General features: G+C 38.3%; 33 protein-coding genes. 5 read left to right on the forward strand and 28 right to left on the reverse strand.

Annotated elements, in window-relative coordinates; translation table 11 throughout:
• Nucleotides 1-24: 24 nt before the first annotated feature.
• The 10 genes from fbaA to QMA08_RS17710 all read right to left on the reverse strand — a co-directional run bounded on the left by fbaA (nt 25) and on the right by QMA08_RS17710 (nt 21,431).
• The gene (gene fbaA / locus QMA08_RS17665; protein ID WP_290175085.1) at nt 25-1,101 is read right to left on the reverse strand and encodes a class II fructose-bisphosphate aldolase; all 1,077 of its coding nucleotides are present in this window, start codon (nt 1,099-1,101) and stop codon (nt 25-27) included.
• Between the two features lie 117 nt (nt 1,102-1,218).
• Entirely contained in the window at nt 1,219-2,937 is a 1,719-nt protein-coding gene (locus QMA08_RS17670; protein ID WP_290175086.1) for a nucleoside transporter, read from the reverse strand.
• A 149-nt stretch (nt 2,938-3,086) separates the two neighbouring features.
• The gene (gene rhaI / locus QMA08_RS17675) at nt 3,087-4,379 is read right to left on the reverse strand and encodes an L-rhamnose catabolism isomerase (protein WP_290175087.1); all 1,293 of its coding nucleotides are present in this window, start codon (nt 4,377-4,379) and stop codon (nt 3,087-3,089) included.
• Between the two features lie 81 nt (nt 4,380-4,460).
• Nucleotides 4,461-6,653, reverse strand: coding sequence for a bifunctional rhamnulose-1-phosphate aldolase/short-chain dehydrogenase (locus QMA08_RS17680; RefSeq protein ID WP_290175088.1), 2,193 nt, complete (start codon nt 6,651-6,653; stop codon nt 4,461-4,463).
• Between the two features lie 774 nt (nt 6,654-7,427).
• Nucleotides 7,428-10,733: an HsdR family type I site-specific deoxyribonuclease gene (locus tag QMA08_RS17685; protein WP_290175089.1), complete on the reverse strand. Its 3,306-nt coding sequence runs from the start codon at nt 10,731-10,733 to the stop codon at nt 7,428-7,430.
• A gap of 16 nt (nt 10,734-10,749) precedes the next feature.
• Nucleotides 10,750-12,147 (reverse strand): hypothetical protein, encoded by a 1,398-nt coding sequence (locus QMA08_RS17690; RefSeq protein ID WP_290175090.1) that lies wholly within the window; start codon nt 12,145-12,147, stop codon nt 10,750-10,752.
• 5 nt (nt 12,148-12,152) lie between these two features.
• Nucleotides 12,153-17,108 carry an AAA domain-containing protein gene (locus QMA08_RS17695; RefSeq protein ID WP_290175091.1) on the reverse strand — a complete coding sequence of 1,652 codons (4,956 nt, stop codon included), beginning with the start codon at nt 17,106-17,108 and terminating at the stop codon, nt 12,153-12,155.
• 93 nt (nt 17,109-17,201) lie between these two features.
• Nucleotides 17,202-18,629: a restriction endonuclease subunit S gene (locus QMA08_RS17700; protein ID WP_290175092.1), complete on the reverse strand. Its 1,428-nt coding sequence runs from the start codon at nt 18,627-18,629 to the stop codon at nt 17,202-17,204.
• Nucleotides 18,630-18,715: 86 nt separating this feature from the next.
• Nucleotides 18,716-19,780 carry a PDDEXK nuclease domain-containing protein gene (locus QMA08_RS17705; RefSeq protein WP_290175093.1) on the reverse strand — a complete coding sequence of 355 codons (1,065 nt, stop codon included), beginning with the start codon at nt 19,778-19,780 and terminating at the stop codon, nt 18,716-18,718.
• Nucleotides 19,773-21,431, reverse strand: a complete 1,659-nt coding sequence (locus tag QMA08_RS17710) for a class I SAM-dependent DNA methyltransferase (protein ID WP_290175094.1) — start codon at nt 21,429-21,431, stop codon at nt 19,773-19,775. Before QMA08_RS17710 ends, QMA08_RS17705 begins: the two co-directional genes overlap by 8 nt.
• A 484-nt stretch (nt 21,432-21,915) precedes the next feature.
• On the opposite strand from QMA08_RS17710, the gene QMA08_RS17715 reads away from it, so the two are divergent.
• Nucleotides 21,916-22,704 carry a hypothetical protein gene (locus QMA08_RS17715; protein ID WP_290175095.1) on the forward strand — a complete coding sequence of 263 codons (789 nt, stop codon included), beginning with the start codon at nt 21,916-21,918 and terminating at the stop codon, nt 22,702-22,704.
• A 1,240-nt stretch (nt 22,705-23,944) separates the two neighbouring features.
• Here QMA08_RS17715 and QMA08_RS17720 read toward each other — a convergent pair.
• Nucleotides 23,945-24,133, reverse strand: coding sequence for a hypothetical protein (locus QMA08_RS17720; protein WP_290175096.1), 189 nt, complete (start codon nt 24,131-24,133; stop codon nt 23,945-23,947).
• A gap of 811 nt (nt 24,134-24,944) precedes the next feature.
• Between QMA08_RS17720 and QMA08_RS17725 the strand changes: the two genes are divergently transcribed.
• Nucleotides 24,945-25,823, forward strand: a complete 879-nt coding sequence (locus QMA08_RS17725; RefSeq protein WP_290175097.1) for a hypothetical protein — start codon at nt 24,945-24,947, stop codon at nt 25,821-25,823.
• Nucleotides 25,824-25,847: 24 nt separating this feature from the next.
• Here the strand turns inward: QMA08_RS17725 and QMA08_RS17730 are convergent, their stop codons facing one another.
• The 7 genes from QMA08_RS17730 to QMA08_RS17760 all read right to left on the reverse strand — a co-directional run bounded on the left by QMA08_RS17730 (nt 25,848) and on the right by QMA08_RS17760 (nt 31,446).
• Entirely contained in the window at nt 25,848-26,807 is a 960-nt protein-coding gene (locus QMA08_RS17730; RefSeq protein ID WP_290175098.1) for a replication initiation protein, read from the reverse strand.
• 696 nt (nt 26,808-27,503) lie between these two features.
• Nucleotides 27,504-27,788, reverse strand: coding sequence for a hypothetical protein (locus QMA08_RS17735; protein ID WP_290175099.1), 285 nt, complete (start codon nt 27,786-27,788; stop codon nt 27,504-27,506).
• A 131-nt stretch (nt 27,789-27,919) separates the two neighbouring features.
• Nucleotides 27,920-28,312 carry a hypothetical protein gene (locus QMA08_RS17740; protein WP_290175100.1) on the reverse strand — a complete coding sequence of 131 codons (393 nt, stop codon included), beginning with the start codon at nt 28,310-28,312 and terminating at the stop codon, nt 27,920-27,922.
• 380 nt (nt 28,313-28,692) lie between these two features.
• Nucleotides 28,693-28,932 (reverse strand): hypothetical protein, encoded by a 240-nt coding sequence (locus tag QMA08_RS17745; protein WP_290175101.1) that lies wholly within the window; start codon nt 28,930-28,932, stop codon nt 28,693-28,695.
• 3 nt (nt 28,933-28,935) lie between these two features.
• Nucleotides 28,936-29,259: a transposase gene (locus QMA08_RS17750; protein WP_290175102.1), complete on the reverse strand. Its 324-nt coding sequence runs from the start codon at nt 29,257-29,259 to the stop codon at nt 28,936-28,938.
• Nucleotides 29,260-29,542: 283 nt separating this feature from the next.
• Complete coding sequence (locus QMA08_RS17755; RefSeq protein ID WP_290175103.1) at nt 29,543-30,550, reverse strand: YhdH/YhfP family quinone oxidoreductase; 1,008 nt, start codon at nt 30,548-30,550, stop codon at nt 29,543-29,545.
• Nucleotides 30,551-30,744: 194 nt separating this feature from the next.
• On the reverse strand, nt 30,745-31,446 hold the full coding sequence (locus QMA08_RS17760; protein ID WP_290175104.1) for a hypothetical protein: 702 nt from the start codon (nt 31,444-31,446) through the stop codon (nt 30,745-30,747).
• Between the two features lie 1,250 nt (nt 31,447-32,696).
• Between QMA08_RS17760 and QMA08_RS17765 the strand changes: the two genes are divergently transcribed.
• The 3 genes from QMA08_RS17765 to QMA08_RS17775 all read left to right on the forward strand — a co-directional run bounded on the left by QMA08_RS17765 (nt 32,697) and on the right by QMA08_RS17775 (nt 36,319).
• Nucleotides 32,697-33,761, forward strand: a complete 1,065-nt coding sequence (locus tag QMA08_RS17765) for a replication initiation protein (protein WP_290175106.1) — start codon at nt 32,697-32,699, stop codon at nt 33,759-33,761.
• 359 nt (nt 33,762-34,120) lie between these two features.
• The gene (locus tag QMA08_RS17770) at nt 34,121-35,317 is read left to right on the forward strand and encodes an AAA family ATPase (protein WP_290175107.1); all 1,197 of its coding nucleotides are present in this window, start codon (nt 34,121-34,123) and stop codon (nt 35,315-35,317) included.
• Between the two features lie 6 nt (nt 35,318-35,323).
• Nucleotides 35,324-36,319 carry a hypothetical protein gene (locus QMA08_RS17775; RefSeq protein ID WP_290175108.1) on the forward strand — a complete coding sequence of 332 codons (996 nt, stop codon included), beginning with the start codon at nt 35,324-35,326 and terminating at the stop codon, nt 36,317-36,319.
• A 325-nt stretch (nt 36,320-36,644) separates the two neighbouring features.
• Here QMA08_RS17775 and QMA08_RS17780 read toward each other — a convergent pair whose 3' ends face one another.
• The 10 genes from QMA08_RS17780 to QMA08_RS17825 are packed head-to-tail and all read right to left on the reverse strand — an operon-like array spanning nt 36,645 to nt 44,675.
• Complete coding sequence (locus QMA08_RS17780; RefSeq protein WP_290175109.1) at nt 36,645-37,361, reverse strand: hypothetical protein; 717 nt, start codon at nt 37,359-37,361, stop codon at nt 36,645-36,647.
• On the reverse strand, nt 37,358-38,098 hold the full coding sequence (locus QMA08_RS17785; RefSeq protein WP_290175110.1) for an iron transporter: 741 nt from the start codon (nt 38,096-38,098) through the stop codon (nt 37,358-37,360). Before QMA08_RS17785 ends, QMA08_RS17780 begins: the two co-directional genes overlap by 4 nt.
• Complete coding sequence (locus QMA08_RS17790) at nt 38,085-38,438, reverse strand: cupredoxin domain-containing protein (RefSeq protein ID WP_149592766.1); 354 nt, start codon at nt 38,436-38,438, stop codon at nt 38,085-38,087. Before QMA08_RS17790 ends, QMA08_RS17785 begins: the two co-directional genes overlap by 14 nt.
• Entirely contained in the window at nt 38,431-39,744 is a 1,314-nt protein-coding gene (locus QMA08_RS17795) for an ATP-binding protein (protein WP_290175111.1), read from the reverse strand. The genes QMA08_RS17790 and QMA08_RS17795 overlap by 8 nt, the downstream gene beginning before the upstream one ends.
• A gap of 26 nt (nt 39,745-39,770) precedes the next feature.
• Nucleotides 39,771-40,430: a response regulator transcription factor gene (locus tag QMA08_RS17800; protein WP_024599432.1), complete on the reverse strand. Its 660-nt coding sequence runs from the start codon at nt 40,428-40,430 to the stop codon at nt 39,771-39,773.
• A gap of 7 nt (nt 40,431-40,437) precedes the next feature.
• Nucleotides 40,438-41,085, reverse strand: a complete 648-nt coding sequence (locus tag QMA08_RS17805) for a hypothetical protein (protein ID WP_290175112.1) — start codon at nt 41,083-41,085, stop codon at nt 40,438-40,440.
• Between the two features lie 21 nt (nt 41,086-41,106).
• Complete coding sequence (locus tag QMA08_RS17810) at nt 41,107-41,877, reverse strand: SDR family oxidoreductase (protein ID WP_290175113.1); 771 nt, start codon at nt 41,875-41,877, stop codon at nt 41,107-41,109.
• Nucleotides 41,874-42,563: an iron-containing redox enzyme family protein gene (locus tag QMA08_RS17815; RefSeq protein WP_290175114.1), complete on the reverse strand. Its 690-nt coding sequence runs from the start codon at nt 42,561-42,563 to the stop codon at nt 41,874-41,876. The genes QMA08_RS17810 and QMA08_RS17815 overlap by 4 nt, the downstream gene beginning before the upstream one ends.
• Nucleotides 42,556-44,025, reverse strand: a complete 1,470-nt coding sequence (locus tag QMA08_RS17820) for an AMP-binding protein (RefSeq protein ID WP_290175115.1) — start codon at nt 44,023-44,025, stop codon at nt 42,556-42,558. Before QMA08_RS17820 ends, QMA08_RS17815 begins: the two co-directional genes overlap by 8 nt.
• Entirely contained in the window at nt 44,022-44,675 is a 654-nt protein-coding gene (locus tag QMA08_RS17825) for a thermostable hemolysin (protein WP_290175116.1), read from the reverse strand. The genes QMA08_RS17820 and QMA08_RS17825 overlap by 4 nt, the downstream gene beginning before the upstream one ends.
• Between the last annotated feature and the right edge of the window lie 996 nt (nt 44,676-45,671).

Consider the following 45,671-nt stretch of genomic DNA (forward strand, 5'->3'; position numbering starts at 1 on the left):
GGTATTCAAGCTCTTTTTTTGCGATCAGTATCTATTGATACAGTTAAGCTCTTCGAATGTTAGGCACAGCCTTTTAGCCATAGATAGCTCTATTTGGCGCAGCCATACTCGAGGGTCATAATATTTTTTATTTGGTGAGTCAGGATCATTCGGCGAGCCAATTTGTGATTGTAAGTAATCAATATTATCTTGGTAATACTTATGTACACCTTGCCAGCAAGCCCATTGAGTATCGGTGTCGATATTCATTTTTATGACGCCGTAACTAATCGCTTCTTTAATTTCTTCTGCTGAAGACCCTGAGCCACCATGAAAAACAAAGTTTAAGCTATTATGTGCAAGTTCATACTTATCTTGAACATATGACTGTGAGTTTTTAAGAATGAGAGGCGTTAGTTTAACATTTCCTGGCTTATATACCCCGTGCACATTACCAAACGACGCAGCAATCGTGAAGGCATCACTCACTTCAATTAGATGTTCATAAGCATAAGCAACATCTTCAGGCTGTGTGTATAGTAGCGAGCTATCAATGCCTGAGTTATCAACGCCATCTTCTTCACCACCAGTGCAACCAAGCTCTATTTCAATACCCATATCCAGCTTAATCATTTTGGATAAATATTCTTTACACGTTGCCGTATTTTCTTCTAAGCTCTCTTCAGATAAATCGAGCATATGCGAGCTAAATAATGGCTTTCCTGTGGCGTTATAATACGACTCGCCTTCGTCTAATAAGCCATCAATCCACGGAAGCAGCTTTTTAGCAGCATGATCCGTATGCAAAATGACAGGAATCCCGTAAAACTTAGCGACACCATGTACATAATGCGCGGCAGCGATTGCTCCAGCAATAGATGGTTCATGTCCAGATAGTCCAACACCTTTCCCGACGAAAAAGGCAGAACCACTGTAAGAAAGCTGGATGATAATGGGAGAATTACATTCTTTAGCTGATTCAAGTGCTGCATTAATTGAGTTAGTGCTAACAACATTGACCGCAGGGTAAGCAAAGTTATTCTCTCTCGCATAATCGAATAACACCTTCATCTGGCTTGCGTTAACAACACCAGGTGGTACTAGGTCACGTAAATCAGTCATTAAAACTCCTATTAGATAACTATAAACAATTAATTTTAAGTATTAAAAAAGCTACACAGAACATTTTCAATTTTATCTGAGTAGCTTATTAAATTTTCATGCTAAGAATTGGCTAGTTTAATATTTTGAAGCAGCCAGCTCTTGCTCTAAAACATCTGCTGGCGGCTCATCATGAGCCACCTTACTTTTTTGTAAATAAGCAAACGTGGCAGTCACAAAGTAAATCAATGTTGGCACAATTAACCATGTTCTCACAAGCTCAATATCTTGATTAATATAAGAAAATACACCTAGGCATGCACATACGAATAAAGCCAAATACGACACTATAAAAGCAGCGCGAGTCATCATTGATAAAGATTCTTTTTGTTGTGTTTCTTTGTTACTTTCAAAATCCTGCAAATAGGCAAATTCAACCGCTTTGCGTTGGGCTTCTGCTTTTTCTGCTACTTGTTGTTCTGGATAGGTTTTCTTAGCACCCATTACGTATGCAAGTGAACAATATAAAACGGTCGCAAAAATCCAAATCGGAATAAGAATGAAAAATAAATGTAATGTTCCTGATGTTTCCAATAGGTAACTTACAACTAAAGAACTTAACCATGTAATAATGGCCGCATAATTAGTGGTATTGCCTTTATATTTTGACCAATAACGAGTGAAACCAATACGTGGGAAAAGCCAGTGTTCAGCTACAATAACCGCACCTACAGGAGCCATCATTAAACCCATAATCCCAACAAAGCCTAACAACTGAGAAAATACAAACGGGAAACACGCAATGATTGTAGTAACAATACCAACAACAACCGTTACCTTGGTACGGCCCCATTTTTGATTTAATGAACTAAATGCTAAACCAGCGCGGTATATTGTTGGATTTGAAGTTGTCCAACCTGCAATAATTACAGCAATAATTCCGCAAGTTCCAAGCGCTTGAAACGCAACTGAACCTGGGTCTAGCGCCACAATAGTAGTATTTAGTAAAATAGCCGCACCAGCCCCCATAATACCGGCACAAATCCACGCTAAATAGTGACCGATAAACATACCTAATGCCGAGAAATAACCATAGCGAGAATAACGGGCAAAACGCAATAGCGTCATATCTCCCATTCCACCATGCATTGCTAAGTTAGCAACCCAAGCAAAAGCAGCTACATGCCAAAAGCCTATTCCACTATCTGTATCAACCCAAATTGACTGACTGGCAATATTTAAAAAGTCGGTAAAGCTACTAATTGAATTAACGCCATTGGTAGCTGATACAATTGTTGGCAACAGTACTAAGGCACCAACAATAAACATTAGAATCATCCAAGGAGCACAGATTTCAGCAAACGCAGCTAATTTTTCAAAACCTTTTACGGCCATAAAAACAACTACAGCGCCTACGCCAAGTGCTACAAGCACAAATCTTAAATCTGTCGGATACCAATCTACTTGCGGTGGAATATCAAAAAGAACACGAACAGCTGATGCTGAAACTGTAATCATTGCACCAGCAAGTACACAAAATAATATGCCATTTATTACGCTGTAGAGTTTTATAGTGCCCGGCCCTGCTATTTTTTCAAGGTAGGCGTAAAGAGTTAATCGCGTATCTGTGGCTATTGGCGCGGTGATCAAACCCCAAGTTAAAACGGCTAATAGGTTACCTAGTAGTAAACCTAATAATATATCACTGGCCCCTACTCCCCATGATACAAATAACGCACCTATTACAAATTCAGTTCCTGCTACGTGCTCACCAGCATAACTGCCTGCAAACGTATTGGCTGATTGTAATTTATTGGGGGAAACGGGTTGTGTTTCAAATTCTTCTGCTGTCGACATACTGCCTCCATTGCGCCAATTTTTGTTCTTATTATGACAAATGAATCGACGTTCTTTATTCTTATGTGTGTAAGTGTGTATTAACTAACAAACATGCAGAGGCGATTAAATACCTCTGCATGTTTATTTTTTCCGATTAAAGTACCGCCTTAAACGATACCTGAACCGTTTCCGCCGCTTGATGGGCGCTTAACAGCGACTGCTGAACGATAGTTAGCTTTACGATAAGTAGCAATAGGGTCAATTGCACCACCTTTACGTAAACGAGCCATCGCTAAGATAGAGCTAACATCTGTATTAAATGCATTTTTCAGTGTGTTACTAGCCATCAAAGCATCATTATCTTGCTGGTATTGCGATAACTTTTCACGGTCAACTAACAAAGCAGATACAAAAGAGCGCTGAACACTTGCTGCAGAGTTCATTAAGCTTTCAATCGGATCAGTCACATTATGTGATTGATCTAGCATGTAGTTAGGATTAAAACCTTCTTGATTACGGTATTGCGCATCAACTAACTCATTAAAAATCAAGAACTGCTGATAAGGGTGTAAGCTGCCACTATCAAGGTCATCATCACCATATTTACTATCATTAAAATGAAAACCACCCAATTTTTTAAATTGGATTAGGCGAGATACAATCATTTCAATATTCACGTTTGGCGCGTGGTGACCTAAATCAACTAGTGACTTAGCTTGAGGACCAAGTTCCATAGCCGCAAGGATATTACTGCCCCAGTCTTGAATTATGGTTGAGTAAAATGCAGGTTCGAACATTTTGTGCTCAATATGTAGTTCCCAATCACTTGGAAGGCCAGCATAAATTGTTTTCATACTTTCTAAATAACGCTCAAAAGCACTTTGAAAATGTTGTTGACCTGGATGGTTAGAGCCATCGCCAACCCAAACTGTTAATGTTTTAGAACCCAGCGCTTTACCCCATTCAATACAATCAAGGTTGTGTGCAATTGCAAGGTCGCGTGATTCAGCACTTGTATTACTTAAAGAACCGTATTTAAAGCTATGCTCTTGGCCTGGTTGATCTTGGAATGTATTTGAGTTGATCGAATCCCAGCTTAGGTTTAACTCATCTGAGAATTGTTTTAACTCAGTAAAATCATCTACTTTATCCCAAGGAAAATGTGGTGAAACACGCTCTGTACACTGAGATAAGTCATTAATAACCGCGCTATCTTCTAATTTTTCCCAGATATTACGAGGCTCGCCTTCACCAGGAAAACGCGCAAATCGAGTACCACCCGTACCAGTACCCCAAGATGGCACTGCGATTTGGAAAGCCTGAGCTTTCTCTGTAATATCTTCGATATTAATATCATTACGCGCAAGTTTATTGCCTAATGCTTGGTAGTCTTCATTTAAGTCGCTCAATAACTTTGCATTTTCATCAGCAATTAGAGCTTTTTCAATACGTTGTGTCATAACTTGTTCCTAATTCTTATTTTGTGTATTTTATCAGCCTATAAATGAGCGCTTTTAAAAAGCGCTCTAAAAAGTGCAGTCCTAGCGTAAGAAAGCTTCATGCAGACCACCATCAACACTAATAATCTGGCCAGTTGTTTTGCTTAACTGTCCTGACACCATTAAGTAAGCGGCTTCTGCTTGATCTTCTGGCGTAATAGGTTGTTTTGTTAGTGTTCTCTGAGCATAGAAATTAGCGAGCTTATCGCGAAGTTCATCATCAGAGTCAGACTCTGTAAATTCAACTTTATATTTAGTTAAAGATGCTATTACACGATCACGCGGGAACATGGTGCTACCCTTAACAACAGTTGCAGGCGCTAAACCATTCACGTTAACAAGTGGAGATAGTTCAACAGCTAACTCACGAACTAAGTGATTAGCCGCCGCTTTTGATGTGTCATAGGCAAGTGAGCCTTTCTTCGATACCGCAGCATTTACACTTGTAGTAAGAACAAGAGCGCCCTTAAAACCTTGTGCTTTCCAAATTTCATTCGCTTCAGTACCTACGATATAACCACCTTTAACGTTAACGGCAAAGCTAACATCAAATTGTTGGTCATTAGTCATACCAGCTTGACCAGGTGCTAAGAAAACGCCTGCTGTTACTATTACTTTATCGATGCCGCCATATGCCAATGTTACATTTTTGAACATGTTCTTTACGCTTTCGCGGTCAGTAATGTCAACACCTTGAGCAATAGCAGGACCACAGCTTGAAATACCCGTACCGGCTACACCAATGCCTTGGCCATAAATAGCAGTTAATTCATCAGCGGTTTGTTGTGCAGCTTCAACGCGTAAGTCGGCACATACAACGTGAGCGCCTTCTTTTGCTACACGAAATGCTGTTTCTTTACCAATTCCATCACCAGCACCAATCACAACCACTACATCACGCGCTAATGGCGCTTCTTTTGGCATGCGTTGAAGCTTAGCTTCTTCAAGTAACCAGTACTCGATATCAAATGCTTCTTGCTGAGGTAAAGCTGCGTATTCATCTATTGCTTCAGCACCACGCATAACTTCAATGGCACAGTTATAGAATTCAGCTGTTACTCTTGATTCTGATTTATTTTTACCCCATGCAACCATACCAACACCTGGTATTAAACATACAGATGGAGACGAAGCTCTTTGAGCTGGTGAGTTGTGACGCTTACATTGTTCGTAATAATCACTGTAATCTGACTTATACTGTGCAACACCTGCAGACAATAGAGTTTTCAATTGCTCAATGCTATCTGTTTCAGGGTTCCAATCTACATAAAGAGGTTTAATCTTAGTTCGTAAAAAGTGATCAGGGCAAGATGTACCTAAATCAGCCAACCTCGGTGCATCAGCACTATTTACAAAGCGTAATACAGTATCATCAGACTGTACTGTACCAATCATCTTTTTCTCGCCAGAGACTAAGCCACGTAAATAAGGTAATACTTCACCTAAGACTTCTTCACGTTTAGCATCATCTAACTTAGCGTACTTTTGACCACCAAAAGTCATTTCACCTTTGTCATGTTCTTCAATATAACGAGCCGCTTTTTCGATGATATCAAGGCTAAGGTCGTAACACTCTTTGTTATCATTAGCCCAGTTAATAACACCATGTCCAGCTAAGATAGCACCTTTTGCATCAGGGTAATCTTTACAAATAGTCTGTAGCTTCAAACCAAGGTCAAACCCAGGGCGCTGCCATTCAGTCCAAACTAGCTCATCACCAAAGATTTTCTGTGTTAACTCTTTACTATTTTTACTTGCCGCCACTGCAATTACTGAGTTCGGGTGCATGTGATCGACATGCTTATATGGAATAAATGCGTGTAAAGGAGTATCGATTGAGGTCGCACGAGGATTTAAGTTAAATGTTGCATGGCGATACATATCAACCATGTCATCTTCAATCTGTGTCTTAACACCTACCTCATCTGCACTATGGTAAATGTCTTGAAGAGAAATTAATTTACTCATGTACAACGATGAAAAATTCTCAGGTTTTGATGTTCTTAAGTCACCACCAGAACCTTTAACCCATAATACTTCAACACTTTCACCAGTAAGGGGATCAACTTCCATTGCTTTCGCAGAAGTATTACCGCCGCCAGTATTGGTAATTCTTTGGTCAGCACCAAGAATATTAGAGCGATAAATAAGGCTTTCTACTGGGGATAAATTATCTACTGCAGCATCGTCCCAGCTATAATTTACATGTTTATATTCATTACTTTTGCTTGGCATCTTCTGTTTAACTCCAGCTGTTAATTAGTTTTTAATAACTTTTAAATACATTGCACGTAATACTACAGCCCCAACAAACACAGTCAAGCATTTTAAATCATTTTCAATCATCAAATTGTCAATAAAAGTCAGGCCCTACCTTTTTTCTAGAGGAATTCTTGTTTGTATGGTGGAATAAAATGAGATTTATTTTTTTAAGCAGCTAAAAACATTAATAATTTAAGTTTATTACTTAAAAAGAGTCGCCCTTTTCAAATGCTAGAGTAGCATTTACATATAGCTATACAGTTTTACCTTTACTTACAAAACCTATAAAGAGGTTTTACAAGATGGCGTGAATTGATTTTTTATAAAGGTAGGAATTTCAAAAATATCAGAAACTTTTGGCTTAATAACAACTACGATAAAGCTTGGCTCACTTTTAATGTCACCAAGTATTGATGCCTAGCCAGTAAATTAATTTGTTCAATTGCGCTTTCCATTTTAATTCGTGCCTAGCTATTCGCTGAGCGAACGGCCATTGTTGGTGATACAAAGTCATAAACAATGGCCGCTCAATCCAGAGTAAAACGTCATAGTCTGTGCCTTTATTATCATTTCCTAAATCATGATCAAGGCTGAGCTGTTTTACTTAACCAGTCTTCAAAAGTTCAATTACTTCATCAGGCCAATAGGCTCGTAACCAACCGACTTAAAGCAAGTCAAAAATTAAGGCCTGATTTTAAAGTGCAACACTAAAAATAAGCGCTTAATAACTCAGATTTTGATATAAATTTAAGCCTCTTTATTCGCTTTAAAGCTCTGCGCTTGTTCAAATATTTCTTTGTATACTTCATCGCGGCTGATGGGTGGGTATTTAAATTTAGCCAGTATTAAAATCAGCTCTACTTTGAGCGATGATTTAATGTCGTCTCGGTTATTCCAATCAACAAATTTTACCTTGTCGTCTACAATTACTTTTACCGCTTGGGCGAGCTCTATTAGCTTATCTTCGGGGTAGTCAAAGTCGTATTTAACCGCAAGTGCTTTTAAGGCGTCGTAAAAGCCTTTTTCTTCAATATCAATGCCTAGCTCGTCGCCTGCGTTCATTTCGTCGCGTACGCTGTAAATCATATCAACCATACTGTCAGAAAATTCATCAAGTACATCACTAAAATAAATCGATTCATCTTTACGCTCGTTGTAGCGCTGTACCAGCGATTCAAAGCGTTTAGTAAAGTCGATACCTTGAGTTTGGTTTACTTTTTTAAGCTCGCCAATGGCTTTGGCTAGCATTTGTTGCAGTATTTTTATTTTGGTGTTGGGGAGTTTTATTTTTTCTATTTTGGCAATGTAGTCGTCATTAAAAATGTCGATTTCGCCGCCATCTTCATTGCCGAGTTTAAATACTTCTTCTACGCCGTCGCTTTGCAGGGCTTCGCTTATCATTTCGCGTACTTTGGCGTTCATTTGCGCAGTATCGGGCGCTTCGCCTTTGGTTAGCTTGTAAATAATAGAGCGAATGGCGAGGTAAAAGTGAATGTGGTTACGCTCACTCTCGTTTATTTTTTCACTGCCACAACAAACATCGTAAGCGGCTTTTAAACGCTTAACTAAATCCATAAAACGCTTTTGGCGTTTTTCGGTAATAAGCGCAAACTCGGCGGCGTGGTTTAAGCAGTTTAATTGAGCAATGGCTTCGCCGGTAAAATACGGGCTGCTGTCAAATTTATGGAATAACTCGGCAAGTAGCGCTAAATGGTTTTTTACTTCAATAACCGAGGCGGTAATATCTTCAAAATTAGTTTCGTCTGTTTTTGAATACTGCGCTAACGCTTTATTCATTTCAGATTTAATACCAATGTAGTCAACCACTAGGCCTTTATCTTTGCCCTCAAACTGGCGGTTAACCCGCGAAATGGTTTGTATTAAGCTGTGCTTTTGCAGTGGTTTATCTATGTACATCGTATCTAAAAATGGCACATCAAAACCGGTTAGCCACATGTCTACCACTATGGCTATTTTAAAGTTTGAGTTTTTGTTTTTAAATTGCTTATCAAGCTCTTTTCGCTCGTCTTTACTGCCTAGTAAATTATATAAGCGCTCAACGTCGTCTTTGCCACGGGTCATCACCATTTTTACTTTTTCAGAAGGCGCAGCAATACGGCCTTCGCTAATGGCGCGCTTTCGCTCGGTATCTGATAGTGTTTGCGCGTCATCAGTGTCAACTACATCAAACCACTGTGGGCGTAGCTCTTCGAGCTCTTGATACAGTTGATAAGCAATACCACGGGAGCTACACACAAACATTGCCTTGCCTGCAATAGTAGAGCCTTCTTCAACGCGTTTTTCGTAATGCTGTACAAAGTCCCTTGCTAGCATTTTAATGCGGTCAGGGTCGCCTAAAATGCTGTTCATGTTAGCGGTGGCTTTTTTACTGTCTTCAATTTGCAGCTCGTTACTGCCTGCATCGGCGCATTCTTTGTAGTAAGCCTCAATTTCAGCCAGCTTGCTGCTGTTTAAACACACCTTAGCGGCGCGGCCTTCGTACACAATGCGTACGGTTATTTCGTCTTTAACCGACTCCGTCATGGTGTACGAGTCAACCACTTCACCAAACACGTCCAGCGTGGCGTCTACTGGCGTGCCGGTAAAACCAACGTAAGTGGCATTGGGCAATGAGTCGTGTAGGTATTTAGCAAAACCAAAGGTCTTTTTTACACCTTTTTCGGTAATAGTAATTTTTTGATCAAGATTTACTTGGCTACGATGCGCCTCATCAGAAATACAAATAACATTAGTGCGATCAGTTAAAAGCTGGGTGTCTTCGGTAAATTTATGAATGGTGGTTAAAAATACCCCGCCACTGTTACGGCCCTCTAATAACTCACGTAAGTGAGTACGACTGGTAACAGTTTTTACCGTGTCATCACCAATGTAGGTTTTTGCATTACCAAATTGCTGCGAAAGTTGATCGTCTAAATCGGTGCGGTCGGTAATTAAAATAATGGTGGGGCTTTTAAGCTCAACGCTTTTCATCAATAAGCGTGTTAAAAATTGCATGGTGTAACTCTTGCCACAACCTGTTGCGCCAAAGTACGTACCGCCTTTACCATCGCCTTGTGGCTTTAAATGCCGTTTTATATTTTCAAACAACTTATTAGCCGCATAATATTGCGGGTAACGCGGCACAATTTTTATCTCTTTTTTACCGGCGTTTTTATTATCAGAATCAGGGAAAAATACAAAATTGCGCATAACATCGCGCAATCGTGCTTTATCAAACAAGCCCTGCAATAAAGTATGTAACGAGTTAATCCCCTCCTGCGCGGTGAGCTCTTGCCCCGTTACTTTGCCCCACGAGTAAAAAAACTGATATGGCGCAAATAAGTTACCCATTTTATTGTTTACGCCATCGCTTATAACGCACAAGGTATTAAACACAAATAACTGCGGAATAGCGCGGCGGTAGCGCACCGTTAACTGCTCATACGCTTCAAATATGGGGGCTTGTTCGCGTATTGCGCTTTTAAATTCAAACACCACCAATGGCAAGCCGTTTACATATAAAATGCCATCGGGAATGCGCAGTTCTATGTTGTCGTAACTTGTGGGGCTTTCTATTTCTAACTGAGTAACAAACCGGTAAATGTTGTCGTCTTGCAGGTAAGTAACGCTCGCTTCAGTTACTTTATCTAAAGCTGCCATAGCATTCCCTGCCATTAGGCTACTTTTAATACCTTGCTCAACATTGTCGTAGTCAAGCAGCTGAATATACAAATCTTTTTGCGCTGCGTTGCCCGCTACCCTACCTCGCTCGCGTGTCAGTAAAAAGCCATCACCCAGCCACTTACAAAAGGTTTTATTGCTTTCGTATAAATCACTGGCTGGCAGCTTTTCAAGCTTTGCAATAATTGAGTCTACTTCGCCGGTTGTAATATTATTTTTAGCGTAGCGCTTGGTTAAAAAAGCACGTAAGTCGTCTTTAATTAATACGTCGCTATTATTACGGGTAAGCTCACCGCCCAATAAATGCGGGTAGCCTTGCTCGCCTAATAGCTCAACCACCGCTTGTTCTAATTTGGCTTCAGTAAATTTCATAATTCAGTCCTTTGAGCTAGCTACCTGAGTTTAACAACCCTAATAAATTAGGCTTATCATATGCTGCTGAGCCTTCTAAGTAATCATCTACAACACTAGATACCTGCTTGATTAATTGCTTATCCTTAGTATAAAAACCTAAAGGAATATGTACTGGGCTTAAGTCTGGGATTAAAAGGTGATAGCAAACCGCTGCAAACTCATTATCCAATAGCATAACTTCAACATTGCCATCAAATAAACCGTTTAAAACACCTGTGCTAGTCGGTAATTGACCAAGCTTATGCTTCCACGCTTTACTACCATTGACTACAGCATTAGGCCTATCATCACATGGTAAGTACATCATAAAATCATAAACGTTTTCGTTCTTATTCTTTTGATGCGACATCAAACTGTCTTTGGTTTTAGTAAAGCTTTGACTCATTCCCCAATAACGCGTATTCGCACCAATCCATTTTAATTTTTTTAGTCCACCTTGATTTTTTGAAGGCTTAAGTCTCTTTAGGTGCTCCTCAATCTTTCTCCACGGCTGACTACTATAAAATGAACCTATTAATAATTCATATGGCTTACTCCCTGAAGTATCAGCCATCTCCGCAATCATTGAACGAAAATCAATTTCACCACTTTTAACAAAACGCTCTACTGACATATCCTTAAACGCATCCCAAGCACGTTTAATGCTCTGCAGGTTGTCACCCAACCTAAGGTTATCCGTATCCTGAGCTATAGCTTGACTAATTGCCTCATCATTCTCATATATCTTATTAACATAAAATGGCTTAACTTTATTATCAAAATCTATCTCAAACGTTCGTTTTATTCTATGGGCAACACTTCTTTTTCTTGTTACTTTATCTACGGAGTAAAGGCTTGGTAACGAGTTGCCCTCAGTCCTAATTTTGCCTAAGTCACCCGACTCAACTAAACGGTGAAAATGTTTACTAAACATGCTTTTTGCATGCTGTTCGCTCATGCTTTTAATCTCATTATTAGCCGCTAACCTAAGCCCGGTGTTCCATCCCCCATGTTGCTTATTTACTTTATTGAACCCTAGTAGTTCAAAAGAAATCATCGATGGACGAGATTGAGGCTTTTCAACCATAGGTTTATCGTCTAAAGAAGAAAAATACCCCTTACTTAATACAGTCAGAGATAATCTACCATCCTCTAAGTAAGTCACTTCATTTTTATTAATGGGCTCCTCTAAAGCTACATCAAGCTCACGTGGATTGAATCCAAAAAACGATGCTAACTCAAATTTAGACAATGGAGATATATGCAAAGCACGAAGTAAAAAATCTTTTGTAAACGGAAACCCTTGCTTACTCAAGTAAGAGTATTCAATACGATATGTTTCAGCAGGAACAATATAATCAACTTCGTTAAATTCTATATAATTATTTTCCATAACAATTACACCGCCTTTTTATGCTTTTGAGGGGTTACATCAACGAAAGCATAATCACCCAGGGCGTTATTTTCTTCCATAAATTTAATTACACGACCAAACGGTAAGTCGCTATTTTTTCCTTGCCACATTCTCTTATCACCTACAATAACAAGTCTGTCCATCGCTCGCGATAATGCAACGTTTATCCTGTTTGGTAACCTTAAAAATCCTGAGCTTTGTCTTTGTTCAGAACGTGACACTGATAAGATAATTATCCGATTTTCTTTACCTTGATAACTATCAACAGTATCAATTTTCAGCAGCGACATAAGTGACTCTGAAATCCCTGCTTTTTTAATTTTTTGTCGTATACGCTTTTTCTGCTCGCCATACATACAAATAACACCAATAGCTGCTTCACCTTCTTTTACTTGTTTACTAAGATTGCTAACAAACTCCTGACTTTCATCAACTTGCTGTAATAAATCCACAATAGCTTGAGCTTCGGCATCATTAAAAATACTTGTACCAGAGCCTTTTTGGTGATGTGCTTTTTTTCCTAATGAAGAAGTATCTAACCACGTTGTAGCAGCATCTAATTGAGGAGGAACATCTGCGTAAATATCTGGAATTTTTCGTTCACCATTCTCAAGCTCGCCTTTATAAAAACATTGCGATACCAAAGTTCCAATGGCGGGAGCCATTCGGTATTGCACTAGTAATTTAGCGCCTATCTGCTCACCGTAATAAGAATTAAAAGCTCGAGCAAAGTCACTTTCAATTAACTCATCAACATCACTGCCCGATTTAATCCCTAACTTTCTAGCTAGTGCTTGTTTATGCGGCTCTGAATACAAAGGGGGTAGTTGTTGATGATCACCAACCAATAGAACCCTTTTACCGGCTTGCATGGCAATTGCCAATTCACTCGCTATTGAGCGTGCAGCCTCATCAATAATAACCCAATCATACTGGTTACTTGCAATATCTATATGCCAATTACCTATACCTACACATGTACCAGCGACGAGTTGGCGAGACCGAGCAAAAAATTCATCTAAGTTTGCATTACCAGAATTCATTACTTTTAGCATATCTTTCGATAATGCTATTAAACGCTTAACGCTATGAGCAACATTAGCCTGTATTGCATGCTCATAGTTCAAGTTCTTAACTAAGGTATCGCCCACAATACTTAAATCGTCGTGCCAATCTTTGTTAGTTTTGATCTCATTTGGTAGACGATTATTAATTAATACTTTTCGTTCGTTGATTTGCTTTTTAAGCTCTTTTTTATCTTTCGGCTCTAACTCTTTGTTCTCTAGCTCTTTTAATGCACTGAGTTGTTCATCAATAATCGAGAGAACTCTTTTATCTAGTTCTACAAACGCCTCTAAATATTCTTTAGGTGCTTTTAATGACTTAGCTAAAGACATTACACGGTTTTTTAAATGAGAAGAAAATTGCTCTGCTTTTTTATTAACCATATTGGGTGAAAACACATCTCGTAGCGAGCTAGAAACAGCCGCCTCACGGCTACTAAACCTCACCACATCTAACGGAGTATTCAATCTGCTACAGTGTTTTCGAATACGTTCTGCCGCAGTATTTACCGCCTCGTGTGATTGGCTAACTAATAAAATACGCTGCGTCCCTAGCTTTTCTACTAAGTAATGTACAAAAGCAGCAATAAACTCTGTTTTACCTGTGCCTGGCGGTCCTTGCAACATTGAAAGCGGACCATAGCGTAATAATTTTTGAAACGCGATTCGTTGCTTATCGTTTAGTTTTATTGTGTTGCCATTATCATCGTTTCTGTCGTAGCGAGCAAAGTCCTCGCTTGTAACATTATGTTCGTAATCAATCGGATCATGCTGGCAATCAGGTTCAAAATAGTCAGCTAAATTTTCAATAACAGAGTCGTTTTCAATTATGCGGGTAAGCGCATTTTTACGCTTAACAAAAGAAGACTTATCGGCCTTACTCCTAAAAAATATCACATCCTCTTCTTTTAGTCTTTTAGCATGAAATGAACTATTTGATAGTGTCGCTTTATTAAGCCCTGATTTTGATAGATTCACTTGGCCAATAATAAACTCATCGTCACCATCAACTATATAAGCTTCAACATCGTCTTTTGCAGTAAAAGCATCTAGCGGATCTTTGTCTGCTTCATACGGCAAAATAATAAAGTCTTTATTGTCTTTGTAAGCCATTGGCTCACTGGCAAGCTCAACATAAGGATGAGACTCCGACTCTGTTTGTATAATAGCTTTCCATAACTCACGTGTAGAAATTGGCTCAACTGCACTTTCATCACTTTTAAGCTCCGAGCAAACTAATGATTCAACGCGATTATCGCTCGTAGAATCAGCAGGTAAGTTGGCTTCTTTTCGTTTTAACTCAAACTGCTTGATTGCATTTTCAAAGCTATAAAGCTGCTTAATTCTTCGATTTAAAGTACCTAAATTACTTGCCCTACCTTGTGTAACTTTAATTGCAAAAGGCACCTCAAAGTCTGCACTAGTAATATCTCGCCTTGAAATACTCTCTCTTTTAATAGGCGGCATACCGTGTTCAAATTCAAACTGTGCTCTTTTAAAAAATAACTTTTGTATTCCACCTAAACCACAAAAGCTTAAAACTAAATCTGTTGAATTTTTACGACTTTGTTCAATTGATACATACAACTTACCGTTATCCGGATAAATAGTAATATCCTCAAAATCAGTGCGCCCACCGATCTCAATATTTATGGTTTCAGCTTTAACTTCTAAACTTTGTTCCGGATTTAAAAAAGCGTCTTCAAAACGCGCAAGTTCCTTAAAGCCATAATCTACATCTTGCAGCTCTTTAATTATTGCGTTGCTTACTGCTGGATGGCTTGAGCTTTCTTCACCCCAGTCAATTCTCAATAACTCTGCGCATATTTTCATAACGGCAAAGTTATCTCGCTCAAATGCCGTGCAGTTTTCGCTATTTATAGGGCTATATTCTGAGTTGTATACCTCGTTAGCATCATGATGAAAATCGAGTACATCAATAATAAAAACATCGCCGCCATTAACTATAATATTCTCTGGTTTTAAATCTCCGTGAGCAAAACCAAGTGAATGCATATGCCTCACATTTGATATAAGAGTTTTGGCAACAATATCTGCCCCCCTAAACCTCAAGCTTGTATCAAGGGTGCTTCCTTCAATCCATTGTGCAACCAAATATAAAGCGCTATCTCGTGCGGTTATACCAATATCAACTATTTTTGGCACAAAACTCAAATTCAAGTTTTGTAGTTTTTCAGCTCGCTCTAAAAAAAATAGCGTTCGCTGGCCAAGCCCAGGGCTTATATCGGTTGGATTAATATTGTTCCAAACCTTAACTAAACCACTCTCGGCTTTGTAAACTTCTTTACTATCGGTTTCTTTAATAAACTCAAGTTCAGGGTGTAATCTGCTTATTTTGCTATGTTTTACAAAACGCTCAAGCTGATTACTCGAAAACGTAAATGCTTCTTCTTGGCTTGGCGCACTATCAATTAACGCATCAAATAACTCACCTGCATTAGCATAGCTTTTATCAGAAAACGCATTAAGCAATACAGAGCCAAACCACTCATCACAATCACTAAGCTGTTGAGATATACTTTCCTCAAATTTAGGCGTTAACCGCTCTGCCTTAATAATTGCCCAAGCAATAATGGCTAAACGAGAAACGTCATGGCTATAAGGGCTTCTAAAGCTTTCTTTCTGCTCATAAACCGAAAGCTCATCACGTATTTCACCAACCGTTTCTTTTTTACGCTCAAAAGCCGAAATAAAATTAGAAAGCGCCACACGCTGCCCTGTACTCAACCACACACTATGGCTGCCAATATCTCGGTGGGCTAAATGTAATTGGTGTAAATCAGCAAAGCGGGCAATTAACACTCTTACTAGGTTTATTCGCTCATCAATTGATAAGTTTTCCCCGTAGGTAGTAATAAAATCGTTAAGACGCTCTTGCCCTTCGGGTAGCTCAACTACCTCGTTGTATTGTGAAGTTATTTTATCTTTAGATGGGATAGTAAGTGACGATACGCAATGATCGTATAAGTCACGGTTTTCACGTTTTATTTTGGTTAACACTTCGCGTTCACGCGATACTATTTTAAAACGGCCATCCGGCGTTTTAGCCTCTGTATTGGTAAGCTTATCAAACTCCCAACGACGAATAATGGCATGATCGTTTTTATCCGACTCACTCTGCGCATAAAACTCTGTATAAATATTATTAGGATGTTTAAATATTTCGTCTTGCCCAACCCAGCCATCAACCGTTAATGGCTTCGATTCTACTTTACTAGCACTGAGTAACTGTTTTTCTAATAAAGGGATATCGTTAAGTAAAACGGCAGAATCTGGATGAGGCCTAAAATGATCATTAAAAACATGCTCATTGGCACATAACTTACAAAAATCATTTAAGCTCATCGTTTCAGCTAAATCATTTTTTTGTAACTTAGAAAAGTCACTTGTACCTGTCATAACCACTAATGGGTATACACGCGGTATATGCTGACCATTGCTAAATTTGCCTCTAAAAGGCTTGAGTAAATTATCTAACAAAAACTTTTTATTACGAGTTATTTCAACAGGCGACTTGCCTCTGTCATCATTACCAAAAAACCACTTACCGTTATTTGAGGTAATAGGTTGTCCATTCCAATGCTTTAATTCCACAATTAAAATATTGCAGTGAGTTACAATCAGTAAATCTATTTCGCCTTGCTGATTTTTATTAATAAACCTAAAACCTGCATACCCCTTCCAACCTTCATTGAAAGAGGTTTTTAATGTTTTTAGCGCTTCAAAACCTTGGCTTTGTTTATTATTTTTACCCTTGTTGCTTTGTTTTTTTGGTCCAGTTAATACATTTTTTATTTTTTCAATTGCATCTATTTCATGACGTTCAAGGCCGCCCTGCCAATATTTTATATCCATATTTACTTCTTATTAATTCTAATTATTTAAATTATAGTTACTTAGTTGTATTTAGTTTTGAGCATACAAAAGTAAGCTCTTTGCTTCTATGTGCTATGTATTAGTGTCACTAATATTTGCCAAGTCAGGTATTTGTAATTCACCTGAAATGAGTTTGGGTAATAGCGTATTTCTTAAACTTTCAAGTTGATTTATATTTAATTTGTTGAAATATATCTTGTTAAAGTAATTTTCAATTACTCTATCAAACCTCGAAAGAACTTCTACTGAAGGAAAAAGCATTTCTAAGCTATTAAGTACTTTAGTTGTCATGCTTGGTACAGCTGACCCTACATTCATTGCTGCAAAGTCTAAAGCTTTCAAGTGATAAAACATAAACTTTGCAACTTTAGGTACTTTAGGGATTGTGTAAAACATAGTATCAACAGTCCAAAATGAGCCATTTATATGCATAATATTACTTAAAGTACCTTTCCTAGGAATAAGTACAGATTCGCCATCATACAAAAAACTTTCGGCATAACGCATAAGCCCGCCAGACCCGTAAACAGGATACTTTCCATCATCTAATTTTTTGTGATCTTTTCCATATTTAACCTCAAGTAAATCACTTAGATATTTTTGCTTCCAACCCTTTGGTATCCAGCCTAGTTGTTCGTTGTGTTCGAACTCACTGGGGAAGTGGGCGTGGGTGTTGGCGTGTTGCGCTAATATTTTAGGGTTGGCGTTAAAGTTTGGTTTAACGGGTGTTTCAGCGGCTTTTTCTGATATTTTCACTGCTGCTTGTGTTGCTTCTTTTGTTGGTAACTGTGCTTGTAACTCGTGAGCGAGCGCACTGAGTGAGGTTTTTATTTCGGCTGCATTGTGTAAACTGTTCAGTGCCGCTAAGCGGCGCTGTGCTTTTTGTTTTAACTGGTCAGGCAGACTAGTTTCAAGGTTTTCTAACTTAAAATCAGCGCTAGCAAGTAGGTTGTCGAACACAGGATCAAAGTCAACAAACCAGCTTTTAAACAACGCCTGCGCCATTTGCTCTAATGTTTGGTTTGTTTGACGGTTTAGCTCTATTTTCTTATCGAACTCACTAATGAACTTTGCTATGGCATGCCTTATTTCAATTGATGGAGCTGAAATTGGAATTTTTTTCAGATCCCCTTGTGTTATCTTTGGTCTGGTAGAGCCTGATATATAACTTTCAATTTCTGCATATTGCAATGCATAACAGATATATTGAGTGTCTAAATCATCGACTCCCTTTAGTACATGCGCATGATTATTAACCCAAAATTTTCCCTGCGCAATAAAAGCAATCGGAGTATTTCTTGTTCTTAAATTATCACCATCCTCTGCGAGCAAAACATACAAACCATCAAAAATGAACCCCTCAACATAATCAGTTATCCCTGAAGCACCATAATATGGATAATCTCCAGGTACTCTTTTTGACTTCGTAATAGGCTTTCTTTTGGTATCGTGTATTGTAACTAAATCAACCAGAGGTAATATTGGATATTTACTCCCCATAACCCAGCACCTCCACGTTTTTACGGATTGCTTTATCAAGCTCATCGCTTTGCTTCATCTGGCTATCAACAACACACTCTATTTGTTTATTCATCATCTTGGCCTTTAACTTGCTGGTTAAGCAACTGCGCTTGTACGCGTTCGCGTTCTTTTTGTAGTTCTATGCGCAGCTCTTCTTCGCTGGGTAGGTGGGCTAAATACTTTGCGGCAAAGAGTTGTTTTTGGTCGCTCAGTACAGAGTATTTAACAACGGCTTCGCTTTTTTCACTGCATAAAACAAGGCCAATAGTAGGGTTGTCGTCGTTGCTGGTGTGTAAGTCATCGTACAAGCGAATGTAGGTGTCCATTTGGCCTATATCTTGGTGTTTGAGTTTGCCAATTTTTAAATCAAGCAATAAAAAACACTTGAGTTTAAAATTGTAAAAAACAAGGTCGATATAAAAATCTTCGTCGTCAAAACGGATGCGTTTTTGGCGCTCTACAAAAGCAAAGCCTTTACCAAGCTCTAACAAAAACTGTTGTAGGTTATTTATAATGCCTTGCTCTAGGTCGTTTTCTTGATAGCTTTTGTCTTGCAGGTTTAAAAAATCTAAAATGTAGGGATCGCGCAGGTAGTCTTTTGCGGATTCTGCCAATACTTGTGTGTTTTGTTGGGCTTCTTGCTCAACGGGTTGTTTGTTTTTACTTGAGAGCAAACGCTCGTAGTAAAGCGTGCCAATTTGGCGCTCTAACGCGCGCGCCGACAAATTTTGTAAAATGGCTTCATCTCGATACCAGTTGCGTGCACTTGAACTATCAACCCGCAATAGGGTGCGATAATGCGTCCAGCTTAATTCGAGACGCACTGCGTCTTGTTTTTCAAAGGCGAGATAAAAGCGGCGCATATTACGCAGGTTGGTTATGTCAAACCCTTTGCCATAATCGGTGGTGAGTTGCTGTGATAGCCGCTTTAATGTTGCTTTGCCGTAGGCTGCGCGAATTTCTCCGCCTTGCTCATCTTCTACAATTAAGCGCCCTATTTGCCAATACGCTTGTAGCATGGCGGTATTTACGGTTTGTTTAACTTGCCCACGGACTTGCTCAACAATGCGCTTAATATCAACTAATAAGTGCTCGTTTTGAGTAGATGGGTGTTCTTTACTGTTAGTCATTACGTTCTTCACTATCGCGCTTTTCAGCAAAACGCTCGTCGCCATAGCCTAAGGCCTGCAAGTTTTTACGAATAGCGCTATCAAGTTCATCGGCTTGATTCATTTGGCTGTAAAGGGTTTGGCTAAGTTCGCTCATTTTAGTTTCGAACGGGATGCCATCGTCTGCAATATCAGCCGCGCCTACATAGCGCCCTGGGGTCAATACGTAGTCGTTCGCTTTTATATCGCTAAGGGTGGCTGATTTACAGTAACCGGCGATATCTTCATACTCTTTTTGTACGCTTTCTGTTGCAAGCTCTTCGCCACGCCAAAGGTGGTAGGTTTGGGTAATTTTTGCTATATCGTCGTTGGTGAGCTCTTTTAAAGTACGGTTAACCATAGCGCCCATTTCGCGGGCGTCTATAAATAGCGTTTCGCCTTGGCGGTCGCGGCGCTTTAGTAGGCCTTTTTCGTTATTGCCGCGTTTATCTTTACTTATAAACCATAAACACACCGGAATTTGCGTGGTGTAAAACAACTGCCCTGGTAGGGCTATCATACAATCGACTAAATCGTTTTCGATTATTTTTTGGCGAATATCGCCCTCGCCACTGGTGTTAGAACTCATTGAACCATTAGCCAGTACAAAGCCTGCGGTGCCATGCTCGCTAAGCTTTGAGATCATATGCATGATCCACGCATAGTTGGCATTACCGGTAGGCGGTGTTGGGTAACCTGCCCAACGGGCATCGTCAACCAGCTCGTTATCGGCGCGCCACTGTTTTTGGTTAAACGGTGGGTTTGCCATAATGTAATCGGCTTTTAAGTCGGGGTGTTGGTCTTTAAAAAAGGTATCGCCCGCTACATCGCCTAAGTTGCCCGAAATACCGCGCACAGCAAGGTTCATTTTAGCCAGTTTATAGGTGGTGTTAGTGTACTCTTGCCCATAAATAGACACATTTTTTTGATTACCGTTATGGCTATTTATAAATTTAAGCGATTGCACAAACATACCGCCCGAGCCACAACAGGGGTCGTAAATTTTGCCTTCGAACGGCTCAATCATATCGGCTATTAGGGTAACAATTGACTTAGGCGTATAGAACTCGCCCCCGCCTTTACCTTCAGAGGCGGCAAATTTACCTAAAAAGTATTCGTACACACGACCAACTAAGTCTTCTTCTGTTTTTTCGTTTTGGTTGGCAATGGTATCGATATTATTAATGGTATCGATAAGCGCTGAGAGCTTACTGGCATCGAGCCCTAAGCGTGAAAAGTAGTTGTCGGGCAATGCGCCCGCGAGTGATTTATTGTTTTTTTCAACCGCGTGCAGTGCGGTATCTATTTTAACGGCTATATCGCCTTGCTTGGCGTTGGCTTGAATATACGACCAGCGTGCGTCTTCTGGGAGATAAAACACGTTATCCATCGCGTAAAAGTCGACCATGTCGATGTATTCATCACCGTACTCAGCAACAATAGCCTTTTTACGCCCTTCAAACTTATCACTAATAAATTTAAGAAAGATTAAGCTTAAAACAATGTGCTTATATTCGGCTGACTCAACACTGCCGCGCAGTTTATTGGCGGCGTCCCAAAGGGACTCTTCAAACCCGACTTGTGTTTTTTTTGCGGCTTTTTTTGTAGCAGGCTTTTTTGATGCAGCGTCCATGTGGTCTCTCTTTGCAAGAATATCAATATAAATTATTGGCTTATCATACCGCAAAGGTCGTGGATTTTTGAGTGTTAATTAGTAATAAATTGGTATTAAAAATAGGGGTGCTTTGTAAATGTAAGAATCAGGGAAAACCTCGGCTTTTAGTGATAAAAACCCGTCATAACTTATTTAAAAGACTCAGTTATTTTAGTCTAATGAAGAAGCTTTACCAGCTTTAAATGTTGCAAAATGGATTATTAATTCAACGTATTTAACTTTTCGGAAATTACAAAGTTCAGTGAAATTAGCTTTATTTACCTAAAACATGTTGCGATCTTACCTAATTTATTGAATAATCCTCCTGAGCTTCCTTGATGAGCTCGTTTCGCCCACTTTAAGCGTAGTCCTGTCGGATAATCATACTCACGAATAAAAATAGTTAAACATTTAACATGCGTAATGTTAGTGGGCGGACGTAAGCATATTTAAGGTTTACTCTATGAATCAGTTAGATCAATACTTTCCTTCTGGCCTGTCTATTTCTCGCGCCAAAAAAGACGCAAAAAAACTAAAAAAAGCAAAGGCAATTCCTTTAAATCAAGCACTCGATGAAATTGCTCAAAGTGAAATGAATTTAACTTGGGAGCAAGCATTAAAGGCTTTGTCGTCTAACGATTATGGACACAATGCGTCCTTAAACGAGGACATTTTAACGTTACCAGAAGCTGCATTAGGTACAGAACAAGCATCGGCTGAAGCAATGACCGAAGAAAGTTGTGAACAGTCAGATGAACAAGATGAGTCATTAGATGAAGATGAAGATGAAGGTGAAGATGAAGAAAAGGGGGAGGTAAATTTCACCAATACAATATATAACTCGCAGCTAATTGAGTTTGAGGAAATGGTAGACAAGAATAGTGGACAGGCAGATACATTTATTTATCCTGCAAACGAAGTTTTCATTCAGGATAATGGAAATGGTACTAAGCTATGGCCGTCACCATTGGCTGCAACCGAAAGCAATGCAGACCTCTTCTGCGATATGCTTAATAAGTTCAGCTTACGTATTTTTGAGTATGACCTAATAGATACAATCTATGAAGACGAAATTGGTGAAACTTCTTATGAAATGTGGTACGAATCAAATTGTCCAATATATGAATCTAGTGACTGTGAGCGCGAAATTACCGCAGATCCAGACTACATACATGTTAAATCACAGCGTTCACTATATTTCGTAGTAGATATGGTTCGCTCTACCCTGATAAGCTGGGAATTAGAAATGTAGCTATCGTAAATTTGCAGGCTTTACTTGCTCTATTGTTTAATAAAGTAAAGTTACATGAATCGTATTACTGATATCTGGGAGCGAAATGCTCCCTTTATATAAAAACGTTCGTCTCAATATTTAAAGCAACATTTAACATATAACTTTAAATACTTAACAAGCATTCCTCGCATATCTTTATTTAAAAGCAATTAAAAAAACACAGTGTAATTTTGCTTTTAGGTTAATAAAACGTTTTAACTCAAATTACCATCTTGCAACAAAAAACACCTATCTTCTTCGAAAAACCATTGAAAACCTACAAATATTGCCGTTCGAGTTATTTTTAAATTAAAAACAATAAAAGGCTTGCGTTATAAATCAGGAGCATTTAAAGTTCGAAACATAGGAGGGTAGCAATGCTATTCCTCTGCAGTCTCCGTAGTAAATGGAGATAAATAAAAAATACAATTAGTTCATAAAAAATTAGTCAGCCTGTTGTGCTACTAAGTTGGTTTCCCCGCTTTGGCGGGGGTGAGCGACAAAACACTGTAGTAAAAAAAGTTTAGTTAGACAGTCGTGCTACTAAATTGGTTTCCCCGCTTTGGCGGGGGTGAGCGACAAAACACTGTAGTAAAAAAAGTTTAGTTAGACAGTCGTGCTACTAAATTGGTTTCCCCGCTTTAGCGGGGGTGAGCGACAAAACACTGTAGTAAAGAAAATTTAGTTTGCAATTGTAACTACTAATTTTTACCCTTTGCGTAAGCAGAGGTATATGAAAACTAATTTGTATATTCCTTGTGGTTGGTAGGTATGTATTTTTGCATGTCTATCAACTCATTGAACCAACTCCCCTCTAAGTTACCCTCTCCTATTCAGGAGTATTTAATAGTTTTAAAAACTCATTTTTATATAAACCTTTATCTTTTTTATATGGTGGCAGTCCAGTTAATGCTTTCAACAAAAAAGCGCCCTGATTAACTCGGAGCGCTTTACTTTAAGGACAAATAAACAGGTTTATACAAATTTAAATAACAAATATTTGAGTGCTATCTTCAAACTTCGCTTATTGCTTTGGCAATATTTCTCGTAGTTAATTATGCCAATAGCCATTTTGCTACAAAATAAAGTGAGTAAAATAAACCAAGCAAAATTTTGAGTCGATTTGTACTGCAAAAACGATATAGATGAGCCACTAAAAGTAATAGTCGAATAAACAATTTCTATTCGGTATTGGCTAAAATTTTTCAACATTTGGGCATTAAAAGCCATTATCAAAACAGTCATCATTGTTTGAATCACTTATCGACTCTTCAATCTCATAAACAGTCATGACCCTATCAGGTTGGCCCACCACATTGCCGCCAACATCAACCATATTAGCGCTCGCATTTGTGATAGGTAATCCTGTTGTTGGATTAATAGCAATATCATTAGCGTCGTTTTTCATTTTTTAACCTTAATAATCATTAATTAATGCTTTCAAATTTAATGATTTCGTGATAAAAAACAAACATGTTTGACTGCGAAGCTCAGCAACAAAAAGTTTGCATAAGGCATTCACTTTTCTTCTATTTCACTTAATTTTTTTAAGCAAAAAACCTTTCCTCTTTATCTAAAAAGTTCATTAATAAGTTTAATTTGAAGTCGTTGTTTGTCTGAAAGACAGGTTTTCAGATCGCATTTTTCGGCACGAAAAACTGCAAAGAAAAGTGTCTCAGAATGAGACCAACAAGCGCGTAATGTGTTGTAGGCGAAGCCGCAGACACATGGAGTTGCGCGAATGTACAGGCTGGCCTGTACCAACCGCGATAGTGTTTCGCATCAGCGAAATTCGATTAAAATTTGGCACAAATTGATATCGAACCATCTATTTTCGTAGAAAATAAAAGCGAAGAAAAATGCGGATAATGGGGCACCCATCGCATTGACTGTAGCGGCAGTATGGCGGTTGGTACAGGGCGGAGCACGGTACATTCGCGCAGGGTCTACAACGCTAGCGCGATAGCGCGTTGAGCCAGCTCGTTGCGGAGCAACACCAGAGCTGGCGTGCGTTTTAGACCCTATGGTTGAACAACGAAGTTGAGAAGCCATCCGCTGAAAGCGGCTTTTGTTGCGATAATTATCGCGACAATGATTCCGTGCATGCTGTCAAAGTATCTCGGAATGAAAAACGGCAATATAATTATAAAAAGATGATAATTTTTGTGTTGCGGTACTAGTTAATTTTAATAATTAACTCACCAAAAGGATTTTGTGAATTGACGTCGCAACCATCAAAAAATTTAGAAAAGAACAACACTCTTCATACTCACTACCCTCGCTATTTTGATATTGATATGCGGTATTTTGCAGGCGCAAATAACCATCAAAAAGGCGTTAACAGAACACGTTTGACCGCTTTAATTGCAATTCGGTTTTCTATTGTTACCCCAGGCATTGTTAATTGGTTATATGGCATTAATCATCGCCTCGCACTGGAACATCTAAACCGGCTAGAAAAGGACAGTTTGCTGCGCGTGGTAAAAACGCATCGAAGCCCAGATGGTCGTGTCTACGTGCCTACCTATACTGCAGCCAAATTTGCCGAGGAGTTAATGGGCATCGACGTGCATTTTAGGAGTAATAAAAACCCTGCTCTGCAGTTCAATCAAAATAATGTAATGCATAACCTGATTAACGCATTTGTCATGCTGCGCGGTATACATAATTATCACAGTGATGAAACATACGCGCCCATGTGGAATGGCTTTATTACTGAGCCTGAATTTAAACGTATTAATAACCTATCTGATACACGAACTGTGGATGGTGCTGTGCGACTCTTAGATGGCTCTATTGCAGCAGTTGAAATTGAGCACTCATTTAAAAATAAAACGGCACGGCAGGCTATTTTACTAAAATATTTGGCCTCGTTAAAAAATAACGATTACAGTAAGATTTTTTTATTCTCTCAGTCGGTCAAAATTTTTGATGACATTAAACGACTCCACGAACAGTTATTTGAGGAGATGCCACAGCGTTTTGATAAAAAAACACGAGCACCACTTCTCAGTGAGAGCGATGCTGAGCTGCTGCGTGCCTCAATAATATACCGAACTAAATTGTGCTCTGAAATTGAAAAAATGTTTTACTCGTAATGCAGTAGTATAAATATTAAGGCGTTATGTTTTTTTGTTCAATTGTTTAGAGTAATACGACTTAGCTTTATCGTCACCGATGATTTTTGCATACGTTATACAGCGCCTTATATCGGCTTTTGCCAATCTAAAAGCGGGGTTTTCGTTTTGGTTTGATAGCTCATAGCCTCCTAATCGATTGAGGTTTACCCGAGCCCATACCCCCTCTTCATGCGAGCCCTTTTTTACCTTCGGCCGACGAGCTAACCTCGGCCTAGCTATATGTTCACTTTTACTAGGGCATTGAGTGCTGTACGCAAACTCAATCGCAGTAATACAATTGCCCATTTTTTTGGGCTTAAACTTTACGCATATATCTGTGTGGGCATTGATTTTTTCAATAGCAGGTAACAATACACGCGACTTAAAATCCCGCCATGCGCCGTATGATTCGGATAAAAATAATTTCTGTTTCATCTCTGGTAATTGAAAATTCACAACTACCGCGCCCTGCCGTTTGTAATTGTGGTAATTTCGCACCTCGTTTAGGAGTCCATACAATCGAAGTGATGCCAGACTGTTTAATTTTACTGTGTTATGAAAAAATAACTCTGTGAAATTACCCTCTATATTAAAAATATACGGCTCGATAGCTTCTGAAAACTCCAGTGTAATAAACGAGCCCTGATTTTTCACCTTTTCGTATGTGGCATTGCTCACCCACGGGATTGATACCGCTTCACCGCTATCGTCTAAAATAGTGACGGATTTATCTTGGAGTGACTTTGCGGCAGAACTCAGCTGCTCATAAACGCTGCGCTTACTGAGGCCAAAACACTGGGCATATTCCGTTGGATAAATCAAAATTTGTCCTGGGTTAGACTTTTTGGAATTGATTTTAGACAACGCGAGATTTATTAATCGCTGCTCATTAATCTCTAGCGAATATCCCGCATGTAATAGCTTATTGGCGAAAACAATTTTTGAAGAATTTTTACTGCTCATGTCACTACCTTATTTCTAGTTGATGCAGTTATGCTAACCGCGGCTCAACCAATAAAAGAAATTTCGGTAAGTTTTTTGGTTAATAAAATTTTTATTTATTCACGGTAAAGTGCCCCCCTAAACCGTATAAATTGCCTACTCATTTCGTATAAAGTGCCACAACAAACATATAAATTGCCCACCAAAACAGCAAGTATTTTGTTTAATTTCAATAAGATAACCCCCTCTAAAAGTATTAAAATAGAAAAATAAAAATAAAGACACATTTGCCATTTTTTATAAATTTATTTCTGACGGTTAAAAAATAAATTAATTATTTTTTATTTTTTTTACCTCACCACTATCATTTGTAATGAAACTACTGAGTGAACTGACTGCCTTACTGAAATACGCAAAAGGGAGATAGACATAAACCTACCTCCCTTTTGCATTTGACCTCGAAGCCTTGCCAAACATGATTACAATGACTACTCTTTTGAGCCACCGCAACGAAATCCTGTATTTGCGCAGGACCTCCTCCCAGGTTTGATACTCAGTAACTGAGTAAAATACCCTATTAAACGCTATTGCAGTTAGGGCAGCGAATCAGCAAATAATGATTCACGGCATATTTGGGGAGACATGATTAGGCTGTTATTTTGATTTGAAAATAACCATTGTGACCTAGTTCAACTGCTAATTATTTCCAATTTAACCCTAAGAAAAAACATCGTCTTCAAAGTCGCACGGCAGCTCCACACGCTCTATTGGGTCGCTAATTAGGCTGTGCATGAGCTCATAAGCGAGTTTTCGCATAGCAAACTCATTTAGTGTTTTATTCGCTGTAATTTCAGGGCCAATTACCTCCCACAGCTCATCTAAATTCGCATTATCACTGCGTAATTCTAATAAGTTAATCTGGTGGTCATTTGCGGTGATTACCCGACTAAATGTTTGTAATAAATTTAAAAAATCCAATGTTGATACGTATGTATTTTCCATACTTAACTTTCCTTGTGTGGTTTGTTATCAAAATCGATAACTCATTATTAGGTAATAAACAGGTATGGGTATTTAAATCGGTTTACAAAAAATTCTTATAAAAAAAAGCAGAACGAAGTCTGCTTAGGGGGTTATGCATTATCGATAATATCGACCCAATCATTCTCTGCTGCTGCAAAAAATGTAGTTGGCGTTTGCATAAATATTTGCTGAAACTCCTCAGAGAAAAACTCACAAAACTGCGTTATTTGCTCTATGTAGATAAGTAAAAAAAGCGTCATGTCTTGTCCTTCTAAATATCTATTCTCAAAACTCGTATTTTTTTCTAACATACTATTTGAAATGCTAATCCCAAGTATTTTTCCAACGCTATCCCTATGTAAATAGATGTAATTATTGAAATTTAACTCCAAACTTTGTTCGTCAACTACATCTGCTAGCAATAAAATTGTAGAGCTGTCATCCCAAGGGGATTTACTGGCACGAACGTATTGGCGAATAAATTGAGATTTAGTGTTTTTCATGATTTGTCCTCGTTAATTGTCCTGAAATTAACTAGGCCATGCGATGGGTAAAAATGAAGAATTGCGTTTTGTTGGCTAAATTTGCAAAAATAATAAAAATCATTAAGGTTGAAAAGAACTCCTAATCTTGAGGCAGGACAATATGACTGATTACATTTGGATAATACCAGCGATAGTACTGACACTAATTTTGATAAAACTTGTTTTAGCACACAATAGAAAAAGTTAGATTGATATAAACCCATTTTAACCCTGTGGACTTGCCAGCTTTCACTATACTTACCTTTACTACCTGTTTGTTCTTTTTGAGTGGTAGAAAACTCAATGATTTTACCTGCAATTTTATCCAAGCTTTTCTTTTTGTTTTAAGTCCTGAGTTATCAGCTCCTCGCGCTGGCTATCTTGTGATTGGTGACCTTCAATAATACGCTTGCTGCGCGCTCTTGTTTGGCTTTTTTACGACTAAGCTCATCGAATATGCTGATCCATTCTTTGCTCGCATTCGATTTTAATTTGCAACCATCAATGGCAATCATGTTAAGACCTATCAACCCTTCTTCATCACACATCATCAGTACTTGCGTAAAAAGCGGTTTAATCTGCTCGTGCATTTTAGTCACGAATCACGCTATTGATGTATAATGTGGCTGAATATCCCTCGTTACATTCATAAATAAAATGTTCGTCTCACAGGCTATAGCAATTCGGCGACTACGGATAAAACCATGCGTATAACCGTGTAAAATAACCTTAAACATCACCGTGGCCGGATACGCTGCAGCGCTTGTTTTATCGTTGTTGTACCATGCTTCAAACCTCGTTAAATCGAGTTTATTCTCGACAATATAACAAAGGGCACATTCAAATGTGCCAGGCAATATTTGCTTAGCGAAATTGATAGGAATGAATTTATTTTGACAGGATAAGTCAGGCTTGTAGTTAGCCATAACAATTTACCGTGGGTGAACAATATCTATTAGATCACAGCGAACGAATGGGTTACAGGTTAAAAAGAAATCAATTAAAAATAGTAAGATACATTCCAGAAAAGAGTAACTCTACAGCCCCACATGCACCACTTAATTCAGGGTGCATGTGAGGATGAAATCTATGCGAGCATGTTCATATTTGAACACCGCATCCGCCGCCGGATGCGAGTGATTGTTAGATTCTTGATGAACACGCACAATACTTCCCCCCTTAAAGATGTCAAGGATTTCACCAAGCTGTCTATACGTTTTTCACATTCACTACATAGCGCCCAACAACGTGCCCTTTAAAGAATTTATCGAGGTATTCTGGTGTTTCATTAAGCGATATTTCTTGTTGATAGCTTTCTAGGTCCGGCAACTTCATGTCTGTTGCTACACGCTGCCAAATGTGTTTTTTATCTTCAAGAGGTATATACACTGAATCTACACCTAGTAGTGAAATCCCACGTGTGATGAAGGGCACAACACTCATGGCAATTTCAGGGGAAGCTGCTAATCCAACAGAGGCTACACCACCGCCAGGTTTAACCTGCTTTAGTAGGCCAGTGAGGTAGTCACCACCTAATGTATCAATAGCATGGGCCCACTTTGGTTTCCCCGCTACTGCATCTTTAACTTCCAGGATAGTCTCTCTGTGTAGTATTTCACTGGCGCCGAGCGCTTTTAGTTTTTCCGATTGTTCAGGCTTACCCGAAAACGCCACCACGTCGTACCCCAATTGATTCAGTAAAGCGATGCTGATGCTACCCACCCCCCCTGTGGCTCCTGTTACAGCCACGGGACCATCACTAGGCTTAGCTCCCATTTTTTCTAATTTTTGAATACACAGCGCCGCGGTCAGGCCCCCTGTGCCATACGTCATTGCTTCTTTTAACGTTAGGGTATCAGGGCAGGCGACTGCCCATTCAGCGGGTATAGATATCTTTTGTCCTAGGCCACCGGGTGTGTTCATACCCAAATCATAGCCGAAAACGAGTACTTCTTCACCAGGGCTAAAGCAACCTGATTTATCGCTCACCACAACGCCTGCTGCATCGATACCTGGGGTGTGCGGGAAGTTCTGACTAATGCGCTTATTACCGCTCGCTGACATAGCGTCTTTATAGTTGAGTGACGAATAGTGTACATCAATGAGCAAGTCATTTTCAGGCAAATCACTAATGTTACGTTCTACCACTTTTTTACTATAAGTATTGTCGCCTAGCTCTTCAACGAGCAGGGCTTTAAAAGCATTATTTGCGCTCATGGGTAATCTCCTGATATGTTATAGTAACTATGCAATATGTTTTGTGAAACCAATTTGCTTTTATGTCGTTTGTTTATAACTTTTTCGAAATCTAATGCCACGCTAAGAGTGTGAACAATAGTTAGTTATAATTAGCGACGAAGGAGCAAAAACCAACTGTTTTTGTGTTCTTCACATGATAAATTACTCTTATACTATGAGCAACGCATACTAAATGGCTTAATTGTTTTTAAATCCCCTGAGGAATAACTCACTTTTTGATCATAACTAATTTCTTTTGCCATTCTCCATATATCGTGTTGTCGTTCCATTAGATAGCTTTTACTAAAGCATGAGACTTTATCACCTTTCTTAAGGCCATATATGGTGTGGCAGCTAGCTTTTAAACCATCTTTTGTCATATAGCAGCTTACAGATGTTGAGCGCACATTAGGAATGATGCCTTGCTGATTAAACCATGCTTCTGATTCCTTGGCAGCAGCGACTTTAGCTCTTCGTGAGTGTTTACTGCGAAAGTGGTCTGTTTTAAATGTATAAATAGGGTTCGCTTGATGAATTTTATCATTAGCCAATACATTTACTACCGACCACCCTTTCTCACTTTTAAAAAGCTGAAGCTTTACTAACCTATCTTTTTCTTGGCTATCGGTAAATTGGTAACCAATAAAGCCTATTTTAGGGAATACCTTCTCATCAAAAGAAGTATAACCTATACCAAAAGTACTTTTTTTCACGAAAGGTTGGAGTTTAATATTCGTCTCAATATATTTATCTGCAAGATAAGTAAAGAGATCAAAGTCATCGGTTGTCAGGTCAACTTCCTGTTCTTTAGAAAAAGGCTGCATACTTGTAAATAATGCAACTCCCAAAATTAAAACTTTGGAATTGGATTTCATAATTATTTCCCTGTAGTTATTTGAAAAACTCGATTTTAAACATACATATAATGACTCCTACACGATGTTACTCTCCGCTTTCGTGGGTTAGCTTAATCAAAAACCAGAGCTATAATTAGTTTGCCTATTAACTAAACAGCAAAGACTGTTTACCTGTACTTTTTGGCTTGATCAAGAAAACTTACGAATCGCGGGATCGTTAAAAAAGGCGTTAAGTTCGTCATCAACAATCGAATCGAGCGGTTTATTAAAATAATGACTGAGTTTGAGGAAATATCCACAGTAGCTTCTTAAAATACTTTGCGAATAGCCTTGATAAGTTATTTCAGTTTTGACTTATCCTATGAGTTTATTCATGACTTACCTCTAAGTTATGGGATAACCCCAAAGTAAGTGTGGCTCAAATGATAAGAATAGGATCTCAGCGTAGCGGCTTAGTTCAACAATTTAATAGTGCGCTCGTCGCGCATACTTCTACCGAATCCATGCGCATTTATTCACATTATATGTTTTAACAAATAACCTAAGGCACTACTATCATTAAGTTTTCTAAAATTTTAAGGTAGAGTTAAATGAACCAATATGCGCGCAGCGCTCATTTTAATAAATATGTGCGCAAAGATCAGTTTAACCAGTCAATTAACGACTATATTAAGCAAATCTCAATGACTGGTTATCGCTCATTGCTGCCTTCCATATGAATAAAGATGGATATTAAATATTTAAATGCGTTCCACATTGTGGAAACACGGTTATCAATACATAATTCTGGTTAAATACACCAGGATTATGTATTCACTATCGAATACCTCCTTAAATACACCATAATTTTGTAATTTAAAGCTATTAACTTTACATAATTATGGTAATTACACTAAAAACACCACTATTTTGTACTCTATATTCAAGTAAGACTTAGTTTAAAGACTTAATAAACAAACTGAGATAACACAATTATGGTATTTTTCATCAAATGACTCATGTTAGATACAGATAAGTGGTGTTTTATAATGTTAGATAACACAATAGTGGTATATCAACACCATTATTTTGTTATTTATAAGAACAAAAAAAAGACAAAGCATTGAATTTTAGTTACTTTTAATAAAGAATGAATATTATTGATTACATGTAACTGGTAAAAAACACCAGTTTTATGTAAAACAATCGTTTCGAATACACACAAAATTGGTGTTGTTGACCAGTATTGTGTATTTTAAGCTTAATGATTACAGCTTTCTGGTGTGCAAATGGAAAAAAAACTAAACCCAAACCCAATTTCTCGTTCAAATTTACCTAAACATATAAAACAGGGCCATAAACTTGTATTCAGCCGCAAAGATTTGTCGCAAAGAGAAGCTGATTTATTTGCACTAATGATGGCACAGATGAAAGATTCTGACTGGGAAAAAAGCACACCGCAGTATACATATACGGCTAGTCAGCTGTCAGAATGGCTGAATATCAGCTCTAAGCACGTTGGCAGTATTTTATCTCCTGCTGCTGAACGACTTGCAAGTTACAAAATAGGTATAAAAGTAGAAGGAACCTCTGGCGACTGTGAATTTGATTACAAACCTCTATTTAAAAATATTAGGTACAAACGAGGCGTGTTAACAATGGTGCCTAACGACATGCTTGAAAGTGAATATATTGAATATAAACAAGGGTTTGCATTAATAACAACAAGAACATATTTAGATATAAAACAAGAATACGCAAAAAGATTGTACGAAATTTTAAGCCGATTTAAGAAAGACGGTTATGAAATGCATTATATTGCAATTGAAGAGCTTAAGGGACTTTTTGGTTTACTCGATGAAAGTGGGCGACTGAAAAAAAATAAAAGCTCATTTAAAAACAACGGCGTATTCATGAAACGCTGCGTTAGAGATAGCATCGAAATCTTACGTGAACACCCTATTGCTCGTAAGGAGTTTTTATTTCTAGAAAGCGAAAATAACGACATTGGTTATGAATTAAAAACACAAGGTAAGAAAATTTCTGAAATAAAATTTCTTATTAGATGGCTAAATAAAGGTACTACAGAAGAACTAAATACTCATGATGCGCTAAATACAGTGAAAGAATTAATTTCTAAACAATTAATTCAAAAGGAAAAGCTATCTCCTGCAGAACTAACACAGCTAATGTTTGCTTATCGTTACCTTGGCCAAGATGATGAGGCGGATAAAGTTGAAAAAGCTCTAAATAGAAGCATGGCTCTAAATAAAAATACAGTAAATGAAAAAGAGAAACAGCTAAGAGATGAAGTTAATTCTTTAATAGAGTTAACAAAAGATATCGACTACTAAACACACCATAAATGTGTAATCACAATACCAGTTATATGATCAGCAATACCATTTTAGTGATCACTAATACCATCAATATGATCACCTATACCATTAAAGTGATCATAAACACCATTAAACTGATCTAAAACAAGTTAAAAACCTTTATTTTTCAATTAGATAAGAAGTCTATATATTAATAGTCTCTATATTCTTTAATAGAAATAATATAATTTATAGTGTCTGTGTATAAGTGCATAACATTGAAATACATAACAATTAAACAAGAAACTAATTATTCCATTTAGTGTTTACAAACTCATTAATATGCAGCATTATATGTTAACTTTATAAAATGCTGCATATTTCAAGGTAAGCTGATGGATGACAGAATACTAAAAATAGCCACTAGGGCGAAACTAACCCTGGAGGCATTGTCAGAGAAAATTACTAATTCTCAGATAGAATTTAATGCTGAAAGGTATGAACCTACATACTCAAAGTCTGCAGTCGCAAGTTTACCAGAACTAGCTAAGGCAAAAGTTGATAAAGCTGTAGCTGAGATGGAGCAGGAGGGATATCAGTTCCAAAAAAAGCAGGCTGGTTTAAATAATGTTTATAGCATGGGGCATAAAGATATTACTGCGATTTATGAACACAGAGGCGTTCCTAAATACCGTGATAAATTTAAACAAGCCCATACAATTTTCCTTACAAACCTTAAAGGTGGCGTTGCGAAAACGGTTTCCAGCGTGACCCTCGCTCACGGATTAAGGTGCACCCCTGCCCTACTTCACCATGATTTGAGAATTCTAGTGCTCGACCTAGACCCACAGGCCAGCGCAACAATGTTTATGAAACACGACCTTTCTATTGGCGTTGTAGATGAAACTGTTGCCCAGGCAATGCTACAGAATGTAAGCCGTGAAGAATTATTGGAAGAGTTTGTTAAACCAACGAACGTATCTGGCGTAGATATTATACCAGCCTCTATTGAGGATGCATTTATAGCCTCTCAATTTGAAAAGTTAGCAAATGAGCATCTGCCTGGACAAAATATATATGATGTTCTTCAAGAGAATATAATTGATAAGCTAGAACATGATTATGATTTTATTTTTATTGATTCAGGGCCTCATTTGGATGCATTTCTATTAAACTCTTTTGTTGCAGCCGATACATTTTTAATACCCGTCCCCCCTGCTCAGGTTGATTTTCACTCGACATTGAAATTTATGCAAAGACTCCCTGAACTTTTTGATATGACCGAAACGGCAGGCAGTGAAATCAAACTTAGTTCTATATTTGGATATATGGCTAAGATTGCGAGGAAATCAGACCACGCTGATGCCCAAAGCCTACTTCGTGAGGTTTGCGGTGCAGATATGCTAGATACGTCTTTGCCGTTATCTACAGCATTTGAACGTTGTGGTGAGAGTTTTGGGACTGTTTTTTCAACTAATCCAAAATTTTATCCTGGTGATAGAGATGCGTTAAAAAAAGCGCGTCTAAAGGCTGAAGAATTCACACGTTCAGTATTTGACACAATTACGTTTAATAGAAAAAACAAAGGCTAGACCACTATGAATACCAAAAAACGAGCCGTGATCGGACGTAAAATTACAACTACTAATCTAGATGAGCTTATTTCAAAAAATAGTGGAAATAATATAGTTGAACGTTCACCTATTTCTGAACGAGACATTGAATGGGAACGTGTTGAAATTGAAAGCCAGGATGTTTTAAATAAATGTACAAAATCAATTTATAATAAGCGATCCTTTAAAGACTTGTCTTTAGCATCTGTGCTCGATATTTATCATTCGATAAAATCTACAGGTGGTAATACCGAAGCCGTTAGAGCCGAACTTGTTGATGGAAAGTATGAAATCCTAGGCGGTCTTCGTCGTGCCTACACTGTTTCTCTTTTACCAGATACAAAATTAACCTTAGTTGTTGCCAAAGATTTAACGGAAGAAGAACGTGCTCATTTCGCCTTAGTAATGGATGAATACTCAGAGCCTAGCTATATGGATAAAGCACGCTCCATTAGTGAGTTAAAGGATAAACTGGAAAAAAGAAATGGTATGGAGCTAACAGGGACAAAACTTTGTGAAATTCTGGGGATGAAAAAAAGCAACGTCTACTACGCGTTAAGCTTTTCAAATATACCTAACGATATTATAAAGCTGTTCCCTGCCCTAAAATTTATATCTACTCCATTTCTACGAGAATTAGTTAAACATAATAAAGATAATTATCTCGATAATTTAGCTTCACATTTTAAATCGATCGAAACATCACAGCTTACTGGTAAAGAATCTAAAGAAGAATTATTAGAAATAGACGAATTTTTAGAAAAGGAATCTAAAAAGTTACAACGCGATATTTTAAATAAAATTAAAAATGATAAAGCTCGAGATAAAACTGCTTATAACGGTAAGTTCAAAGAGCTTATTAAAAGTAACCTAAGTGGTGTAAAATTTACGACGACAAAGAATGGTGTAAATATTTCAATAGACGAGTCCAAAGTGAGTCCCGATATATTAGAAATGCTTTTAACGAGCTTTAATTCTTAGTTTTACCAATATAAACTTTATTTAAAATGCTTTTTCCACATTGTGGAAAAGGCATTTTTATTAAATTGGAATTACCTGCGGATAATGTATAAATTTTCTAGCATGAATACTTATCAATATCTCCCAACTTAATCCCCCTTTTTGGCAGTAGTAACGTATATTTCTTTTAAACGAATATCACCATATTGAGGTGACACTGGACTTCCCACAGTTTGCTAGACACTTTATTCAACGGCTTAAGGTGAAAATTTTTAATTAAATTTGCGACTTGTAACATTTAACGCGACAACTACCCTAATTAAAAGGGCGCATATAAAACGTGTAATTAAAATTCAAACTCTAATGCGAGCCTAAAGCTATGATTTTTTTCAGATTGGCTTATCTCAGTGATAAACCCGGCTTCCCATTTTAATTGCTTTTGGCCATCAAAACGCTGCAAACCGATAAACCCAGGGCCTATACCAACGAAGTCTTCTCCTACGTACACCTCAATAGATGGCTGAAAAGCAGAACGATAACGATAGCGGTATTGTGCTCTAAACTCACTTTCCCATTCATTTTGAATATCCTGCCCCCATTCATAAACCAAAAAAGCATTCATAGTTAAGCTTGTTTTACCAAATTCTTTTTCGATCACGAAACCCGAGGTTGCCTCAAATACATCTTCGTTATGCTTTTTCTCAAGCTCAAATAATGCGCCCCAATCAGCCCATAACTTACCTTGTTCAATTAGTTGCCAACGTAGCTCAAGCTCGTACGCTTCTAAGCCAAAATCGCCGTTATCGTCTCGCTCACCAACTATGTAACCTTCTAGTGCCATTGTATCGTTAATAGCACCACCGCTACCCAAACGCTGCGCGAGTATGTTGCCGCTATCTGTTTGATGCGACACTAACCGCCACTCAAACTCACGTTCAAAAGGTAAAACATAAGGGTGATATACCTTATCAACAACAATACCATCAGCATTCGCTTGGGTTGGGAGTAACAACACACAAACAGCGGTAAAACTAAGCGCTAAATATAGGTTGAGTGCTTTCATACACGTTCCTTAGATATTGAAGCCGAAATAACATAACAAAGTGATAAAAATATCACGCTACTTGTACTATATATAAGTACACTCATTAGATCAGGGGTAGCCTCATAACCAACAAGAGCACGCAATACGCGCCCAAGCTCAGAGTTTTCGCTTAATACATCGCGTAAATCCCACACGGTTGCGGCCTTGGTAATTAAATCTATTTGGCTTGCCAAATCCAGTGCAACTAATAACTTAGCCGCGCTGTTAAAAGCAAGCAAAGTAAAATGCGGATACATACCAAAGCGGTGCTTAATTGCATTCATTAAAAAGTACAGCAATACGCTAAAACTTAAACAAATTCCAACACCTAATAAAGTGCCAATAAATAAGCTTTGCCCTGCATCATTATTTTGCCAAAAACTGGTGAGGTAAATAATATAGTGGCTTAAATACAATGTTATTGTGCTTATAACAGCAATATAAAAAGCCGCTGATTTTTGCTTTATTGCAAATACCAATACGGCAATAAATATAGTAATACAGAGCCCTATTTGTGAGTACTCTAACCCTTGGTGTTCAAACCACTGACTCACCCATGAAGCACTTTGCATGTACAAAAACGACATGAGCGCGCCAATTAGTAAAGCAGACCCTATTTTAAAAGCGCTTTGTTTTTTAACTACTTGTAGTAGCACTAATAAAATAGCCACAGGTAGTAATTGATTAAGGCTCATGACTAGACTAGTTATTAGCATGCTGCGCCCCTTCATCACCAACTATAACAACGCCCCTTGCTGTATTTGGCGAAAACTCACCAAAAAATTCGTAATGCCCTTTACTCAGCGGCCCTATATAAATAATGCTTTTACGATTTGGGTAGAGTACTTTTTCTCTGTTTAGATCAAAGCTATCAAACTCTTCTGGTGTGCTGTCTTGGTTTTCTATCAATAGTTTTACTTTTTTATTTGCGGGAATTGTAATTTGTGAGGGATAGAACAAATGATCTTTTAAAATAATAAGGTACTCTTTACTCGCCGCGTTAAACGACAAAAATAACAAACAACAAAGGCACTGATTAAATAAACGTTTAGTCACTTTTTACTCCTGTAAAAGTAACCTTAACGGTTAGCCCACCTAAAGGGCTATTCGCTAAATGAATACTTGCGCCATAAATAGCAATTATGTGTTGAACAATCGCCATACCTAAACCGGCACCTTGCTCGCCTGATGGATGCTGATCGCCCCCCACGCGATAAAAACGATTAAATATTCGCTCTTTTTGCTCATCAGTCATGCCTGCACCAGAATCATCTATTTGCCAACTATAGTCATTATTACTTGATGCTAATTTAATTATAATTTGACCATTACTAGGTGTGTATTTTATGGCATTGCTAAGTAAATTAGCGATGAGTGTGGTTAATGTAAACTCATCACCATTAATAATAAAATCATCGCCTTCAAGACTAATAGCTTGGTTTTTTTCATCTATTTTGTCGTATTGCTCCGATACGACTTGCTGAGTAATCGTTAGCAATGATTGTTCGCTAAACTGCCTCTGCCATTGTTCAGGCTGGGTACGCCCTAAAATTAGCATTTGTTCAACAATATTACTTAAGCGATTAATGCCTTGCGACATAGCTTGTAATTCTTGATGGTCTTGCAGATTACTTTGTTTATTAGCCAAATTATGTACATTAATTTTTAAACTACTAAGTGGAGTACGTAACTCATGAGCTGCATCTGAGGCAAAAAAGCGCTCTCTTAAGTAGGCAGTTTCTACGCGTTTAAATAAATCGTTTAAACGATTAATAACCGGTTTAATTTCTTCGTCGGTTACTTGCCAGTTAATTGGCGTAAAGTCGTTTGCTTGGCGAGACGCCAGCTGCTTAGATAATCGAGTAAGAGGGGCCAATGCGTATTTCACAAAAAAACTTATAAAAATAGCAAGCAGAGGGACTGCCCATAGCATTGGTAACATTGCCGATAAAATAACGGCTTCAGCTAATTCAAACCGCTTTGCTATAGGCTCAGCAATGATGACTTTACGAGTATTTTTGCTCATTACAAACACTCGCATACGCTGCCCTGCTAAATTGGCAGTTTGAAAGCCCTCGCTAAAACTAATTTGGTTATTCGTAAAACTAGATGAACCACTAAGCAAACTATTATTTTGCCAAATTTGATACAACAACTGAGCACTATTATTACTTACTTGTACTGCATCTGTGCTTAGTGCCAATGGTTGCTCAATTAAAACGCCAGCCACTATTTTAAGTTCATTATCAAGCAAGTTTTCGCCGTGGTGCATACTTTTTTGATAGCCTTTTACTAATGCTAAAAAGCAAGTTAGCACCATCATTGAAAGTAAAATTAAGGTCAGACGTTTACGAATTGACATTTTCAACCTCGAAAGATAAACACACCCTAACGCTTACCAACCACGTAGCCAATGCCACGTAAGGTTTTAATAAAATCGCTAGGGAATTTTTTACGAAGATGATGAATATGCACCTCTATGGCATTAGAGCCAACTTCTTCACCCCATTGGTAAAGTTTATTTTCGAGTTGTTGTTTTGATTGTACCCTTCCCTGATTTTCCATCAGCGCTTTTAAAAGCATGTATTCTTTTCGTGGTAGTGTAAGTGATTGCCCACTTAGTGCAACTGTATGAGCAGAGGTATCCATTACTACATCACCACAGCGCAATAAGCTTGATTGCGTTTGGTTAATGCGCCGGCTTGCTACGCGTAATCGAGCAAATAACTCAGCAGGGTCAAACGGCTTTGCAAGGTAATCGTCTGCTCCCATATCTAGCCCTTGGACTTTGTCGTCAATACTGCCGCGAGCAGTTAAAATAACCACTGGAATTACTTTTTTTTGCGCTTTAATATGCTTTAAAACTTGCGAGCCATCGCCATCAGGCAACCCTAAATCGAGAATAACAAGCTCAATCTCACCACTAGAAAGGCACTCTAAGGCATGTTTTACTGTGCCACTGTGCTCTACACTGTAGCCCTCTTGGCGCAAGGAGCGAATAAGCCCTTGCGCCACTAAATGATCGTCCTCAACGAGTAATAAATGCATTATGTGTTTATCTTTTTAATTTTTTATCTACTTTTGCCAATAACTGACTTATTGCTTGTTGACGATATTTATCTGCTTTTGCCCGAGTATCACGAATCCCAGCAGCCTGCGCTACAAGTAGTCGTGCTTTAGCTTGTTTATAATCGCCTTCGTCATACAAGTATTCACCGTATAAGTAATTAGTATCAATGCCTTCGTGATTAAAAGCGAGCGCTTGTTTAAATAATTTTTCAGCTTTGTCGTCATCACCATAACCAATTGGCCAACCAGGTACTTTGCTATAAAGCGTTGCAAGACTTGCGTAAGCTGAGCCATTCAGTGCAGTGCCATCAATTGAGAGTGCATTTTCGAGTGACGCTTTTGCTTCTTTTGCTAAACCAAGTGCGCCCAAGCCCCCTTTTGCACCTGCAAAGCTGGCTAAGACAATCCCATTCCAAATATGTGTTTGCGCCGAGCTCGGGTAGTTTTTAACAAATAACGCGCTTTGCTCACTTAGTTGTGTAAACGCGTCTATTTGCGCATCGTCTTCTAGTTCGTAATTAGCAATTGCCCACTTTTGTTGAATATCGCTTAAGTCTTGTGTTTCATCTGCGTGTACTGCAGTTGCAAATACAGAGGTTAGTATTAAATAAAATGCGAGTGTAAATTTATACATAATTTTGCCCTTGTGTGTTTGTTAACTTAAAAAACGTTTAATTTTAGGAAGTTGTTTTGCAATAGCGTTATCAACAATGCTTGGGAATACGCCATTTATGCGTGCAAATAATTTTTCAGGAAAACCAATAAAGCGCCTTGTTTGGTTCGAACTTATAAGTGCTAATAACTCTTGAGCTACTAATTCAGGCGAGTCCATTTTATTACCGAGCTCTTTATTCATTGCTCGCGCTTTAGTGCTATTAATGGATGTATCTGTTGCTCTTGGTGCTAAATAGGTCACTTTAACGCCTGAACCATTCAACTCACGTGAGAGAGCTTCTGTAAAACCACGTAAACCAAATTTACTGGCGCAATAAAGCGTTTGAAATGGGTAGCCAATACTGCCAAACGATGATCCCACGTTAACAATGGTGCCTTTGGTATACGCTAACTGCCCTAAAAATAGCTGGCATAATTTAATAGGCACCGACAAATTAGTAATGAGCATATTATCTATTTGCTCATTACTTGTGTGCTCAAGGCTTTGCATTGTATTTATACCAGCGTTATTAATAAGTAATTTAACGCCGCCGAGTTGTTTGGCTTTTATTGCTAGGTTAATACGTGTTGTATCGTCGGTTAGGTCGCCCGTAAATATTTCACTGTCTGGGCATTCACGGCTCAGTTTTTCAAGGGCTTGGGTATTTCGCCCTACAAGCAGTAACTTCCACCCTTTTGCATATAGGGCTTTAGCAATTGCTTGCCCTATTCCGCCTGTTGCGCCAGTGAGCACACATAAAGCGCTACTCATGCCAATTTGCCTTGTGCACTTGCTTTAAAAAATGGTTCGTCATCGAGTCCACGAAATATATCGCCGTATAAACGATAAAAGCGCTTTGCACCATGAAGTATGGCTTGCTGATCCGCCTCATCTGTTATTTGGTTCATTAGGTTTTCAAAAAACTTTACATGCTCTATATCAAGCGCGCCGTGAGAGGTTAAATAACTAAATGCTTTTTTAGGTAAGCCCACAGCATTTGCAATGTTTGAAGCCGCGCCATCAGCTAGCGCTATAGAAGTGCCTTCAAGCACATGCACCATGCCAAAAAAGCTCAACGGATTTTTACGTGCAATGGAGTCGTACGCATACGACACCATCATTTCGGTAGCAAATTGCGGCTGACTACACCGCACTGTCTCTTTATCAAAACCACAGGCTGCAATATCGTTAAGTACCCACTCTTGATGGCCTATTTCTTCTTCAATGTATTCTGCGACCGCTTCGCGCAGCCACTCTTGATCGTCGGTTAATCGTGCACCAACCGACATCATTAATGGCACAGTATGCTTAACATGATGATACGCTTGCGCTAAAAACGAGGCGTATTCTTCAAGTGATGCTTCGCCTTTAAAAACACGCTGAATAATCGGCGCTGCAAGCAGGTAGTTTTGCTCTTGTTTAGTTTGCTCTTTAAGGGTGTTAAAAAAATCACTCATTAATTACTTCTCCAAGTCGGTAAAATTGCTCAAACACAGCATGGTATTGCTTACTTATTGCATCTCGTTTTGGGCGATTATTTGTTGTTAATAATCCTTGTTGCACACTTAATGGGGCAGCTAAACGATGCCATTTTTGAATTCGTGCATAGTCGGGTAGTTGTTTATTAATTGCGTTAACGTATTGCGCTAACGCTGGGTCACTTAGCTTTGAATCGGCATAAATAATGGCGGTTAAAAAAGGTCGACCTTCACCAAACACAACCGCCTGTATAATACCGCTTTGGCTGAGTAATAGTGATTCAGGCCACTCGGCACTAATATTGCGCCCCATGCTGGTAATAATTAGGTTTTTTAATCGGCCTTTAATAAATAAGGTATTTTGATGCTGCTCGACTAGATCGCCAGTTGCATACCACTGGTTTTTGTCGTGAGGTTGATGATTCAAGTAACCTAAAAACAAATCGCCTTTTATAAAAAGCTGGTCATTTTCAACTTTGGTTTGAATATGAGGTAACACAGAGCCGGCACTGTGGAGGTTATCGTTTGTGGGTGTATTTAAACTAACGACAGATGCCGCCTCAGAAAGTCCATAACCTTGGTACACTGGTAAGCTTAAGCTACGCGCTTTAACTATTAGCATTTCGCTGACAAGCGCACCACCTACTGCAATAAACTGTAATGAACTTGGCGGTTGCCACCCATCTTCTGCAAAAGCAACTAAGCATGCTAATAGCTCTGGCACTAAAATAAGCGTATTTGGCTTAACTTTATCAATCGCAGCTATAAGCTGTGCGGGCTGTTTTAATGCAGTTCCAATAAAGCCTAATTCATTTAATGGCATTAAATGCACTGTACCGCCACTTTTTAAAGGCGCATATACACCGGCTATATTTTCAAGCAATACAGCAAGCGGCAATAAACATAAATGCACAGGCTTTTTAATATTAATTTTATCGCAAAGAGATTGAGCTACCTGCATTTGACTCTTTGCAGATAAACACACGCCTTTTGGTTGCCCAGTCGACCCTGATGTAAACGTTACTTTTTGAGTTTCTGGAAAGTAACTGACGGGTTTAGCTACAACGATTTCGTAAATATATAATGTGTAACACTCAAATAAATTGATTGATGCGGTCGGCTCCCCAAATAAAGGGTTTAGCGTGTCGCTCATAAATAAATGTGCGCCGCATTGCGCTAGTACATATTGAGTTTGTTGTTCACTAAAAAAGTGAGCAATTGGCACAGCCACTTTATTAGAAACTGCAGCAGCGGCATCAATAACAAGCCAAGCTGGCGTATTATCGAGCTTATAAGCGACACATTTGCCGTTAAAGCTTTGTAGTATTTTTACTACTTTTTGTATTTGCTGGTTAAACTCATCACCGTTAATTTCACGTGTTTGATCTTTACTGTGGGCAATAATTAATGGCGATACTACATGGGTATTATAGTAGTTCATACATTCACCAATGCGTTTACCAACGAATTGATATTTGAGTGGTTTTGCTGCATTAAACTATAAAGCATTGGGGTATTTAATACTTGTTGGTGAGCTTGCTCTAGGCTCACAATACATACTGTTGGTTGGTTAGCGTAATAGCTGCCCCACTTTAATGGGTCCTCAACTACAAAACTGCTAGCAAGTGCAATTTCAGTACACGTAACACCAAGTAAGCGCAATAAAGCACGCACTTTGTTGGTTGCACAAAACACTAAATGTTTTGCCCCCACACTTTGCAGAGCTTCGTTAACAATAATAAAATGTGCCAGTGTTGCTCTGCGATTTGTAGAGCAGAGATTACCAAGTTCAAAAATTTTATTGCGGGAAATACTCTCATCTAAAAAATCTTCAACGGGTGATGCTAAGTATTGCTCAATAAACAATGGCGAAGTTGCTTGCCTTAGCCCTAACGTGCACTTTCCTTGCTCGGTAACATATTGGCAAAGTAGTGGCATAAAAGAAGTAAGCTTAGCGTTATACGCAACTAAAAAACCTTCTTTCACTGTATTTTCGAGATTTTTTCGATGCGCATCATTAATACGAGCACTAATAAGCTGACTGTTATTTTGTGTTAAATCTAATGATGTAGAAGTATGGGCTAATTGCATAAGCTCGCTCGTTTAAACCTGTTTATATTTCAGGGTTTAAATTTAACGAGCGAAACTTAAAGAAAACTTAAGGTAAGTTGATTAAAATTAGAAAGCTAAATAGGACTCTTATCAAACAAAGTCTTTTTTCATTTACTTTTCCACATTGTGGAAAATACTCCTATACCTGAATCCTTACTACAGCTAATCACTTGCTCAAATAGCTTCTTTTCAAATGTGTTTATAGGCTGTTGATCTTTACAGATTAAAGTTCATTAAAGCTAAGTGTTACTTAGTTACTGCGAAAACTTCGTAATTTATAGAGTTAAGTAAGACTGAGCAAAGCTGCTTTCCTCTCTTCATGACCTTTACCCACATCAATATATGCAACAAAGAGTAAATAGTTGTTAGATAAAATTTCTTGGACAATGCCTGATTGGCATAGTATTACGTTATTGTTCATTTATGAATATACCTAACATATAGGTTTAAACTTAATCATAGAGAACAACAGACTTTATTATTTATGGTTGATTAAAGCTTTGAATTTTTGGAATTGGAATTAGTACTGCTGGGCTTCAAAGGCCCTCATTTTAATGAAATGATGTTAGCAATCGAAATTCCATATTAAAAGCTTATGCAGAGTGGTGGGGGAAGTTGTGAAAGCAAGTCTCTCGTAATGAAGGTGGGTTTAACTATACAAGGTAGAGTAAAAATACTACGAATCCATATAGATTCGATTTAGATTCTTTTTTAATTTTTATTGTATTAATTTATTTTTTCGGAATAGCAAACATAATATGAAAGCTTATGGCCAGATGTTCCAATTAGAATAATGAGGTTTAGTTAGATATTTAAAAATATTGAACGATTTATCTTGTTTATGATTTATGAGACAGATTACGTTGTTCAGTGGCTGCTATTGTAAATATACTATTCCTATACACGATGGCTCGCATATACCTTTTTTATCATTAAAAAAGTGCAAATTTATATGTAATTTACTCTTAAGAATAA

Source organism: Pseudoalteromonas sp. APC 3355 (genome assembly GCF_030407615.1).
Classification (GTDB): Bacteria; Pseudomonadota; Gammaproteobacteria; order Enterobacterales; family Alteromonadaceae; genus Pseudoalteromonas; species Pseudoalteromonas distincta.

Bases quoted from the DNA above. Each gene is read 5' to 3' on its own strand.
- QMA08_RS17820 (WP_290175115.1), bottom strand. From the start codon at position 44,025: ATGAACTACTATAATACCCATGTAGTATCGCCATTAATTATTGCCCAC.
- QMA08_RS17770 (WP_290175107.1), top strand. From the start codon at position 34,121: ATGGATGACAGAATACTAAAAATAGCCACTAGGGCGAAACTAACCCTG.
- QMA08_RS17670 (WP_290175086.1), bottom strand. From the start codon at position 2,937: ATGTCGACAGCAGAAGAATTTGAAACACAACCCGTTTCCCCCAATAAA.
- QMA08_RS17690 (WP_290175090.1), bottom strand. From the start codon at position 12,147: ATGGAAAATAATTATATAGAATTTAACGAAGTTGATTATATTGTTCCT.
- QMA08_RS17715 (WP_290175095.1), top strand. From the start codon at position 21,916: ATGAATCAGTTAGATCAATACTTTCCTTCTGGCCTGTCTATTTCTCGC.
- QMA08_RS17740 (WP_290175100.1), bottom strand. From the start codon at position 28,312: ATGAAAAACACTAAATCTCAATTTATTCGCCAATACGTTCGTGCCAGT.
- QMA08_RS17735 (WP_290175099.1), bottom strand. From the start codon at position 27,788: ATGGAAAATACATACGTATCAACATTGGATTTTTTAAATTTATTACAA.
- QMA08_RS17780 (WP_290175109.1), bottom strand. From the start codon at position 37,361: ATGAAAGCACTCAACCTATATTTAGCGCTTAGTTTTACCGCTGTTTGT.
- QMA08_RS17765 (WP_290175106.1), top strand. From the start codon at position 32,697: ATGGAAAAAAAACTAAACCCAAACCCAATTTCTCGTTCAAATTTACCT.
- QMA08_RS17760 (WP_290175104.1), bottom strand. From the start codon at position 31,446: ATGAAATCCAATTCCAAAGTTTTAATTTTGGGAGTTGCATTATTTACA.
- QMA08_RS17700 (WP_290175092.1), bottom strand. From the start codon at position 18,629: ATGGGGAGTAAATATCCAATATTACCTCTGGTTGATTTAGTTACAATA.
- fbaA (WP_290175085.1), bottom strand. From the start codon at position 1,101: ATGACTGATTTACGTGACCTAGTACCACCTGGTGTTGTTAACGCAAGC.
- QMA08_RS17730 (WP_290175098.1), bottom strand. From the start codon at position 26,807: ATGAGCAGTAAAAATTCTTCAAAAATTGTTTTCGCCAATAAGCTATTA.
- QMA08_RS17755 (WP_290175103.1), bottom strand. From the start codon at position 30,550: ATGAGCGCAAATAATGCTTTTAAAGCCCTGCTCGTTGAAGAGCTAGGC.
- rhaI (WP_290175087.1), bottom strand. From the start codon at position 4,379: ATGACACAACGTATTGAAAAAGCTCTAATTGCTGATGAAAATGCAAAG.
- QMA08_RS17815 (WP_290175114.1), bottom strand. From the start codon at position 42,563: ATGAGTGATTTTTTTAACACCCTTAAAGAGCAAACTAAACAAGAGCAA.
- QMA08_RS17800 (WP_024599432.1), bottom strand. From the start codon at position 40,430: ATGCATTTATTACTCGTTGAGGACGATCATTTAGTGGCGCAAGGGCTT.
- QMA08_RS17750 (WP_290175102.1), bottom strand. From the start codon at position 29,259: ATGGCTAACTACAAGCCTGACTTATCCTGTCAAAATAAATTCATTCCT.
- QMA08_RS17720 (WP_290175096.1), bottom strand. From the start codon at position 24,133: ATGAAAAACGACGCTAATGATATTGCTATTAATCCAACAACAGGATTA.
- QMA08_RS17685 (WP_290175089.1), bottom strand. From the start codon at position 10,733: ATGAAATTTACTGAAGCCAAATTAGAACAAGCGGTGGTTGAGCTATTA.
- QMA08_RS17695 (WP_290175091.1), bottom strand. From the start codon at position 17,108: ATGGATATAAAATATTGGCAGGGCGGCCTTGAACGTCATGAAATAGAT.
- QMA08_RS17825 (WP_290175116.1), bottom strand. From the start codon at position 44,675: ATGCAATTAGCCCATACTTCTACATCATTAGATTTAACACAAAATAAC.
- QMA08_RS17785 (WP_290175110.1), bottom strand. From the start codon at position 38,098: ATGCTAATAACTAGTCTAGTCATGAGCCTTAATCAATTACTACCTGTG.
- QMA08_RS17680 (WP_290175088.1), bottom strand. From the start codon at position 6,653: ATGCCAAGCAAAAGTAATGAATATAAACATGTAAATTATAGCTGGGAC.
- QMA08_RS17795 (WP_290175111.1), bottom strand. From the start codon at position 39,744: ATGTCAATTCGTAAACGTCTGACCTTAATTTTACTTTCAATGATGGTG.
- QMA08_RS17805 (WP_290175112.1), bottom strand. From the start codon at position 41,085: ATGTATAAATTTACACTCGCATTTTATTTAATACTAACCTCTGTATTT.
- QMA08_RS17775 (WP_290175108.1), top strand. From the start codon at position 35,324: ATGAATACCAAAAAACGAGCCGTGATCGGACGTAAAATTACAACTACT.
- QMA08_RS17710 (WP_290175094.1), bottom strand. From the start codon at position 21,431: ATGGACGCTGCATCAAAAAAGCCTGCTACAAAAAAAGCCGCAAAAAAA.
- QMA08_RS17705 (WP_290175093.1), bottom strand. From the start codon at position 19,780: ATGACTAACAGTAAAGAACACCCATCTACTCAAAACGAGCACTTATTA.
- QMA08_RS17810 (WP_290175113.1), bottom strand. From the start codon at position 41,877: ATGAGTAGCGCTTTATGTGTGCTCACTGGCGCAACAGGCGGAATAGGG.